Genomic DNA, 52,728 nt, shown 5'->3' with positions numbered 1-52,728 from the left:
CGGCCTCCTGCTCCCGCAGGATCCCGATGATCTGCTCTTCCGTGAACCGTGACCGCTTCATTCTGTCCGTCCTTTCGAGGGGCGGACTCTAGCTATTCCTGGAGGAGTTTCAGGGGGTCACGTCAGCCCCAATACAGCTTGAGTATGCCGTCATCGGTGATGCCCGCGTAGACGCCGTCGGCACCGTGGTAATGCATCCGGGCATCCGTTTTTAGATCCATCTTGCAGAGAATCTGGGGAATGCCGAGATAGCGCTCCGCGAGTAGGAACAGCAGCATCTCGCCGCCCTCGCCCGTCTTCGTCAAATCGGTGAAGGAGCGCTTGGCCTGTTCAAGGAGTCCGGCCACGGCTTCCGTGCTGTTGAACTCAACGTCACGCTTCTTGGCGGCCGCAAGTTTGGAGCGCGGGATGGCGTAGTCAGCCACCACGTTGCGCATAAACGCCGCCAGCCGTTTCGGCTGCACACGGCCGTTAGCGTCGACGGTAAGGCAGTGGCAATGAATCCGAACCGAGTGACCGTCGATCTCGATGTCACGTTCGACCAAGTCGAGGTGCACGCCCAGAATCTCCGGTGAGCCCGTAAGGGCGGCGTGCAGGTCGTCATATGTAATCTGGGACAGCTCGTCCTCAAGCTTCGCAGTCATGGGCGGCAACCTAGGCGGGTTCTGTCTATACGGTCTATAGCCAGGAACAGCGGGCCGTTCTCTTACCTCTTATGCGCTCGGTGGACCGCATCCGCCCTCGGGCATTAATGCCTCCCGGCACTGCTGTTAGGATTCAATAGGGCGACTTTCAGTTGGATCTAGGCCTGCGACTGCGGGTGTCGATCCTCCATAAGGCGAGTCCGGCTTTCGGCGCGATCCTAGTGTTTGATCATGGCGCAAAAGACCGTTGGTCGATCCGCTCGCAGGTCGCTCACTTCGTTGCGAGCACGTGAGGTCTCGGAAGAAGGGCCAATCCAAGTGGCAAAGCTTGGCCAAGCCGGCGATCAATCACGTACGATCCTTCTATGCCGGCGGCTTGGCGACCGTAAGCATGAAGGTCGGCAGGTGGATCCGCGAACTCGGGGGGGGGGCGTAATGGCCGCCACGGAGCGCTCCGCTCCAGAGGAGTTCCCCCTCCGTCTCCGCCGTGAAGATAGCGATGTGGGTGGCCAGTAGGGGCTCAGAAGCCTCGAACGTCACCGGATGGGGGACGGCAAGGCGGGCTCGACCCGCCGGAAACAGGCCGACCCGCTGCCGCCGGTAGCCGGCGGCAACCAACTCCTCATAGCCATGCCCGTCCGGATCAGTCCCCCGGCTCAGTAGGCCAGCGAAGAGCATAGGCGGGATCTCCGCACCTGCCCGCAGGCTCATCGCCATGCCGAGGTCGGCCTTGAGTGGACCGGAGAGGTATTGAAGATGGCCACGAGGGTGCCGACAAACTGCGACCCCGGTGCTTGCGCGGAAGCGAGGACGGGACATCGGCTAGGCTTCCGCGATGGGGTGGTAACGGGCGGAGGGTTCGCCGATCCACCCAACGGAGCGAGCGACGGCATCGGGATGATGTGCAAGTCGTTGCACACCCGCCTCAAGGCGCGCGTTCGGGTCATCGTCAAATGAAAGGAAGGCCCCGCCGCTGACGGCTTGGCGACTGATGTTCATCGGGTAGTTCCTCGTTCAGCGCAGACTGCTGCACAGCCCACGCCATGGACGCCTAAGTGCAGCGCCATTTGTTTGGGGGAGATCAGCGGTCTGAAAGTCAGCTGATGAAGCGGGGGAACAGAGCGCCACCCGATTGGATAATCCTGGCACAGCCGCCGGAAAAAGTCAAGAATTGAATTATAGGTTGACTTATTTGACGAGCCATCAACGAATAATTGACACGGAGGAGCATCACCTTGTGAGGGTAACTTCCAATTTGCGGCTTAATTCTAACTCGGAAAACTGAATCCTGTAAATCTATACTGCCCATGAAACGCCCACAGAACTCCCACAAAACCTGGATGGGGTGCCTGATTTCCTTAGCCTTTATAGGCTGGGCTACAATTATAAATTGTTGAATTCATTAGAAATATCGGCGTTGACATCGTAGGGGTCACAGGTTCAATCCCTGTCGCGTCCACCATTCTTTTCAATCAGATGACCGCATCATCCGACCGCGCGAACGCCTGGCCGCGCGCCGTGTTTTGGTCGCCCCGTCACCCCGCGAGCCGGCGGATGGCCCAGGCGGCGGCGTCGCGCACCACGGGGCCGGGGTCGTCGAGCCGGAGCTCGGCGGCCGCGATGAGGCTGGGGTCGCCGCTGTTGCCGATGGCGTAGAGGACGTTGCGGACGAAGCGGTCACGGCCGATGCGTTTGATCGGGCTTTTGGCGAACAGGGCGCGGAAGGCGGCGTCGTCCAGGGCGACCAGATCAGCCAGCGGCGGCGCCTCCAGTTCGGGCCGGGGTTTCAGCCGCATCTCGTGGGCGGCGCGGGCGAACTTGTTCCAGGGACAGGCGCCCAGACAGTCGTCACAGCCATAGATGCGCGCGCCCGCGGCGATGCGGAATTCCTCGGGCCAGGGCCCGGCGTATTCGATGGTCAGATAGGAGAGGCAGCGCCGGGCGTCGATCTGGAACGGGGCGGGAAAGGCGTCGGTCGGGCAGGCGGTCAGGCAGGCGGTGCAGGAGCCGCAATGTTCGGCCTCGGCGGCGTCCGGCGTGTAGTCGGCGCCCGACAGGATGACGCCCAGAAACAGCCAGTTGCCGTGCTCGCGGCTGAGCAGATTGGTGTGCTTGCCCTGCCAGCCCAGTCCGGCGCGCTGGGCCAGGGGCTTCTCCATCAGGGGGGCGGTATCGACGAACACCTTGACCTCTGGCGTCTGGCCCAGGGCTTTCTGGCGGGCTGAGACCTGGCCGGCCAGCTGTTTGAGGCGGCCCTTGATGACCTCGTGATAGTCGTCGCCGCGCGCATAGACGGAGATGTAGCCTTTGGAGCGATCGGCCAGGGCCGGCAGGGGGTCGGCGTCGGGGCCGTAGTTCATGCCCAGGACGATGGCGGTGCGGGCGCCGTCCCACATGGCGGTGGGGTGGGCGCGGCGCTCCAGCGTGGTCTCCATCCAGCCCATGTCGCCGTGCCGTCCGGCCTCGACGAAATGGGCCAGCCGCTCGCCGGCGCTCCACGGATCGGCGGCCGAGGCGAAGCGGCAGGCGTCGAAACCCAGTTCGGCGGCCTTTTTCCGGATGAATTCTCTGGGGTCTGCGCCCATGGGTGCGGTGTGGCGCCGCCCGGGTCAGAAGTCGAGGTCGGCGTACCAGGCGGCGGGCGCGACGCCCTGGAAGCGGTCGGTCAGCAAGGAACGGAAGGCGGGACGGGACTTCATCTTCACGTACCAGTCCTTCAGCGAGGGCCAATTGGCCCAGCCGATCTCGCCGAAATAGTCGAGCACCGACAGATGGGCGGCGGCGACCAGATCGGCCTGGCTGAGATGGCGGCCCGCCAGCCGGTCGCGCGATCCGGCCAGACCTTCCAGGATCAGCAGATGCTCCTTCAGCGCCGCGCGCCCGTCGCGCAGGGCGCGGGCGTCGGGCGAGCCGAGCCGCAGCAGGGGCTTCTCCAGCCGTTCGTGCAGCAGGACGGCGTTGACCTCGTCGCTGAAGCGGCGCTCGAACCAGGCGGTGAGGCGACGCGCCTCGGCCCGTTCGGCCGGGTCGCGCGGCAACAGCAGCGGCGCCTTCTGCTGATCCTCGATCCAGCCGAGGATGGCGGCCGTCTCGCACAGCACCAGCGGGCGTCGATCGTCGCCGATCCTCAGGACCGGCGGCATGGCCGAGGGGTTCAGCCCGACCAGCGGACAGTCCGGCTCCCAGGGGCGGACGACCGCCTCCTCGACCTCCAGGCGCGCTTCGGCCAGGGCCAGGCGGGCCAGCCGCGAGGCCGGATCGAGAGGAAAGTGGAACAGGACCGCAGCGGGCATCCGGCGTGACTGCGCCCGGTTCGATTAAGACGGCGTTTACCGCGCGGGGGTCAGCCCGGCTTTTCGGCGGTGGGGTCGCCGGGATCGGGGGACGACGGCGTCACCGGCACGGCGGGCGCCGGCGCCGCCGCCGGACCGCGCGGGTCGGCATGGATGATGACGTCGGCGCCCGGAACGGCGGCTCGGATGCGGGCCTCTGCGGCCTCGACGATGTCATGGGCGGCCGCGAGGGAAAGGCCGGCGTCCAGATCGATGTGCATCTGGGCCTGCACCACATCCCCGACCGTGCGGGTGCGCAGCCTGTGCAGGCCGCCGATGCGCGGGTCGGACAGGACGGCGGCCGTCACGGCCGTGTCGATCTCACGCGGGGCGGCGCGATCCAGAAGCTGGTCGGCGGCCTGGCCCAGCAGACCGACGGCCCCCCAGCCCAGCCAGACGGCGACGATCAGGCCGGCGGCGGCGTCCAGGCCCGGTGCGGCCAGCCAGGCGCCGGAGACCACCCCGACCAGCACGACGGCGTTGGCGGCCAGGTCCGAGGCGTAGTGGGCGCGGTCGCCGGACACGGCCAGGGAGGGCGCGGCCCTGAGCGCGCGCCCCTGCATCCACACCAGGCCGCCGGTCACGGCCATGGACAGGACGACGGCGCCCAGGGCCCAGGCCCCGCCGGTGACCGGCTGGGGATCGAAGACGCGGCGGATCGCCTCCCAGCCGACGAAGACGGCCGAGGCGAAGATCAGGCCCGACTGCACCAGGCCGGCCATGGCCTCGGCCTTGCCGTGGCCGAACCGGTGCTCCGCGTCGGGCGGGGCGGCGGCCCAGCGCACGGCGAAATAGGTGGCCAGGGAAGCGGCCAGGTCCAGGACGGAATCGGTCAGGGACGCCAGGATCGACACCGAACCGGAGGCGCCCAGGGCGAAGGCCTTGATGGCGATCAGCAGCACAGCCGCCGCGACCGACAGCCGGGTGATGCGGCGCCGGATCTCGTCGGGCGACGCGGGCGGCCGCGCCGGGGGCGGGGTCGGGGACGTCTCGGGATCGGCGGCGGCGCTCATGCGGCCTTTTCGCCCAGTCGGGCGGGCTTGCCAATGCGGAGCCCCGACATGCGGCGACAGGGGGGCTCGCCTATCGGCCGGGCGCGTCTCGCCTATCCCGACGCGGATGGCTATGGAGGGACGAAGCCGCCCCGTCGGGTCGGGCGCGGCGAGGGGATCACAAGATGGCGGACTGGCTGGCGGCGCTGATTCTGGGCCTGGTCGAGGGGCTGACCGAGTTCATCCCGGTGTCCTCGACGGGCCACATGCTGCTGCTGGGGCATTTCCTGGGCTTCGAGAGCACGGGCAAGACGTTCGAGATCGTGATCCAGCTCGGCGCCCTCTTGGCCATCATCAGCGTCTATTTCCGCCGGCTGTGGACCCTGGCGACGCGCTGGCCGTTCGATGCGGCGGCGCGGCGCTTCCTGATCGGCCTTCTGGTCGCCTTCGCCCCGGCGGTGGTGATCGGGGTCTTCGCCTATGACTTCATCAAGACGGTGCTGTTCGAGACGCCGACGGTGGTCTGCTGGGCGCTGATCATCGGCGGCGTGCTGCTGCTGTGGCTGGACCGGATGAAGAAGGTCCCGGTCTATCTGGACGCCGACCGTTATCCGATGCGGGTCTATTTTCTGGTGGGTCTGTTCCAGTGCCTGGCCATGATCCCGGGCGTGTCGCGGTCGGGCGCGACGATCGCCGGCGGCCTGCTGCTGGGGACCGACAAGCGGTCGGCGGCGGAGTTCAGCTTCTTCCTGGCCCTGCCGACCATGGGGGCGGCGGTCGCCTATGACCTGCTGCAGAACTGGAGCCGGCTGGACTTCAGCGACGCGGGCCTGATCGCCATCGGCTTCATCGCCGCGTTCGTGACGGCCCTGGCGGTGGTGCGTCTGCTGCTCGACTTCGTGTCGCGCAACGGCTTCGCCCCCTTCGCCTGGTGGCGGATCGCGGTCGGCGTGGTGGGGCTGGGCCTGCTGTACGCCGGGTTCTAAGCCGATCAGGCGGGCAGGAACTCGCCCGCCGGGGCCTCGGCGAACTGGCCGCCCTTGCGGTAACGCCACAGATAGGACGGGGCGATGGCCTCCATCCCCGTCGCCTCGACACCCAGGTCGGACAGGCCGGGAGCGCCGTCGCTCACGACGTTGTCGCTCTCCAGCAGGATGACCTGGTCCTGGGTCAGGGGCGGGGTCATGCCCACGGCGGCGGCGATCTGGGTCAGGCCGCCCAGGGCGCGCGCGGCGAAAAAGGGCAGGGGCGCGAGCGGCCGGTCACGGCCGGTCTCGCGCACCACATAGGTCAGGACGTCCTTCATCGACCAGACGGCGGGCCCGCCCAGTTCATAGGTGCGGCCGCCGGCGTCGGCGCGGCCGGCGGCGCGGGCGATCGCCTGGGCGACATCGCCGACATAGACCGGCTGGAACCGGGTCTCGCCGCCGCCGATCAGGGGCAGGGCCGGGGCCTTGACCGCCAGATCGGCGAAGCGGTTCAGGAAGCCGTCGCCGGCGCCGAAGACCACGGACGGCCGCAGGATCACCGCATCGGGAAAGGCCGCGCGCACGGCGGCCTCGCCCTCGGCCTTGGACCGGGCGTAGGCCGAGGCGGACCCGGCGTCGGCGCCGATCGCCGAGATATGGACCAGGCGGCGCACGCCCTGGCTCGCGGCGGCGCGGGCGACCCGTGCGGCGGCCTCGACATGCAGGGCCTTGAAGGTGCGTTTTCCGGCCTCGTGCAGGACGCCGACCAGATAGACCGCCGCATCGGCGCCTTTCAGCGCCTGGGCCACGTCCGCGTCCGAGGTGACGTCACAGCGCGTCAGCTGGATCTGGCCGACCTCGCCCTGAGGCCGCAGTTCCGGGGCCAGGTTCGGGTTGCGCAGGGCCACCCGCACGCGCCAGCCGTCACGGGCGAGGGCGCGCACGGCCTGGGCGCCGATGAAGCCCGAACCGCCGAAGACGGTGACGAGACCGGGGCTGAAAGCGGACATGGGGCGGCTCCTTCAACAGTCGCGCCGGATTAGCCCAAGCGAGAACGGGACGGAAGGGATGTGAGGCCCGGAATCATGTCCTGGCCGTCGAGGTTCGTTTTCTCACCGTGCATCCCGGCGAAGGCCGGGATCCAGGAGCGGTGTTCGCGGCGTCACTTTGGACGGGGGAGGTCGCACATCTCTTCGGCCCGGGCGCGGTTCGTTCTGGATCCCGGCCTTCGCCGGGATGCACGGATGGAGGCCGGAATCAAAAACCCCGCCGCGTCGAAACGCAGCGGGGTTTCCGAAAGATGGTGCCCAGAAGAGGACTCGAACCTCCACGGCCTTTCAGCCACTGGCACCTGAAGCCAGCGCGTCTACCAATTCCGCCATCTGGGCCCAGAACCGGAGCACCGCCCTACTCACGCGGCGGCGTCTTCGTCTGGAAGGCGCGGACCTCTAAGGCAGAGGCCCGACACGGTCAACAGGGCAGGCGGTTTTTTTCCGGACGCGCCGTATCGTCCCGGGCGGCGGGCGAAATCGGGGGCGCGCGAGGCGGCTCAGCACGTCGCGAGCACAGCGCCGAAAAACGTGTATAGACGCGCCATGACCGTCTATCTGCACCAGGGCGACCTGCCCGACGGACTCGATCTCGGCCCCGAGGTCGCCGTCGATTCCGAGACCATGGGTCTGAACTATCACCGCGACGCCCTGTGCGTGGTCCAGCTGTCGGCCGGGAACGGCGACGCCCATGTGGTGCGGCTGAACCGCCCGGCCTACGACTGCCCGAATCTGAAGGCCCTGATGGCCGATCGTTCGGTGCTGAAGATCTTCCACTTCGGCCGGTTCGACATCGCGATGATGCAGCTCTACCTCGGGGTGGAGACCGCGCCGGTCTATTGCACCAAGATCGCCTCGAAGCTGGCGCGGACCTACACCGACCGGCACGGGCTGAAGGATGTCGTGCGCGAATGCGCGGGCGTGGACCTGTCCAAGGCGCAGCAGTCGTCGGACTGGGGCGCGGCCGAGCTGACCCAGGCCCAGCTGGACTATGCGGCGTCGGACGTCCTGTATCTGCATACGGTCAAGGCGCGGCTGGACGACATGCTGGCCCGCGAGGGACGCACCGATCTGGCCCGCGCCTGTTTCGACTTCCTGCCGACCCGGTCCCGCCTGGACCTGGAGGGCTGGGAAGAGATGGACATCTTCGCGCACAGCTGATGAGCGACCTGCCCCCGCCCGACCACGACGATGCGCGCGCCGCCGCCGAGGCCCGGCGCGCGGCCGATGAGGCGCGTCTGGCGGCCCAGGGCGCGAAATGGCGCTCTCGCTCGCGGCGGGTGGCCCTGTACCGGCGGCTGCTGCCGATCCTGATTCTGACCCTGGCCGGCGGCGCCCTGACCTGGACGGTGTTCCGCACGGTGATCTCGGGCGTCGAGCGCAAGGCCGCCCAGAGCCGCGAGGTGCGGTTCGACGCCCTGATGTTCCGCGGGCAGGACGCCCAGGGGCGGTCCTTCCTGGTGGGGGCGCAAGGGGCCGTGCGCGATCCCCAGACCGGACGCTTCCGCCTGAACGGCCCCGTGCTGCGGCTGAACCTGGGCGGGCGCAAGGTGACGGAGCTGACGGCGGTGGCCGGAACCTATGACGAGGCGGCCCGGACCGTGATCATCGGCCCGAACGTGCGGATCTCGGACGGCGGCTCGGGCTTCACCCTGACGACGCCCGAGGCCGTGGTCGACACCACGACCGGGGTCGTGCGCGGCGACAAGGGCGTGCAGGGCGAGGGGCCGATGGGGGTGATTTCCGCCTCGTCCTATACCATCTATGATCAGGGCGAGCGGGTGGTGTTCCAGGGCACGGCCGAGAACAAGGTGCGGGCGGTGTTCAATCCGGCCGGCGAAGGTTGAAGACGATGGCGATGAAATCCTCTCTGACGGCGCTGGGCGTCGTGTTCGGCCTGTCACTGGTCGTCGGCGGCGCCGTGGCCCAGTCGCGTGCCAACATCAGCGACCAGCCGATCGGCGTCGGCGCCGGGACCGGCGAGATGCGTTCGGACGGCTTCTCCCTGCGCGATCAGGTCGAGATCACCCAAGGCCCCAACCGTCTGCGCGCCGAGGTGATCGACGGCCAGGGCGCCGGCGGTCAGTTGCGGACCATAACCGCCTCGGGCGGCGTCTATTACGTCACCCCGGAGGAATCGATCCGCGGCGACCGGGCGGTCTATACGGTGTCGAACGCCACGCTGGTGGTGACCGGCGACGTGATCCTGACCCAGGGCAAGAACGTCCTGACCGGTTCGCGCCTGACCTATAATGTCGACACCGGGGCGGCGAACATGGCCGGCGGATCGAACGGCCGCATCCAGGGCGTCTTCTATCCGCAGAAGAGCAACTAGGGCCGGTCCGGCCGAACTCGCCGAACCAGGAGACCCGCGTGGCCCGCAAGGAGCTGTCCGCCCTCAACGTCAACGACCCCCAAACGCCGTCGACCCCCGTCGACGCGCCGGTCGATCGCGGCCTGCGCGTGCGCAATGTGGCCAAGAGCTTCGGCGCGCGCCAGGTGGTGAAGGATGTCTCCCTGACGGTCCAGCGCGGCGAGGTGGCCGGTCTGCTGGGTCCGAACGGCGCGGGCAAGACCACCTGTTTCTACATGATCACCGGCCTGATCCCGGCCGACAGCGGCGACATCTGGCTGGACGGCGAGAACATCACCGCCCAGCCCATGTACCAGCGCGCACGGATGGGGCTAGGCTATCTGGCGCAGGAGGCCTCGATCTTTCGCGGCATGACGGTCGAGCAGAACGTCATGTCGGTGGTCGAGCTGCACGAAAAGACCCCGGCGGGCGTCAAGGCCGAGACCACGCGCCTGCTGGAGGAGCTGCGGATCGACCATCTGCGCCACGCCCCGGCCACGGCCCTGTCGGGCGGCGAGCGGCGGCGGGTGGAGATCGCCCGCGCTCTTGCCGGGCGTCCGGCCTTCATGCTGCTGGACGAACCGTTCGCCGGCATCGATCCCCTGGCCATCGCCGACATCCGCTCGGTGATCCGCTATCTGTCGGGCGAGGGGATCGGCGTGCTGATCACCGACCACAATGTGCGCGAGACCCTGGACATCATCGACCATGTGTCGATCATCTCGGGCGGCGCGGTCCTGTTCGAGGGCACGGCCGATCAGGCCGTCCACGATCCCGAGGTGCGTCGCGTCTATCTGGGCGACATGTACGCCTGATCCTGTTTCGGAGCCCGCCATGGCCGTTGCGAGACCCCCGAAGAAGAGCGAGACCCTGGAGGTCCGCCTGTCCCACGCCGAAAAGGCCGACTTCATGGCGCGATGCCGCGACGAGGGCCTGACCGCCAGCGAGGCGGTGCGCGGCCTGATCGCCGGGCGGACGGCGCGACCGGGACGGCGCAAGGGGTTGGGCTGGACCGTGGCGGCGGCTCTGGGGGCGGGGCTGGCGGTCGGGGCGATCGCGGCGCCGTCTCTGGCGCAATCGGGCGATCGCGCGGTGTCCGTCGCGGACGACCGGGCGGCGTTCCACCAGATGGACCGCGACGGCGACGGGGTCATCAGCTGGGCGGAGTTCCGGGGACGGTAGGGCGTTCCTCCCCCGATGGGGGAGGGGGACCGCGAAGCGGTGGAGGGGGCTGGCCCCGGACACTGCAGTCGGATCAAGCCCCCTCCGTCACGGCGCGGAAGGCGCGCCGCGCCACCTCGCCCGATGGGGGAGGAACGAAACGGTTGCTTATTTCACGCCATCCTCGGCCAGGACGTGGGCGACGATGGCGTTGGCGTGGCCGTGGCCCAGATCGTGCTCGGTCTTGAGCAGGTCGACCAGCTCCATGTGTTTGGCCGGGCAGGCGGCGCGGACGACGGCGAACCAGTGGGCCATCGGCTGCCCGTACTTCTTTTCGATGGACGGGAAGTAGGAGGCGGGGCCCCGGAGCGGCTGGTCGGTCATCGGCGTCTCTCTCTGAGAACCGAACCGTGCGGTTCAGTCGAAACTTCACACCCACCGTGCACCCCGGCGAAGGCCGGGGTCCAGTGGTGGTGAGTTCAAGCCCGGGTTTTTTCGGCGCGACACCCTCTCGACAGGTCTCCGATCTGCATCCCGGCCTTCGCCGGGATGCACGGAAAACGGCGGCGGATCACCGGATCCGCTGGAAGGCCCGGTCGCGCCGCACGGCATTTGATCCCGCAGGCGCCTTTTTCCCAACTCCTAGGTGGGAGCGCAGCACGCGTTTCCTGTCATTCCATCGCGGCAGCACACTCCACCATTTGGGGTTCCGCAGCAGGTCATGTTGCCGGAGGTGCAGCAGTTTCCGTAGTATGGCGGCCCATCATTTGGGCCGTCCACCTGAACTCCGGCAGTAGAAGCGACTCCGAACACTTTCGTCTCCTTGAATGGCTTTCCGCCCGACAGGGCCTTCCAAAGATTGCAGTCCTCCAACGACGACAGACTTGCAGGGGATGAAGTGGCAGTGGTGCGCCGGACCGAGATTTCAATTGAGAAACCGCTTGTGCTTCGAGCGTTCGGGCTGCTTGAACTAAAACGCGATGACCCGCCTTCACGCAGTTGGAATTCCGGTTCGGCGGCCATAACCCAACTGCCGTTTTGCGGAAAATAAACTGCTGATCTGACTACCACAGCGTCCTGAATGGCTGGGCGAGCGCCGTCCCGATCAACGGTCACGCGGAAGGCGTAGCCATCGACGGTGTTTCTGGCCGTCGAAACCTCGCTGCCAGCGAGCACTCTTACGATGGGGTGACCTACGAGTTGGCCGTCTGCGTAGATTTTGGCACTGACCTCGTAAACATTGCCCTTTGCCACCTGGGCGTTCGCTGGAGCCATTGAGACGGCCAATAGGGCCAGCATTGATAGCAAGGTGCGAACCATCATCATTCCTTCCAGTGAGCTGGCTGTTTTGTATAACGAGGATATGTCTGGGTAAAGCCTGCTGCGTCGCTCTTCAAAGATCAAAAGCCTTTTCCCCTCGGTAAGCAGGCTGCCGCATCCGAGTCCCGGCCTTCGCCGGGATGCACGGAAAACGGCGGCGGATCACCGGATCCGCTGGAAGGCCCGGTCGGGCCGCACCTGGAGCCAGGTCCAGGGCTTCAGCAGGCTTGCGCCGGGCTTCCATGACGCCACGATCCATTCGGCGCGCCCGACGAGGTTTCCCTGGGGCAGCAGGCCGACGCCCACGTCGGGGGCGAAACGGCCGTCCAGGGAGTTGTCGCGATTGTCGCCCATGACCAGATACTGGCCGGCCGGCACCACATAGACGCCGGTGTCGTCGCCCGGATGTCCGGGGCCGCCGTCGTAGGTGACATAGGATCGCCCCGGTTCGCCGTCGGCGGTCATCTGGGTTTCGCGGACATGTTCGACGGTGCGCCAGGGGGCGTCGTGGTCCCGGGTCTGGCCCAGCGAGGTTCGGGTCCAGGCCTGGCCGTTGACGATCACCTGGCCGTTCGCAACCTGCACCCGGTCGCCGGGCAGGCCGATGACCCGCTTGATCCAGGTCTGGCTCGGGTCGCGCGGAAGGCGGAAGACGACCACGTCGCCACGCTGAGCCGGTCGGTCGAACAGCCGCCCTTGCGAGACCCACGGGCTGAACGGCAATGAGGCCAGGCCCCAGCCGTAGGCCGGCTTGGACACCACGATGTAGTCGCCGACCACCAGACCCGGCTCCATCGAGGACGACGGGATGGTGAAGGGCTGGAACAGCGTCGCGTGCAGGGTCAGGGCGGCGGTCAGGCCGATGGCGACGGTGCGCACGACGTCGATCGCCTCTGTCAGCAGGGAGGCCGGGGCGCGGGTGGCGGTGGGGGAAGGGGTCATGCGCCGACCCCAGCATCGCCCGCCGCCGGTTCAAACCGCCGACCTGTCCGGACAGCTGAAAATCGTGTCCGGACAGTCCTGGCCTCAGGCCCCGCGTCGCCCGAACGGCCGGGCCGAGGCGAAGGCGGGGTCAAGCGCGGCGCCGGCGAACGGCTGGCCGCCGGGTCGATCACCACCGAACGGCGGGTTGGCATAGGCGGGCTGGGCCGCGGGCGCCGGCGTCGGGAACGGCTGCGTCGGGAAGGCCTGGGCCGGGAAGGGCTGAGGCGCGGCCTCAAATGCTGCGGCCGGGGCCGGGTCCCAGGCCGCGGCCGGGATGTCGGTGCGCATCGGCTCGGTCGCGCCGGGGCTGAAATCGAACACCGGGCGATAGGGCTGGACCGGGGCGGCCGCGCCCGGACCGGGCGTCGCCGCGCCCTGTTCCCGTCGCGCCTGGGCGAACAGCTCCTCAAGCCGGGCCTCGTCATAGCCCGTCAGTCCCCCCGCCGCCGGGGTCGGGGCGACCGCGTCGGGATCCTTCGGGTCCGGGCCGAAGCGATTGGGGCCGGTCTGGCCGGGCAGGAGGGTCATGACGAACAGCACCAGATTGCACAGCAGGGCGATCAGGCTGATCAGGGTCGATCCGCCGGCGGCGGCCAGGGCGGCGCCGTTGACATCTCCTCCCGCCAAGCCCCCTTCGGCCAGCGTCCGGGCCATCCTCATCGCCGAGCTGATCGTCACGAACTGGGCGACGACGCCGGGCAGGATCAGCGCCATCCACAGGGCGGACTTGCCGATGTCATGTAGACGCCGGGCCAGAACCGCATAGTTCGGCAGGGCGAAGCCCAGCATCATCAGGCCGATCACGCCGAACCAGAACAGCATGCCCAGAAAGGCGCCGGACGGATTCTCTCGCGCCGACCCCAGGGAGGCGGCCAGCATGATCAGGCACAGCAGATACAGGCCGAACTGGAACAGCATGAAGCCCCAGTATTCGGCGCGACGGGCGCGGCCGGAGAAATCGGCGTAACGCAGAAGCGGGCGGAGCATCAGCATGGCGGGCGCCGGGACCGGTGAACGAACGCCGTCATCCTGAGCCTGCGCGGTGAATCCGACGCCAATGGTCAAGGTTAATCGCGCGGCGCGCGCCGAAGATGGGGCGAGCGCCGATCGGCTTAGATCGCCGTTAACCGGTTGGGGCCATGGTGGCGCCTAGCAAGTTCCGGGCCAGTCGGTCGGGAACGCCGGAAGCGGGAGCCGCAGGCGAGTGGTAGGGCAGAGGCTGGAGATCAGGCAGGGCCAGGGGCTGGTGATCACGCCCCAGCTGCAGCAGGCGATCAAGCTGCTGCAACTGTCGAATCAGGAGCTGGAGGCCTTCGTCGAGGCCGAGATGGAGCGGAACCCCCTGCTTCAGCGCGACGAACCGACGCCCGATGTGTCCGAGAGCGGCGACGGCGTCGCGTCCGAGCCCGCGTCGGTCGAGGCGGGCGAGCTGAGCTTTTCGGACCAGGCCGCGGCTGAACGCGGCCAGGCGGTCGATGCGCGCGAAGACGATCTGTACGGCGACGCCGCGCCGGGCGAGCGGACCTCCGACCGGATGGCCGACGAGGCCCAGCCCGGTCTGTCGGACTGGACCAGCGCCGGCAAGGGCGGCGGCGGCCTGATCGACGGCGACAGCGAACGCCCCGATCACCGCGAACCCACCCTCTGGGAGCATCTGCAGGCCCAAGCGTCGTCGGCGGGCTTCTCGCCGGGCGATCACGCCATCGCCCTGACCCTGATCGACATGACGGACGAGGGCGGCTACCTGCGCGGGGAGCTGGCCGAGGTCGCCGATCGGCTGGGCTGTGATCTGGACAAGATCGAGGCCGTGCTGGCGGTCTGTCACGGCTTCGAGCCGACCGGGATCATGGCCCGCTCCGTGCCGGAATGCCTGAGGCTGCAACTGGTCGAACGCAACCGGTTCGACCCGGCCATGGCCGCCCTGATCGACAATCTGGACCTGCTGGCGCGCCGCGATCTGCCGGGCCTGCGCCAGGCCTGCGGCGTGGACGCCGAGGACCTGGGCGAGATGATCGCCGAGCTGAAGGCCCTGACCCCGCGTCCGGGCGCCGGCTTCGGCGGCGAGCCGGCCCAGACGGTCATTCCCGACGTCCATGTGCGGGCCGATCCGGCGGGCGGATGGAAGGTCGAGCTGAACGCCGACACCCTGCCGCGCCTGCTGGTCGACAAGCGCTACCACGCCACTGTGGCGGCCGGCGCCCGATCTGAGACCGAGAAGGCCTATGTCGCGGATATCGCCGCCCAGGCCAACTGGCTGGTCAAGTCGCTCGACCAGCGGGCCAAGACCATATTGAAGGTCGCGTCCGAAATCGTGCGCCAGCAGGACGCCTTCCTGGCCTTCGGCGTGGAATTCCTAAGGCCGCTGAACCTGAAGACCGTGGCCGACGCCATCGGCATGCACGAATCCACCGTCAGCCGGGTGACGTCCAATAAATATGTCTCCACGCCACGCGGCGTGTTCGAGCTGAAGTTCTTCTTCACCGCCGCCATCCAGTCGATGGACGGGTCCGCCTCGCATTCGGCCGAGGCGGTGCGCCACCGGATCAAGACCCTGATCGACGACGAGGGCCGCGACGGCGACGTGCTGTCGGACGACCGGATCGTCGAGATCCTGAACGAGGCCGGGATCGACATCGCCCGCCGCACCGTGGCGAAATATCGCGAGGCCCTGCGGATACCCTCTTCGGTTCAGCGCCGCCGGATGCTGAAGGCGTCCTAGCAAGGGGGCGCTTCGCGCCCGCGCTATGTTCGCGACGCGGTCGCTCACGACTTGAGCGCAAGGGATTGTGGTGCAGGCTGAGCGCGACGACACGTCACGCGCTGAAGCAGCGAGGCTCCGCGAGCCGAGCGATAGCGCGTCGCGTCAGCGACCCAAATTATGCGACGAAGCGTCACCACAAATTGGTGATCGGGCGTTGACACCAAAGCCTAACAGTCGCGTTCTATCGACATGCAAGTCCAAGTCAGCGGCAAGCAAGTGGATGTCGGCGAAGCGTTAGGCTCGCGCATCTCCCAGGAACTCGAAGACGGCGTCGGGAAGTACTTCGAACGCGGCGGTCAGGACGCCGAGGTCGTGGTCTCCAAGGACGGCCATGGGTTTAAGGTGGACTGTTGGGTCCGCCTCGCCTCGGGCCAGAGCCTGGTGACCACCGGCCACGGCGGCGACGCCCATTCGGCCTTCACCGACAGCCTCGACAAGCTGGAAAAGCGGGTCCGACGCTACAAGCGGCGGCTCAAGGACCACCACATCGGCCCCAAGGGCCTGTCGCCCGAAAAGACCGAGATGGCCGCCGCCGCCGTGGCGCGCAGCATCGTGCTCCGGAATCCGGACACGGTCGAGGACGAGGTCTTCGGGCAGGCCGGTGACGCCGACGGCCCGCCGCCGGTGGGCATGGTCATCGCCGAGACCGAGGCCGAGATCCGCACCATCACCGTGGGCCGGGCCGTGGCCGAACTGGACATGACCGGCTATCCGGTCGTGGTGTTCAAGAACGCCGCCCATGGCGGCCTGTCGGTAGTCTATCGCCGACCGGACGGCAATGTGGGCTGGATCGACCCCGAGCGAACCGGCGGCGCCGGAAAGACCAACGGCCACGGCTGAGTTTCGCCGTGATCTGGCGATAGGGGTTTCACCCGGCGGCGTAAGCGGCTAGACGCCGCGCGCCGCCGGGAGTTCGCCCGCGACGGGGATGCAACGTAGAATGGACATCAGCGATCTTCTGACGCCGGAAGCCATCTTCCTGCGCGGCGGCGCGTCTTCCAAGCGCCAGGTGCTGAGCATGACGGCCGAGGCCGCCGCCCAGGCGCTGGGTCTCGACGAGGCGCGATGCCTGGAGGCTTTGCTCGAGCGTGAGGCTCTGGGCTCGACCGGGCTGGGCGGCGGCGTGGCCGTGCCGCATGCGCGGATCGACGGCATGACCTCGGTGCTCGGCGTGTTTCTGCGGCTGGAGACCCCTGTCGGCTTCGACGCCGTGGACGACCGGCCCGTGGATCTGATCTTCGCCCTGTTCGCCCCGCCCAAGGCCGGGGCCGATCACCTGCGGGCCTTGGCGGCGGTGTCGCGCGCCCTCAGGTCGCCGGAACTGCGCGAGAAGCTGCGGCAGGCGCGGACCATCGACGCCGTGCGGGCCCTGTTCGTGCGTGACGAGGCGGCGACGGCGGCTTGATGTAGAGGGCGCTTCGCGCTGTCTTCCGTGGCCGCTGACGCGGCGCGCTATGCTCGCGACGCGGTCGCTCGCGACTTGAGCGCATCCTGATTTCGGGCGCTATGCTCGAGACGCGGTTGATCGCGGCTCCAGCGTGCTGTGGAGTCCTGACGCGCCGGTCAGTGAACCGAGACGGGGGCCAGCTCGTGGGCCACGGCGGCGGCGAAGGCGGTTTCGCGGTCCGCCATGACCGCCAGGCGCTGGCCGTCGGCGCCGTGCACGGCATAGAGCGTCTGATCCGGCTCGATATCCAGGCGCACGGCCTCCTCGGCCGTCACCTCGGCGAGAACGTCGGCCGCGCTGATCTCGCGCACATAGACCAGATCGGGCGCGCCGAGGCCGGCGAACGCTTCAGTCGTCAGACGGGGGGTGGGCGTCATGGGGACCGCCTCCTTCATTCAGTTAACGCGCCGCGAACCGCAAAGGCTCCGCTGGGCGGTCGCGGGATCAGCCCGCCGTGATGGGTATGCGCCGGATGACCGCTGCGTCTTCGGGGCGGGTCAGGTCCACGTGCAGCAGGCCGTGCTCCAGCCGGGCGCCCGCCACCTCCAGACCGTCCGCCAGAACGAAGCTGCGGGTGAAACCGCGCGCCGCGATGCCGCGATGCAGAAAGGCGCTGTCGCCCCCGGCCTCTTTCGGGGCCTCCTTCTTGCCGACGATGGTCATCTGGCGGCCCTCGAGCGTAATCGCCAGATCCTCAGGCGTGAAGCCGGCCACGGCCAGGGTGATGCGCACGTCGCGATCGCCGCGCTGCTCGACATTATAGGGCGGATAGCCTTCGTTCGCGGCCTTGGCGGCGCGGTCGATCAGGGCTCGGGTCTGGTCGAAACCCAGAAGAAAGGGGCTGTCAAACAGCAGGGTGGTGCGCGTCGTCATGCGTCAGTCCTTGGTCAGCGACTGCGGCCCGCATCCCCCGTATCGGCAGGATCGGACCGTGGGCTCAACATAGGCGTCGCGGACCGGGGTTCAATGCCGAACGGCGACGCGCGCGGCCGTCACACCCGGATGTCGATCAGGCTGCCGGGACGCAAAGGACGGTCGGGATCGACGGTCGGGGACGCCCCGGCCGCGCGGGAGGCCAGCGGCTCGGCCATGCGCGCCGCCGCCGCCGGCTGGGCCGAGGTCGTCTGGCCCGGAGACGCTTGACCCGGAGACGTTTGGCCCAAGGCCATGCGGAAAAAGGCCGCCTGAGCCGCGTTCTGAGCTGCGTTCTGGCCGCCCGTCGGCGTCACGGCGGGGCGGGGCGCGAGGGACGTCAGGTCGGGGCGGATCGTGGACATGACGACAGGGTTAACCATCCCTGTCGAAAAAGGGTTAACGCGCGCGCTCGGTGGCGGTGGGCGGCCGGCGCGGCGGCGAGGCGAGGGCGGCCACCAGCCGATCCACGTCCGCCTGGCTGGTCAGGGGGCCGGAGCTCTTGGCCGTCACGCGGCCCATGGCGTCCACTGCGAACGTCTCCGGCACGCCGGAAATGCCGAGGTCCAGTCCGGCCCGGCCCTCGCGATCCACCAGAACCATGGCGAACGGATCGCCCAGTTCGTCCAGAAACGCGCGGGTGGCCACCGGATCGTCCTTGTAGGCGACGCCGACCACGGCGACGCCGCGCGCCTTCAGCTCCAGCAGCCGGGGATGTTCGATGCGGCACGGGGCGCACCAGCTGGCGAAGACGTTGACGATCATCGGCTTGCCGACCCCGGCGGTCTTCAGATCGACATGGCTGTCGCCGGCGCCGTCCCCGTCGAGCAGGGGCAGGACGGTCTCGGGCACGTTCTGGCCGACCAGGGCGTCGGGGCGATAGGTCGGATCGCCCTGTTTCAGCACCCAATAGACGAACAGCCCGGCCAGACCGGCCAGGACCGCCAGCGGAAGCAGGGCCAGCCAGCGTTTCACCGGTCGTCCTCCGGAACGGCCGTCTCGCGCTCCAGCCCCTTCAGCTCCCGCGACCAGCGCCGTGCGGCGGCGGCCGTGCGGGCGACCAGCACGCCCAGGGCCAGGGCCGTCACGGCCCAGGCGGGCCAGACGAAGGCGGCGTAGGGGCTCATGTCCAGATCGATCACGACGGCGCGCTCCTCAGGCGGCCCAGGCGGCGCGGGCGCGCAGGGCCAGGACGCGGCGGCGCGTCACCTCGGCCCGGATCGCCGTCAGCCACAGCGCCAGGAACAGCGCCCCATAGGCCGCCATCATGGTCAGCAGCGGCCACAGGAACACCGTATCCAGGCTGGTCCCCCCGGCGCGCAGCAGGGAGGCGGGCTGATGCAGGGTGTTCCACCAGTCGACCGAGAATTTCACGATCGGCAGATTGATCAGCCCGACCAGCCCGAGGACGGCGGCGGCGCGGGCGGCGCGGGTCTCGTCCTCGATAGCCGAGCGCAGTGCCATATAGCCGAGGTAGAACAGGAACAGCACCAGCACGCTGGTCAGGCGGGCGTCCCACACCCACCAGGTTCCCCACATCGGCCGCCCCCACAGGGACCCGGTCGCCAGGGCCAGGGCGGTGTAGACGGCGCCCGGCAGGGCCGCGGCCCGCGCCGCCGCGTCCGCCAACGGATGACGGAACACCAGCGACAGGAAACTGGCCACGCCGAGGGCGCCGTAGATCACGAGACCCAGGGAGGCGGCCGGCACGTGCACGAACATGATCCGAACGGTGTCGCCCTGCTGATAGTCCTCGGGCGCCGCGAACGACAGCCAGGTCCCGACCGCCAGCAACAGGGCCGCCGCTGTCCACACCCACGGAACGAGTGGGGCGGAAAAGCGCATGAAGCGCTCGGGGTTGGCCAGGCCGAACATGTTGGCCGATTAGCCGTCCGGCCCGGCGGGGGCAAGCGGGCCGACGGTTCGATTCCGCGCCGATGCAGGCTAGGGTTCATCCCGCGTTCATCCGGGCGGGCGTTGCATGTCCGCCGTTCTCAGGAGACCGATCATGATCGCCCGCCGTTCCGCCCCCCTTCTGTTCGTCGCCCTCGCCGCCGTGACCGTCTCGGCCTGCGCCTCCGGCGTCTCGAGCACGCGCGAGAAGTCGCTGGCCCAGCTCTCCAGCGACTGCGAGGCGCGCGGCGGCGTCCTGCTGCCGACCGGCCAGACCACGGGCCGCGACGCCCTCGACAACTATTGCCGCATCACCGGCGGGCCGTCGGATCGCCTGCGCGGAAACTGATCCCGCCCCTTCCGCCCGCTGATCCGGCGCCTATGTTCCGCAACACACTCTGTTTCGGAATGACGCCATGACCGACGCCGCCGCCCCCCGGACGCTGAACATCGACTTCGTCTCCGACGTGGTCTGTCCGTGGTGCGCCGTCGGCCTCGGCGGGCTGGAGACGGCGCTGGAGCGGCTGAAGGGCGAGGGGATCGCCGCCGACATCCGCTTCCAGCCGTTCGAACTGAACCCCGGCATGGCGCCGGAGGGCGAGAACATTGTCGAACACATCGGCCGCAAATACGGCGCGACCCCGGAACAGTCGGCGGCCAACCGCGCCATGATCGCCCAGCGCGGCGCCGAGGCCGGGTTCGACCTGCGGATGACGGATGCCAGCCGCATCTGGAACACCTTCGACGCCCACCGTCTGCTGCACTGGGCCGGCGAGCAAGGAGCGGAGGCGCAGAAGCGGCTGAAGCGCGCCCTGCTGACCGCCCATTTCACCGACAACCGCAACATCGCCGACGCCGGCGTCCTGACCGCGACCGTCGAGGCCGTCGGGCTGGATCGCGCCGAAGCGGCGGAAATCCTGGCGTCCGGCCGCTACGCCGCCGAGGTTCGGGCCGAACAGGACCTGTGGCGGTCGCGCGGCATCACCTCCGTCCCCGCCGTGGTGGTGGAGGGCAAATACCTGATCTCCGGCGGACAGCCCGCGGCGGTGTTCGAGGACGCCCTGCGCAGGATCGCGTCCGAGGTCTGACGCGCCGGGCGGGCCAGACGTCAGAAGGTCACCACCAGCCGGGCCACCTCGCCCGCGTGCAGGCGGTCGAAGCCCGCATTGATGTCCGACAGGGGGATCGCGCCGCTCATCAGCCGATCGACCGGCAGGCGGCCCTGGCGATAGAGGGCGACGTATCGGGGGATGTCGCGGCTGGGCACGCAGGTCCCGATGTAGGAGCCCTTCAGCGTCCGCTCCTCCCCGACCAGCGACACGACATTGACCGGCAGGGCGGCGTCAGGCGGCGGCAGGCCGGCGGTGACGGTCAGGCCGCCGCGCCGGGTCATCTTCCACGTCGTCTCCAGCGCCCGGACCGAGCCGGCCATCTCGATGGCCACGTCCGCGCCGCCGTTCGTCAGGGCGCGCACCTGGTCCACGGCGTCGGGATCGCCGGCGTTGACCGTCTGTACCGGACCCAGGGTTCGCGCCAAGGCCAGCTTGTCCGCGTTCAGATCGACCGCGATCACCGGCGAGGCGCCGCAGGCCAGGGCGCCCAGGACGCTGGCCAGGCCGACTCCGCCCAGGCCGACCACCACGACCGACTGGCCCGCGCGGACCCCGGCCGTGTTCACCGCCGCGCCGACGCCGGTCAGGACGGCGCAACCGAACAGGGCCGCCTCCTTGAACGTCAGCTCAGGATCGATCTTCACCAGCGACCGGCGCGAGACTACCGCCCGGTCGGCGAAGGCGGAACAGCCCAGATGATGGTTGACCGGCGCGCCCTCACGGAAGATGCGGCGCCCGCCGCCCAACAGTTCGCCCCGGCCGTTGGCGGCCGCCCCCGGCTCGCACAGGGCGGGCCGCCCCTCGGCGCAGGGGGCGCAGTGGCCGCAAGACGGCATGAAGACCATGACCACATGGTCGCCGATCTCCAGGTCGGTCACGCCCTCGCCCAGCGCCTCGACCACGCCGGCCGCCTCGTGTCCCAGGGCCATGGGCAAGGGGCGGGGGCGGTCGCCGTTGATCACCGACAGGTCCGAATGGCACAGGCCCGCCGCCTTGATCGCGACCTGGACTTCGCCGGGGCCGGGGGGGGCCAGGTCGACCGTCTCGATCGCCAGGGGCCGGCTGTCGGCATAGGGGCGGGCGGCGCCCATGGCGGTCAGGACGGCGGCGCGCGTGGTCAGGCTCATCGGGTCACCCCTTCGTCATCGAACGTCCCTCGATAGGCGCTTGACGCCACGTCGGCCAAGCTCGACGGTCGAAACAACAAGAAACGGAGGATTCCCGAACATGCCCGCCCGTGACGAAGGCAAGTCGGCCGAACGCAGCACCTATCGCGCCTTCCACATGGTCTCCACCCGCTGGGCCGACAACGACCAGTACGGCCACATCAACAACGCCAAATTCTACGAGTTCGTGGATTCGGCCGTGAACGCCCATCTGCTGATCGCCGACGCCCTCGATGAGTCGATCGGCCTGGTGGTGGATTCGGGCTGTCGCTACACCTCGTCCCTGGCCTTTCCCGACGTGATCGAGGTGGGGATCAAGGTCGACCACATCGGCACGTCCAGCGTGCGCTACGGCTTCGCCGTCTTCCGTCGCGGCACGACGACGCCCGCCGCCATCGGCCATTTCGTCCACGTCTACGTCGACCGCGACACCCGCCGGCCCAAACCGGTCTCGGGCAAGCTGAAGGCGGTGGTGGAGAACTTGAAGGCGGAGTGACTTAGGGCTCCATCCCTGTCGGAACGCGGTGGGAGGAGCATGAAGCTGGCGTCTTCACCTACCTCTGGGCATCGCCGCCAGTCACCAGGATCCGCGTGCCGCGGCGGCTCAGTCCTGCCTTGTGGATGCCTTCCATGACACATGCGAATTGCAGGTAGGTCACCTGCACAGAAATCGCATTGATCCGCAGATTTCGACTGCCGTCGGGATGCAGAAGAGATCGTGCGGGCAAGCCGCAGCCCTCCTCGATCGTCGTCGTGGTCCGCAATAGTTCCGGCGCAGAAATTCCAGCCGACGTGGCCGGTGCGAGGTCGGCGCGCGCCGTGCACGCAGCGAGAGGCAAGATTAAAAGCAGCCGAAACCTCATGCGGCACGACTAACGGAAGCCGGAGGATTGGCAATGGGCCGCCCGCTCCCGCCCGTCGCGACGACATTTGAGGAACGGACCCGGATCAGGCCTCAACCACCCGTCAACATCACAGCCCCGGCGATGGCGGCCGCCGACAGCACGGCGGGCGCGGCTATCGGGCGCGTCCATCGGATCAGCAGCAAATAAGCCAACGCCCCGATGACGACGATGGCCGCCAGGGCGAGGGCGTCGTCCAGCCTCGGCTGGACCAGGCCCCATCCGAGTTGTAGCGCCGTGACGGCGATCAGGCCGACCACCCCGGCCGTGACGCCCTCCAGCAGGGCGTGAAGGCGCGGGTTCTCCACCACCGCCTCCAGACGGTCATGGAAGATCAACGGCAGGGCGAAGGCGGGCAGGAAGACCCCGGCCGTCATCGCCAAGGCGCCCCACGGTCCGCCGGCCAGATAGCCGACGAAGGTCACGAAGATGATCAGGGGCGCGGGCAGGGCGCTGGATAGGGCCAGGCCGTCCAGAAAGGCGCCGTCCTGGACCCAGCCGCGCGGCACGGTGTCGTCGCGCACGAAGGGAATGGCGGTATAGGCGCCGCCGAACGTCAGCAGACCGGCTTTCAGACCGGCGACGAACAGCAGGACGAGGGACGCGGGTTCGGCCACGACAACGGTGCCACCAGGGGCCGGGGCGATTCCGGGCCCGACGCCCGGCCCCCACGCGACGCTCGCGAGGCCGAGCGCAACGGCCACCGCGACGACGATCGCGGCGAGGCCATGACGGCCGGTCCGGACGGCGGCGTAGGCCAGGCCGCAGGCGGGCAGGACGATCCAGAAGGCGACGCCGGCCAGGGTCGCTCCGGCCGCCGCCGCCGCCGCGATCCACAGTCCGCGGTCGCCCAGGGCGTGGGCGGCGATGCGGCCGGTGGCGCGGGCGATCAGGCCGATCACGCCCGCCTGGACGCCGAGCAGGGCCCCGGCGATCAGGGGGTGGCGCAGGTCGAGGGTCTGGTAGGCGGCGGCGAGCCCCATCATCAGCAGGAAGCCGGGGGCCATGAAGCCGAGCCCGGCCAGGATCCCGCCCATCCGCCCCCGCGCCCGCATCCCCATATGCACGCACAGCTCGTGCGCCTCCGGGCCGGGCAGGGCCTGCATCACAGCCAGCACCCGGTTGAAACGGGCCGGGGACATCCAGCCCTCGCGTTCGACCAGTTCGCGCTTCAGCATGGCGATCTGCGCGGCCGGTCCGCCGAAGGCCAGGACGCCGAAACCGAGGAATTTCAGAAACAGGCGACTCAGGCCGATGTCGATCGGCGCCTGGGGCGCTTGCGGCTGCGGATCGGACATCCGGCTTCCCCCGAAACCGCGTGCGGCCGTCCTGCCCGCCGGATCAGTCGTCGCGGCGGACGATGGCCACCACGGCCAGGGTGGCCAGCACCCCCAGCGCAAAGGCGCCGAACAGCGAACCCGTCGCGGCGGCGGTCGAGACGGTGACGGGCCGGGCCTCGTACCATTCCACGATGTCGGGCGTGTCGGGGTCCATATAGACGCCGTGGTCGTCGTGGCCTTCGGCGTCGTAGAAGGCGGTGGGGGCGTCGCCGTGCGGGTCTCGGTCGTCGGTCATGGCGGGCGCCTCCTGTTCTCGTTGCGGGATGAATACGCCGAAGCGTCGCCGGTTCCGAGTGAAAATAGGCGGCGGTCGGCGAATCCGCCATCGGTGACAGCCGCCGCCGCATCGGCTAGAGGGCGCGCCTCACCGAGCGATAATCCCAGACGAGACCCAGGGCGACGCACATGGCCGGCCATTCCAAATTCAAGAACATCATGCACCGCAAGGGCCGCGCCGACGCCGCCCGGTCCAAGCTGTTCTCCAAGCTTTCGCGCGACATCACCGTCGCGGCCAAGTCGGGCATGCCCGACCCGGCCATGAACCCGCGCCTGCGTCTGGCGGTGAACAACGCCAAGGCCGAGAGCCTGCCCAAGGACGTCATCCAGCGCGCCATCAACAAGGCCTCGTCGGGCGACGCCGACACGATGGAAGAGGTTCGCTACGAAGGCCGCGGCCCCGGCGGGGTGGGCATCATCGTCGAGGCCCTGACCGACAACCGCAATCGCGCCGGATCGAACATCCGCGCCGCCTTCTCCAAGAACGGCGGCGCCCTGGGCGAGATGAACTCGGTCGCCTTCATGTGGGACAAGGTGGGCAAGATCACCTACGCCGCCGAGGCGGGCAGCGAAGACGCCGTCATGGAGGCCGCCATCGAGGCCGGCGCCCAGGACGTCGAGAGCGATCTGGTCAAGCCCGACATCTATGAGGACGCGCCCGGCCACACCATCTGGACCGCGTTCGAGGATCTGAACGAGGTGGCCGAGGCCATGTCCAAGGTGCTGGGCGATCCGAAATCGACCGCCATCGTCTGGAAGCCCCAGACCGAGGTTCCGGTCACCGGCGACGCGGTCGGAACCCTGTTCAAGCTGCTGGACGCCCTGGACGCCGAGGATGACGTCTCGGCCGTCTATTCCAACGAGGACGTGTCCGACGAGGACGCCGCCAAATACGCGGGATGACATGACCGCGCACCGGCTCGACAGCTTGGCCGTTCGCGGATAACGGGAGAGCAGGTGACCCGTAAGGGTCGATTCGCGTCTGAGAGTGGGGGCAGCTCGCGTCGTTCGCCTGGGTGAAGACCAGGCAGGGATGGGAATATGCTGTTGTCCAGGATCGACCGCGCCCTCGGGGCCGCGTCAGGCCGCGCCGAACGTCCGCGCCACGACCGTCAGAAATCCGCGTCGGAGGTCGGCCCCGGCGCCATCGGCGAACGCTATGAGGCGGTGCAGGAGGGGCTGGAGCAGCTGAACCGGCTGGCCCAGCAGCTGCGCGGTCTGGAGCCTCTGCTCGGCGGGATCCGCACCCCGCTGGAGGCCGAATACGAGATCCGGCGCAGCGAATATGTCGAACTGGTGCAGCTGCGCGCGGCCCAGGAACAGGCCGGCGGTCGTATCGAATCGCTGACGGTCGAGGCGCGTCGCCTGGGGCAGGCCCTGTCGGCGGCCGAGCGGCGGCTCGAGGAGGCCGAGGCCCGGCAGGAGGAACAGGCGCTGCTGGCCCAGGAGGCGCGGCTGGAGGCCGATCGGCTCGGCGCCGCCCTGGCCCAGGCCAACGGCCAGGCCGAGGCCTTCAAGGCGTCGGACCGCGACAGCGTTCAGCGGGCGCGCCAGCTCGAGCAGGATCTGACCGCCCTGCGCGCCGAACGCGAGGCGGTGGAGACGCGTCAGGCCGAGGCCGAGTCCGGCCGGGCCCGGGCCGCCCGCGATCTGGTGCTGGTCCAGGACGAGAACGTCGCCCTGAAACGACGGCTTGAGGAGGCCGCCGCCGAGGTCGCGCGGCTGTCGCGCATCGAGGCCTCGCTGGAAAGCCAGCTGACGACGGAGCGCGCCCGCGCCACCGGGGAACAGGCCGAGGCGGCCCGCGCCATGCGGTCGCTGGAGGCGCACGGCGAGACGGCCCGGCAGGAGGCGGCGTCGTTGCAGGCGCGGCTGGACGCCCTGACCGCGCGGGGCGACCGGCTGGAGACCCTGAACGCCGACCTGACAGCCGAACTGGGTGATCTGCGCGGAGGCGGCCAGGCCAGCGAGCGCCGCGCGCTGGAGCTGCGCACCCGGCTGGACCGGGCGCTGGAGCGCATCCAGGATCTGGAGGCGGGCGCCGAGGAGACGCGCCAGGCCCAGGCGGCCATGGAGGCGGCGCGGCTGGCGGCGGTCGATCGCGCCGAGGGGTTGGCGCGCACGGCGGCGGCGCACGAAAAGGCCCTGAGCCGCAGCGAGGCCCGGGCCCAGCGCCTGGAAGGCCAGATGCGCAAGCTGGAGTCCGACCGCGACGCACAGGCGGCGGCCCTGACCGAACAGATCGACGGCCTGAAGTCCGAGTTGGACGCGGCGCGGGCCCAGGCGGCCATCACCGCCGCCGCCCTGGACGTAGCGCGGCGCGACCGGGCGGCGGCGTCGCTGGAAGGCCTGGCCCGCAGCGCCTGACGGGAGGCGCGGCGCGCGTCAGATTCGGAGACTTCGCCCGGCCCAGTCCTTGGGGCAGGGTGGGCCATGGCCTTCTCCCGCTCTTCGGGCATGCGGAGCGGCCCGGCGCGAGGTCGCGCCGGGATGCGCGGCCGCATCGGCATTTCGGCGTGCCTTCTCGGCGCGGTTCTGACGCTCGGCGTCGCCGTCCCCCGAGCCGCCTGGGCCCAACAGCCGCAGGCGGAGGCCCCCGCCGCGACCCCCGCCGCGACCCCCGCCTCGCCCGCTGCTCCGGATCCGCTGGACCCGGTCGCGGCGCGCTGGGCGGCGGTTCAGGCGGACTGGCCGACGAATGCGACGGCCGAGGTGCGGTTCGCCTACGCCACGGCCCTGTCGGACGCCGGGCGCTACGCCGAGGCGGAGCCGCACTGGGCGGCGCTGGCCGCCCTGGTGCGCGAGCGCAACGGCAAGGGCTCCGAAGCCGACGTGATCGTCCAGGCCCGCTGGGCCGAGAGCTTCAGCAATCTGGAACAGGACGTGCGCGCCCGGACGGTGGCCGGGCCGGGCCTGGCCCTGGCGCTCAGACGGTTTGGGCCGGACAGTCTGCACACCGACCGGATGCGTCTGGCCCTGGCCGCGGCGGCGATGCGACGCGGACGCCCGGACGAGGTGGTGGGCTGGCTGGAGGCGTCCTTCGCCTACAATCAGCGCGCGGGTCAGACCGAGGCCGCGCGGGTGGTGGGCGGCGCCCTGGCCGAGGCCTACGCCCGTCTGAACGACCGGCCGGCCGAACGCTCCACCCGGCTGCGGCTGGCGGAGCTGACCACCTCCGCAGGCGGCGATGAGGCGCAGGAGCTGGCCCTGGCCGACCGCGCGAATCTGGCGGAGCAGCAGGGTCTGTTCGATGCGGCCATCCAACTGCACCGCGAACGCGCCACCCGGATGGCGGCCCGCCTCGGCGACATGGACCCAGGCGCGCTGCGGGCCCGGCTCGATCTGGCCGACGTCCTGTCGGTCGCCGAGGACTGGGACACGGCCGACGGCGGAGAGGCCGAGAGCCTCTATCGCGCGGTGCTGGCGCTGGCTCCGCCGGGCGCGCGTCTGAACGGACCGCCGTTGCGGGCGGCGCGCGCGCTGGGCGAGCGGCTGACGCTGACCGCGACGCCCGGAGCCTCCCGCTTCGACGAAGGCCTGCATCTGACCCGCCTGGCCCTGGACGCCGCGCGCGCCGAGGCCGGACCGGATCACCCCGAGGTGCAGATGCGCATGCTGGTCCTGGCCAACGCCCTGTTCAAGGCCGGGCGCCGGGACGAGGCCCGCGCCCTGACCGACGAGATGGCCCAGGCCGAGGCGCGGGGCGTGGTGTTCTGGCAGACCCTGGGCGTCGCCGCCCTGCTGCGATCGGCCATGGCCATGGACGAAGGTGACGCCCCCGAGGCCTATGGTCAGACGCGCCGGTCCGCCCTGGCGTTCCGGGACTACGCCCTGGCGGCGGGGGACGACGCCGAGACCCGCACCACCCTGCGTCGGTGGTCGATGATCTTCCGGGCGCAGGTGATGACCGCCTGGCGGGCGGCGCGGGACTGAGCTGCGTCTCGGTCATTGTCCGTAAACCTTGTTTCGGGCATGACAGGAACGAATGACGAACGCTTCGACTCACCCTGTCCGTATTCTGGGGCTCGATCCCGGGCTGCGCCGCACCGGCTGGGGCGTGGTGGCGGCGGAAGGGTCGCGCCTGCGCTGGATCGCCCACGGGGTGGTGACGCCGGATGAAAAGGCGCCCTTCAGCGCGCGTCTGCTGCACCTGCTGGAGGCCGTGGGCGACATCTGCGCCGCCCATGGCTGCGAGGAGGCGGCGATCGAGGAGGTATTCGTCAACATGAACCCGGCCTCGACCCTGAAACTGGGCCATGCGCGGGCGGCGGTGATGCTGGCCCCGGCGCGGCATGGCCTGTCGGTCGCCGAGTACGCGCCCAATCTGATCAAGAAGGCGGTGGTCGGCGCCGGTCACGCCGACAAGGGCCAGATCGCCTTCATGGTGAAACGGCTGCTGCCGGCGGCGGGGGATGTGACGGCCGATGCGGCCGACGCCCTGGCTGTGGCCATCACACACGCGCAGATGCGCAAGCGGGCGTTGCTTATTCCTCCCCCATTGGGGGAGGGGGACCGCGAAGCGGTGGAGGGGGCTGGAGCCGGACGCCGTCTTCGCGGTGAGCCCCCTCCGTCACGGCGCGAAGGCGCGCCGCGCCATCTCCCCCAACGGGGGAGGATCGCGTCATGATCGGCCGTCTGCGCGGGGTGCTGGCCGAGGTCGAGGAGGGGCATTGCCTGATCGACTGCGGCGGCGTCGGCTATGTGGTGACCTGCGGGGCGCGGACCCTGCAACGGCTGCCGGCGCCGGGCTGCGAAGCGACCCTGCATATCGAGAGCGCCTGGTCGGCCGAGAACGGGCCCCGGCTCTACGGCTTCCTCGGCCGCGACGAGCGCCGGGCCTTCACCACCCTGACCGGCATCCAGGGCGTCGGCCCCAAGGCCGCCCTGTCGGTGCTCGACGTCCTCCCGCCCGCCGAACTGGCCGGGGCCGTGGCGCGCGAGGACAAGGCGGCGGTTGCACGGGCCAACGGCGTGGGGCCGAAACTGGCCGTCCGGATCGTCACGGAGCTGAAAGGCAAGCCGCTGGGGGATGTGTCGTTCACGCCGTCCGCGCCCGGCGTTCATGTCGAGGCCGCTCCGCCCGCGCCCTCGATCACCGGAGAGGCGGTCTCCGCCCTACTGGGTCTGGGCGTGGCCGAGGTCAATGCGCGCCGGGCCGTGGATCAGGCCCTGATCCGGCTGGGGGCGGATGCCGACCTGTCGGCGGTGATCCGCGCGGCCCTGCAGGAGTTGGGGCGGTGAGGAGAGGTGGGCGAGGAGTGAAGAGTGCTAGTGAGCGAGAGGTGAGCGAATGGCGTCCGGGTCCGGCAAGGCCCTGCTCACCCCTTCGCTCACTAGCACTCTTCACCAACCTGACATGACCGACGACCGCATCATCTCCGCCGACCCGGCCCCAGGCGAGGCCTATGACCGCGCCCTGCGGCCCCAGACCCTGTCGGATTTCGTGGGGCAGGAGCAGGCCAAGGGCAATCTGAAGGTCTTCATCGAGGCGGCGCGCGGCCGGGCCGAGGCCCTGGACCACGTCCTGCTGTTCGGCCCTCCGGGCCTGGGCAAGACGACCCTGGCCCAGATCGTGTCGCGCGAGCTGGGCGTCGGCTTCCGCGCCACCTCCGGCCCGATCCTGGCCAAGGCGGGCGACCTGGCGGCGATCCTGACCAATCTGGAGCCGCGCGACGTCCTGTTCATCGATGAGATCCACCGGCTGGCCCCGGCGGTGGAGGAAATCCTCTATCCGGCCATGGAGGACCATGTGCTGGACCTGATCATCGGCGAGGGGCCGTCGGCGCGCAGCGTGCGGATCGACCTGGCGCCCTTCACCCTGGTGGGGGCGACGACGCGGGCGGGGCTGCTGGCCACGCCGCTGCGCGACCGGTTCGGCATTCCGCTGCGGCTGGAGTTCTACACCGCCGACGAGCTGACGAAGGTGGTCATGGGCACGGCGCGCAAGATGGGGGCGGCGATCACCGAGGACGGGGCGCGAGAGATCGCCGCACGGTCGCGGGGCACGCCGCGCGTGGCCGGTCGGCTGCTGCGCCGGGTCCGGGACTTCGGTTCGGCCGAAGGCGCGGCCAGCATCGACCGGATGGTCGCGGCCCGCGCCCTGGCCCGGCTGGAGGTGGACGAGGCGGGTCTGGACAGTCTGGACCGTCGGTTCCTCAAGGCCCTGATCGAGAACTATGGCGGTGGGCCGGTCGGCATGGACACGCTGGCGGCCGCCATCGCCGAGGCGCGCGACGCGGTCGAGGACGTGATCGAGCCCTATCTGCTGCAGCAGGGCTTCATCCAACGCACCCCGCGCGGCCGCATGGCCTGCGCCCGGGCCTACAGCCACCTGGGCCTGGCCGAGCCGCCGAAACCTGCCGGGGCGGTTCCGGGCGACCTTTTTCCGTCGTCCCAGCTTGAGCCTTCCGATGGCCAGCCTTCGTAAGAAGCGACAGCACTACGTTCCGCAACTCCACCTTCGGCGATTTGTCGGCGACAGTCCGAGGGGCATGATCTGGACGCACGATATGGACAGTGGCGTGTCCCGTCCAAGTCGCCCCTCAGAGACAGGGTTCAGTTCGAACTTCTATTCGGTCCGGGACCAATCTGGAAAATGGCGAGACGACATCGACGACTGGCTCACAGAGATAGAGCAAGAAGCGTCGGCCGGGTATGATCACCTCGCGGCTGGTGTGGTGCCCCAAGGTGATGACAAGGAGCGTTTCGCTGCCTTTGTTGCCACACTTTATCTTCGCTCTCCTTCGCTGATCCGTGCTGCAGCCGCAGGTTACGGACAGTTTGTGCAGCTGAAGATCAATACCGAATGGCGAACCAGAGATCGGTTTGAAAAGCAGTTAGATCGCTACGATAGAGATAATCGTTCGAGGACAGAAAACCGGGAAGGTATTTGGCGTTTTCATAGCGACAAATCGCGTCACAAAGTTGAGGTAAATCAAAGTCGAGGTTTGTCTATATTGAGGGCTGCTCCTCAAATAACGAGAATTTTGTCAAAAAGAGAATGGAAGTTGGTTCGGCCGCAGTCGGGCTACTTTATTTCGAGCGATTGTCCAGTCCATCGATTTGTCCCCGACGATAAGATGATTTGGCCGTATTGTGACGGCGGGTTTGCGAACTCGGCATCAGAAATCACGCTTCCAATTTCACCCAGCATAATGCTCTTGATCTGTGGAATCAAAACTCCCGAAGATGATATTTGGTTGCCAAGTCAAAATGTTCAGATTCTGAATGAAATGAGGGCTTCCGGTGCAGATCGATTCTTATATTCTCATAAAAAATCAGATTTATTCGTCGACCTAGCCAAACGATTTCGGGAGGCAGGGTTTAGTTTCCACATCGATGGTGGCGGTCCATACGCTGAAGTAGTAGTGAAACGCCGCCCCTAGTAGGGAAATGATCTAGAGCCGGTGCTGGATCTGTGTCGAGGCGCTTGCGAGAGCGCGCGACTGCATCGCATAAGCCTTTCCTGGCGCGGCGAAGCCCGGCATGCTGGCGCGATGGCGCGACGTCTGAACGTACAGCGACTGGCGACGGTGCTGGGGATTCTGGTCCTCGCGCTCGGCGCCGTGTGCGTGTTCGCGGCCACGCGCGGCGCGCGATGGGGCGCGGCCCCGCCCGAGCCGGGCGAGCGGGTCGCGGCCCAGGTCAAGGCCCAGCGCGGCGCCCAGGCCGAGGTCCGCTACGTCGTCGCCGGGCGGGGTCCGGCCCTGTGCGGCTATGCCGGGTTGAGGGGGCAGGAGGCGGTGACGGCCTTCGTCTCGCGTCCCAACCGCATCCTGTTCGCCGACGATCCGTTGCCGGAGGAGTTCAAGGCCATGCAGGATCGCGACTGCCCCGGCTTCCTGACCGCGCCTCCCCGACCGGCGGCGGCGGCGTGAGCGCGCCGGATCTACCTACGGCGGGCCGCTTCGAGGGGCGCGAGCATCGCCTGCCGGTGCGCGTCTATTACGAGGACACCGACTTCACCGGCCTGGTCTATCACGCCAACTACGTGCGCTATTTCGAGCGGGGGCGGTCGGACTTCCTGCGGCTGACCACGGCGGGCCATGCCGAACTCCTGGACGGGGATACCCCCAGCGCCTTCGTGGTGGCGGAGATGGGGCTGAAGTTCCTGAAGCCGGCGCGGATCGACGACGCCCTCGTGGTGCGCACCACCTATGACGCCGTGAAGGGCCCGCGCCTGTTCATCCGCCAGCGCATCACGCGCGGCGACGAGATCCTGTGCGAGGCCGAGGTGACGGCGGTCTGCATCCGGCTGGACGGACGGCCCATGCGCCCGACCCAGGCCCTGATGGACGGCGTCCGCCCCTGGCTGGCGGCGGGTGCGGCGGTCTGACGCGGACGGGTTTTCCGCATTTTAAGACTGGTCGGGTCTGTTGAGGACTGAAGCAGCGCCCTCCGGTGCGCCCAATCTCGGCAGGACTCCGCAGTTGAAGACTCTCTCCTCCCTTTCGCTCGCCGCAAAGGTGACGACCCTGATCGTCGTCGCCCTGACCCTGCTCGGCGGGACGTTGCTGGTCGCGGCCCCCCTGCTGATGACGCGCGAGGCGGAGGCCAGGGCGCTGGAGCGGCAGGAAACCAATATGAGGGTCGCGTGGGAGGTCCTCGGCCGCCACGGCAGCGCCTTCTCCGTTCGCGGCGACGCCCTCTACGTCGGGGATACGAGGCTGAACGACAATTTCGGACCGGTAGACCGCATCAAGACCCTCGTCGGCGGCACGGCGACGGTGTTCCAGGGCGATGTGAGGGTGACCACCAACGTCTCCAAGCCGGACGGCTCGCGCGCGGTGGGAACCCAATTGGCCAAGGGCCCCGTCTATGACGCCGTCCTGCGTGACGGCCGTCCGTATCGCGGCAAGGCCGATATCCTGGGGACCCCTTTCTTCGTCGCCTATGATCCCATTCGCGACGCGTCCGGCGGCGTGATCGGGGTTCTGTATGTCGGCATCCCCCAGGCGGACTTCATGGCCTCGGTGACGGCGACGCGGAACTGGCTGCTGGGTCTCGGCCTGGCGGTGGTGCTGATGACGTCGGCGGCGGGGGTCTTGCTGTGCCGGCGCATGTTCCGTCCGCTGGGCGCCCTGGGCGAGGCGATGAGCGGACTGGCGCAAGGCCGCACGGACATCGAGACGCCCGGCGTCTCGCGTCAGGATGACATCGGCCGCATGGCGCGGGCCGTCAGCGCCTTCCGCGACGCCGAGGTGCAGCGCCGACGTCTGGAAACCGAGGCGGATGCGGCGCGCGCGGAAACCGAGAGCGAGCGCCGGGAAGCCGAACGTCTGCGTGCGGTCGAGGGTCAGGGCGATCAGGCCATCATCCTCGCGCTGAGCCAGGGCCTGGAAGCCCTGGCCGACGGAGACCTGACGCACAGGATCACAGCGGACCTGCCGCCCAAGGCCGAGCGGCTGAAGGCCGATTTCAACCTGACCGCGGAACGGTTGGGCGGCGTGCTCCGCGCCGTCGCCCGGGCGGCGGACATGCTGAGTTCAGGCGCCGGCGAGATCCGTTCCGCCACCGACGACCTGTCCCGCCGGACCGAGCAACAGGCTGCGGGTCTGGAGGAGACCGCCGCCGCGCTGGACGAGATCACGGCCACGGTGCGTCAGGCCGCGACGGGCGCCGGACAGGCGGACGAAGCCGCGAGAGCCGCGCGCGAGGCGGCCCAGGCCGGCGGCGACGTCGCCCGGCAGGCGGTCGAGGCGATGAGCGAGATCGAACGCTCCTCGTCCGAAATCAGCCAGATCATCGGCGTCATCGATGAAATCGCCTTCCAGACCAATCTGCTGGCCCTGAACGCCGGCGTGGAGGCCGCGCGCGCGGGCGACGCAGGTCGGGGCTTCGCCGTCGTCGCCTCGGAAGTTCGGGGGCTGGCCCAGCGTTCGGCCGACGCCGCCAAGGAGATCAAGGGCCTGATTTCCATTTCCGGGGCCCGCGTCGGCGCCGGCGTGAATCTGGTCCGGCAGACCGGCGGAGTCCTCGACGGCATCGTGCGTCAGGCCGCCGCCATCGACGACCTGGTCGCCGAGATTTCCGCCTCGACGCGCGAGCAGTCGACAGGCCTCGGCCAGATCAACCAGGCGGTGAACCAGATGGATCAGGCCACGCAGCAGAATGCGGCCATGGTCGAGCAGACCACCGCCGCCAGCCATCGGCTCGCCGACGAGGCGCGGCGGATGACCGATCTGCTCTTGCACTTCCGTCTTCCGGCCGAAGACATGGGGTCTGGCGGCCGTCTGGCGGCCTGACGTCGATTCGGAAGGCGACATCCACGGCCGAAGGGAGTAGGCTGGTGCCATCGCGAGCCGGAGACCCTGGGCGTTCGCGGCTGGAAGAGATCGGTGACGCACGCCGCACACTTTCGCCTCTCAGAGCGGAAGTCCTGCCGTGGAATACGAAGTCGAACGCGAATCCGCAGACGGATCCCGCTCCGTTCAGGCCCTGATCTTCGGGGATGTCGTCGAAGCCTATGACCACTGCGTCGCCGGACTGGAGGAGGACGCCAGTCTGAAGGCCGTGCACCTCGGCGTCGCCGGCCGGCGCATCCATTCGGTGAAACGCAGACCCTAGGGGCCCGATCGGTCGCGGCGGGATCGCGTCGCGATTTGGCGCCGGCCGACCTCGCATATCGACAAATCGTCCCCTCCCGCGCGCATCGGCTTGACGGCGACGCGCGGCGCGGGCTTTGACGGCCTTACTATCGTCACGGCGCCGGTTAGGGTCGTGGTCCTTGCGAACCCGCATCGCCAGAGAGGCTCCATGGTCGAACCCGTCGCCGAATCCATGATGAACCCGGTCGCCCTGTTTCTGGCCGCCGACTGGGTGGTGAAGGGGATCATGATCGGCCTGGCCGTGGCCTCGGTCTGGTCGTGGGGCGTGATCCTGGACAAGGCGGTCCGCTTTGCCTCCCTGAACCGCCAGGCGGACGCCTTCGAGAACGAACTGGCCTCCGGCCGGTCTCTGGAGGAGATCGCCCAGAAGGCCGGCCCGAACCCGGAGCACGCCCTGCCGCGCATGCTGGTCTCGGCCCTGTCCGACTGGCGCGAGACGCGGGCGCGCGGCGCCCTGACCGAACAGCAGGGCAATCTGCTGATCGCCCGCATCGACCGGTCGCTGGATTCGATCATCGCCCGCGAGAGCCAGCGGGTCGAGAACGGCCTGGGCGTGCTGTCGGTTGTGGCCACCTCCTCGCCCTTCATCGGCCTGTTCGGCACGGTGTGGGGCATCATGCGGGCGTTCGGCAGCATCGCCTCGGCGGGCAACACCAATCTGACCACCGTGGCGCCGGCGATCTCCGAGGCCCTGTTCGCCACGGCCATCGGCCTGGCGGCGGCCATCCCGGCCTATATCGCCTACAACAAGTTCTCGATCGACGCGGGCAAGTTCTCGGGCCGTCTGGAAAGCTTCGCCGACGACCTTCAGGCCGCCGTGGCGCGTCGCCTGGGCTCGTCCGCCTCGGCCGCCGCCTCCTCGCGCCGGGACGACTGACATGGCCATGGGTGGAGGCGCAGGCGCTGGCCATGTGCGCGGACGGCGACGGCCCAAGAAGCGGCCGCTGAGCGAGATCAACGTCACCCCCCTGGTGGACGTCATGCTGGTGCTGCTGATCATCTTCATGATCTCGGCCCCGCTGCTGACCACCGGCGTGCCGGTCGAACTGCCCAAGACCGAGGCCGGCGCCGTGCCGTCGGACAATGAGCCCGTCACCGTCTCGATCGACCAGTCCGGCGACATCTTCATCGGCCAGGACGCGGTCACGTTCGAGCGTCTGCTGGACCGCGTCGGCGCCGAGGCGGGCGAGACGGGCAACGGCGAAAAGCCCATCTTCGTGCGCGCCGACGGCCGTGCGCCCTATCAGGCCGTGGCGCGGGTCATGGCGCGGCTGTCGGCCGGGGGCTTTTCGAAGCTGAACCTGATCACCGACACCGCCGGCGGAAGCACGCCCGCGACCCCGATCGCCGATCCCGCCGCCGCAGGGCCGGGTGAAGCGGGGCAGGGTGAATCCGGGCAGGGCGACTAGATATTGGCCGCCCGGGCGAAATCCTCTCCGGCCCTCGTCGTTTCGGCCCTGCTGCACGCGGGGGCGTTGGGCCTGCTGTTCGTCGCCTGGCCGCATGACGACCTGCCGACGCCGCCTGACGCCGTGCCGGTGTCGATCATCTCCAGCGAGGTGATCGAGGCGGCCGCCCCCGACAATCCGTCCGAGCAGCTCATCACCGACGACGGCGCCAGCGCGCCCGTCGAGACTCCGCCCGAGGCGACGCCCGCCCCTACGCCTCCAGCGCCCACGCCGCCGCCGCCGACGCCCCGGCCCTCGCCCACGCCCCAGCCGCGCCCGCCGGAAAAGGCCCGACCGACGCCGCCCCGGCCGCGGCCGCCGTCGCCGGCGCCCAAGCGCAACCAGCCGTCTCTGGACCTCGACGCCCTGGCCGGGCCGCCCCGCCCGCGCCCCAACCCGGGCCGTCCGTCGACCGGCGATCAGGGCGCGGGACAGGCCTCCCAGGCGACGGGGCCTCAACTTCAGGCCCTCGGGCGTCAGGTGACGCGCAACTGGAACGTCCGCGCCGTCTGCGACCTGCCCGGCGGAGATGAGCTGACCATCCGCGTGCGGGTGCGCATCGGGGCCGACGGCCGCATCCAGGGCAATCCCGTCGTCGAGGGCGGCGGCGGCGGGGCCGCCTGGCGCGCGGGGGCCGACAGCATCGTCCAGGCGCTGCGGGCGACCTCTCCGTTCGACCTGCCGGAGGGCTTCTCCGCCCAGGAGGTGCCGTTCCGGTTCGAGACCGCCACCGTCTGCCGCCGCCGATGACGATCCGGTGATCGCTTTTCAGGCTTGGGCGTTTCCGCAATGTCGCCCCAATCAGCCGCAAGCTGGCGATCGGGGATGCGGCTGGGCTAAGCTGAGCCGGGCCATGAGAATTTCGAGGGAGCCGTGATGCGTCTGAACCTTCTTCTGGCCGGCGTCGCCGCCGTGGCGACCGCCGTGTCTTCGGCGGCCCAGGCCCAGCCGACGCCGCAGATCCAGCCCGGCCAGGCCCAGCCGGTGCAGGACGTCGTCGTCGATGAAGGCGTGCTTCGTCCCTTCCAGATCGCCATCGCCCCGTTCAGCGGACCGAACGGCGCCCAGATCTCGGGCGTCCTGACCAGCGACCTGACCCGCTCCGGCTATTTCGAGGCGATCAATCCGGGCAGCTTCCTCGAGACCGGGCTGAACCTGGCCAATGCGCCCAACTATCCGATGTGGACCCGCATCGGCGCCCAGGCGGTGCTCTACGGCGCGGTGACGCCGCGCCCGGACGGCCGCAACGACGTGGGCTTCCGCCTGTATGATCCCTATCGCCAGTGCCAACTGGTCAGCTATCAGTTCACGGCCACGGCCGAACAGTGGCGCCGGATCGCGCACAAGATCGCCGACGTCGTCTATCAGCGGATGACCGGCGAAAGCGGCTTCTTCGACACCCGCATCCTGTATGTCGCCGAAAGCGGCACCGAGCTGAACAAGCTCAGCCGCCTGGCCATCGTCGATCAGGACGGCTTCAATCCGGTGTTCCTGACCGACGGCCAGGAGACGATCCTGACGCCGCGCTTCTCGTCCAACCCGGACGAGATCGTCTATATGGCCCTCGGTCGCGATTACAGCCGCATCTATCTCTACAACCTGTCGACCGGCCGGCGCGAAAGCCTGGGTCAGTTCGACGGCCAGGCGTTGGCGCCGCGATACTCCGCCGACGGATCTAGGGTGGCCTTCTCCATCATCCGGGGCGGCAACGCCGACGTCTATGTGATGAACCTGCGCACTCGCCAGCTGTCGCGCCTGACGTCCGATCCGGGCATCGACACTTCGCCCTCCTTCAGCCCGGACGGCCGCCAGATCGTGTTCAACTCGGACCGCTCGGGCTCTCCGCGCCTGTATGTGATGAACGCCGACGGCTCGGGCCAGCGACCCATCTCGCGCGGCGGCGGCAGCTATACGGCCCCGGCCTGGTCGCCGCGCGGCGACATGATCGCCTTCACCAAGTCCCAGGGCGGGCGGTTCACCATCGGGGTGATGAATCCCGACGGCTCGGGCGAGCGGGCCCTGTCGTCCAGCTATTTCGAGGAAGGTCCCTCCTGGGCGCCCAACGGCCGCTATCTTATGTTCGCGCGCCAGACGCGGGGCGGCTCCACCAATCTGTGGATGGTGGACCTGTCCGGCAGGGTCATCGCCCAGTCGGCCTATCAGGGACGCGGGTCCGACCCCGCCTGGTCGCCGCTGCTGGACGCGCCCCCGACCAATCTCGGCCTGGGCCAGGGGCCGGACAGCTGCCCGGCCTGACCATTTCCGGATACGCCCGATACGCGAATCCGGTCTCACACGGAGCCTAACCGCTCAAGAGTGCGTTATCGCCGGGCATAGCGCCACCATTTCGCCACCCGACGCCGTAAAGGCTAAGCTTCAGACGCCGAACGCCGCCGCGAACGGCGAGGGGAACCGACAGGAGACGACCTTGATGAAGACCGACACCCTGATCCGACTGGCCGTCGCGGGCCTGATGACCGCCTCGATCGCCGCCTGCACCAAGAAGCCCCCCGTGGAGCCGGCCGTGCCGAACACGCCGACCGCCCCGACCGGACCGGTCTATCCGGGTCCGTCGACCGGCCCCGTCACCGGCGGTCCCGCCGGCGCCGTGCGCCCCGGCTCGGAACAGGACTTCGTCGTCAACGTCGGCGACCGCGTCTATTTCGACCTCGACAGCTATCAGGTGAACCCCGAGGCCTATGCCCGCCTCGACGCCCAGGCCCAGTGGCTGCAACGCTATCCGCAGATCATGGTCCGCATCGAGGGCAACGCCGATGAGCGCGGCACCCGCGAATACAACCTCGCCCTGGGCGCCCGCCGCGCGGAATCGATCCGCACCTATCTGATCAACCGCGGCGTCCCGGCCAGCCGGATCGACACCATCAGCTACGGCAAGGAACGTCCGATCGCCGCCGGGTCGAACGAGGACTCCTGGGCCCGCAACCGCAACGGCCATACGGCGATCGTGTCGGGCGCCTACTGAGCCCCCTGCGGTAGACGAAACGTGAAGGGCGTCGGATCGAAAGGTCCGGCGCCTTTTGCATGTGCGAGCCTTGCCGCCGGACGCCGGGCGCGGCAGTTTCCCGGCCTCTCGGGGGAGTTCTGCGTATGGATATCGAAGGGGCGGGCGGAGCGGTGACCGGCGGTCTGGTCGCGGCCGCCGTCGAAAAGCCGACAGGACACGCCGGCGAGGACCACGTCGGAACCTGTTCCGACTGCGGCGCCGAGACGAGCGGGAACTTCTGCGCCAACTGCGGTCAGCCGACCCATGTGCACCGCACCCTGCTGCACCTGGGCGAGGAGCTGCTGCACGGCGTCATGCATTTCGACGCCCGCATCTGGCGCACCCTGCCCCTGCTGGCGTTCAATCCCGGCCGGCTGACCCGCGAATGGGTCGAGGGCAAGCGCACTCGCTATGTCTCGCCCCTGGCGATGTTCCTGTTCACCCTGTTCGTGATGTTCTTCGCGCTCAGCTTCATGCCTCAGCCGGAGGCGCGCATCGAGCCGCTGTCGGAACGGATCGCCGGCCAGCGCCTGGCCCTCGCGGAATCGGAAAAGGCGGTGACGGAGGCCCGCGCCGAGCTGGAGAATGCGGGCGATGCGCCCGGCGCCAGCGGGGTCGCCTCGGGCATGCTGGCCGCCGCGGAAGGCGCCGTGCTGGTGCAGAAGGACCGCCTGGCCAAGATGGAGAAGGAGGCGGTCGAGGGCCGCAAGGACGGGCTGGTGTCGGGCAGCTGGCAGGCCGCCCTGGCCGACATGAACCTCCAGCCGACCGAGGGGGACAAGGCCACCGGCATGACCATGACCGTGCTGAAGAAGCTGAAGAACCCGGACCTGGCCGTCTATAAACTGCAGCAGACGATGTACAAGTTCGCCTTCCTGCTGGTGCCCCTTTCGATCCCGTTCGTGGCCCTGCTGTTCCTGTGGAAGCGAAGGTTCACCCTCTACGACCACGGGGTCTTCGTTCTCTATTCCCTGACCTTCATGGCCATACTGCTGATGGTCATCGTCCTCGCCTTCACCGTGAATTCCAGCTTCGGCGGCCTCGTGCTGGCCGTCGCCTCCCTGGCGATCCCGGTCCACGTCTTCGCCCAGCTGAAGGGCGCCTACAGCCTGGGGATCTTTTCCACCCTGTGGCGCACGACCTTCCTGCTGACCTTCTGCAACATCGTGGTGGCGCTGTTCATCGTCGCCATCGTCTATCTGGGGCTCGGCCACTGAGACCGCTTCAGGATCGCCTTGCGGCGGCCCCAAATCGGTGGAACCTGTAACGTCATGAAGATGAAGTCGTCCAAGATCGGAAACCGCACCCGCGTCGCCCTGCTGGCCGGCGTCGGCCTCAGCCTGGCCGCCGGGGTGGTGGTGTCCCAGACCCAGCCCCTGCCGGCCGTCGAATGGGACGTGCGCCGCCTCGACACCCTTGACCGCAATGTGCGCCGCCTCGAACGCGCCCTGACCCAGCGCAACTCGGTCGGTCAGCCCGTTCTGGTCGAGCCCGATCCCGAGGTCGTCCAGCTTCAGGCCCAGGTCTCGACCATGGACCGCCGCCTCGGCGACATCGAACAGACGTTCCAGCGGATGAACGCCGACAATGAGCGGCTGACCTTCCAGTTGGACGAGCGCGCCCGGGACGCCCAGACCCTGCGCGCCGCCCTCGGCCGCGCCGAAACCCGCATCAAGGCTCTGGAAGACGCCGCCGCCGCCCAGGCCGCCGCCGCCGCCCGCGCCCAGGCCGAGGCCGAGGCCGCCGCCCGCGCCGATCCTGACGCGGCCCTGGCCGCCGCAGTCGCCCTGGTCGCCACCGATCGCGCGGCCGGGATCGAGGCGCTGGAACAGGTCGCGGCCACCTGGCCGGCCGACCCTCAGGGCCGGGAGGCAAGCTGGCGGCTGGGCGACGCCCGCCGTTCGGGCGACGATCATCCGGGCGCGGTTCAGGCCTATGCGGCGGCGCTCCGCGACTGGCCCACGGCGCCCTGGGCCGGAGAAACGACGATCAAGCTGGCCCGGTCGCTGGTCGCCACCCGGCGGAATTCTCAAGCCTGCGCGGCGCTGGCGGAGTTCAACCGCCGCTACGCCGCCTCGGCCTCGGCCCAGCTCAAGTCGATCGCCACACGCACGGGGACCGAGGCCCGCTGCTCCTGATCCCGGACGGCCCTGAGGGGCTGGTCACGCGCGTCGTGGCGCGGCTCGACGCCCGGCTGAGCGGCCCGGCCTCGGCGCCCGTAGCCCTGGCCCTTTCCGGCGGCGGCGATTCCCTGGCCCTGCTGCACCTCGCCGCCGACTGGGCCGAGGCGCGGGGCCGTCGGCTGCTGGCCGTAACCGTCGATCATGGCCTCAATGCCGACAGCGCCGCCTGGACGCGCCGCTGCGCGGACATGGCCCGCGCCGTCGGCGCCGACTGGGTCGGTCCGGTCTGGACCGGGGACAAACCGACGACCGGCCTGCCCGCCGCCGCCCGCGCCGCCCGCCACGCCCTGATCGCCGAGGCGGCGCGTGAAGCGGGCGCGCACGTCATCCTGTTCGCCCATACTCTGGACGACATTCGGGAAAGCGACCGCATGCGGGCCGAGGGCGCCAATCTGGGACGGTTGCGCGACTGGTCCCCGTCGCCCGCCTGGCCAGAGGGGCGCGGCCTGATGCTGTTGCGGCCGCTGCTGGAGGAAGGCCGCGACACCCTCAGAGCCTTCCTGACCGCGCGCGGCGGCGGCTGGATCGAGGATCCGGCCAACGACGACCCGCGCCATCACCGCGCGCGGGCCCGTCGGGCTCTGGCGTCGGAGGCGCCGGTCACGCCGTCGGAACCGGCCACGGAGGCGCGCACCGTGTCCCTGTCGCCCCTTCCGTTCGGTGCGGGTTTCGTGACGGATCGGGCGGTTCCGGCCGCCGCCCTGGCGATCCTGCTGCTGTCGGCGTCGGGCGGCGTGACCCCGCCGCGCGGCGACCGTCTGGCCCGGCTGGTCCAGCGGCTCAGGGCCGGGGAGGGGGTCTCCGCCGTCCTGGCCGGGGCGCGGGTGCAGACCGAAGGCGACCGGGTCCTGATCGCACGCGAGCCGGGCGAGCGGCGGCGCGGCGGCCGGACCGAAGCCCCGCTGGTTCTGCCCCCCGGCCGCGCCGTCGTCTGGGACGGACGGGTCGAACTGACGGCGGAGACGCCGGGATGGCGTGTCGTCCCGGCGGCCGGTCGGCTGAACCGTCTGTCGCGCGCCGATCGTCTGGCGCTGTCGGCGCTGCCGTCGTGGGCGCGGGGCGCGGCGGCCGTCCTGATCCGGGACGAGGCGGATGCGCCGGTTCTTGCAGGTGCGGCCGGGGCGGCGCGCTTCCTGGCGCCGCGACGGGCGTTGCTGGCGCTCACGGCCAGGGGATTTCGGGTGCAGCCACCGCTTTCAGACGGCGAAACGACGCAGGAAGGCGCCCTGTTCGATCCCGTGCATGGCGAAACGCCGACGACTGACCTATTTTCAAACGCGAATGAGACATCGGCGCCGCATGATCGCGCGCCCGAGGACCGGAAACCGATATGAACCTGCGTACCCTCGCCATCGCGGCGCTCGTCGTTCTGGGCCTGGCCGGCTTCTACGCCGTGTCCAGCCAGAGCGGAGGCCTGACCCTGCCGAACCTGGCGCCCAAGGCCGTCGCGCCCGCCGCCGCCCCCGCCGCAGACGGGGCCGCGCCCGCCGCCGGTCAGCCCGCCGCAGCGCCCGCCTCGGGCGAAAAGGCCGCCGCCAAGGCCGCCCAGGGTCGTCGCGAGGAGATGAGCTATTCCCAGCTGATCGCCGCCATCGACGGCAAGACCATCCGCCAGGTCCTGGTCCACGGCGACCGGATCGAGGGCGTGCGCAAGGACGGCACGCGCTTCTGGGCCATCACCACCCTGCCGAACGAGGGCATCGTCGAGGCCATCCGCCAGTCCGGCGCGGCGGTCGAGATCAAGACCACCCGCCAGTCGATCTTCGTCTCCCTGCTGGGCCTGATCCTGCCGATCCTGGTGATCGTGGCCATCTGGATCTTCTTCATGCGCCAGATGCAGGGCGGGGCGCGCGGGGCCATGGGCTTCGGCAAGTCCAAGGCCAAGCTGCTGACCGAGCACAAGGGCCGCAAGATGTTCTCGGACGTCGCCGGCGTGGACGAGGCCAAGGACGAGCTCCAGGAGGTCGTCGACTTCCTCAAGGATCCGGGCAAGTTCCAGCGCCTGGGCGGCAAGATCCCCAAGGGCGCCCTGCTGGTCGGCCCTCCCGGCACCGGCAAGACCCTGCTGGCCCGCGCCGTGGCGGGGGAGGCGGGCGTGCCCTTCTTCTCCATCTCCGGTTCGGACTTCGTCGAAATGTTCGTCGGCGTCGGCGCCAGCCGCGTGCGCGACATGTTCGAACAGGCCAAGAAGAACGCCCCCTGCATCATCTTCATCGACGAGATCGACGCCGTCGGCCGCCATCGCGGCGCCGGTCTGGGCGGCGGCAACGACGAGCGCGAGCAGACCCTGAACCAGTTGCTGGTCGAGATGGACGGCTTCGAGGCGTCCGAGAACATCATCCTGATCGCCGCCACCAACCGTCCCGACGTTCTGGACCCGGCCCTGCTGCGTCCGGGCCGCTTCGACCGTCAGGTCGTGGTGCCCAACCCTGACGTCTCGGGCCGCGAGCAAATCCTGCGCGTCCACATGAAGGACGTGCCCCTGGCGCCCGACGTCAACACCAAGACCATCGCGCGCGGGACGCCCGGCTTCTCGGGCGCCGATCTGGCCAATCTGGTCAATGAGGCGGCCCTGATGGCGGCGCGCAAGGATCGCAAGATGGTCACCCATCGCGACTTCGAGGACGCCAAGGACAAGGTGATGATGGGCTCGGAGCGTCGCTCCATGGCCATGAACGAGGAAGAAAAGCGCCTGACCGCCTATCACGAGGCCGGCCACGCTATCGTCGCCATCAACGTCAAGATGGCCGATCCGGTGCACAAGGCCACCATCGTCCCGCGCGGCCGCGCCCTGGGCATGGTGATGCAGCTGCCGGAAGGCGACCGCTATTCGATGAAGTACCAGCAGATGGTCGATCGCATCGCCATCCTGGCCGGCGGCCGGGTGGCCGAGGAGCTGATCTTCGGCAAGGACAACATCACGTCGGGCGCCTCCTCCGACATCGAACAGGCCACCAAACTGGCCCGCGCCATGGTCACCCGTTGGGGCTTCTCCGACGTGCTGGGCACCGTGGCCTATGGCGAGAACCAGGAAGAGGTCTTCCTCGGCCACTCCGTCGCCCGCAGCCAGAACGTCTCGGAAGAGACCGCCCGCATCATCGACGCGGAGGTCAAACGCCTGGTCACCTCGGGCTGGGACGAGGCGCGCCGGATCCTGACCGAAAAGGCCGAGGACCATGAGAAACTGTCCCAGGCCCTGCTGGAATGGGAGACCCTGTCCGGCGAGGAGATCCGCGACCTGCTGGAGAAGGGCGCCGTTCCGAACCGGGACGACAACAGCTTCCCCAACGCCGGCCCCTCGGTCTCGGTGCCGATCACCCCGGTGTCGGACGGCGTGGACACCCAGCCCACCGTCCACTGAGACGGCCGCCGCTGAATCCCTGTCAGGGCCTCGCCGGAAACGGCGGGGCCCTTTCGTCGTCAGCCGCGCGCCTTTGCACGCACGTCCTCGATCTGGTCGAACAGGCGGCGTCCGTTCTCGACGCCGATGAACTGAGGCGTGTCCGACAGGGCGGGGACCCACAGGGCGAAGCTGGCGCGGAACGACCGGGAGCCGAACAGGCTGAACATGCTGGGCGCCGGGCCGAAGATGATGTCGGCGCGGTCGCCGCGCGGCCGGAACCGGATCTGGCTGATCCGGCCGATCTCCAGCGCCGTCAGATCGCCGCCCCGCCTCAGGATGATCACCCGGCGATCGGTCACCGCGTATTCGATCCGCGACCGGATCCAGGCGTCATGCGCCAGCCGGCCGACGGTGATGTAGACGGCGACCACCAGAAAGATCAGGGGGAACAGGCTGAACGGAAACGGCGCGGCGCTGAACTCGCGCCATCCCGCCCCGAAGACGGCGAGAACCCCGCCGCCCCACAGCAGGCCGAACGGCAGCATGAAGGCGTCCTGGACGTAGAGTCGGATCCCCTGCTGCGGCCGGCCCTTCCACAACAGTTTCTCGTCGCCGCGGACATAGCCGCCGATGTCGCCGCTCACCGGCATGCCTCCACACAGGCCCGCGCCAGCACCTCGGCCGAATCCGCGAACGCCACGGTCACATCCTCGGCCGACAGCAGTAACGGAACCTCCGTGCATCCGGCGATCACCGCCTCGGCCCCGCGTCCGACCAGTTCGGCCGCCAGCGCCGCCATGGCCGCCCGCGCCTCCGGGCCGACATCCCCCGCCTTCACCCCCTGGATCAGCGCCAGCAGCGTCGGACGGCCCTCGCCCTCGGGCAGGACCACGGCCGCCCCGGCCTCTTCCAGCGCCGCACGATACAGCGCTTCCCCGCCGGGCGTCGCCAGAACCCCGACGGTCCGCGCCCCGCTGCCGATCGCGACCCTGGTCGTCTCGGCGATCATGTCCACGAACGGCAGGCCCGCCGCCCGGATGCCGTCGGCCGTCGCATGGGCGGTGTTGCACGGCATGGCCAGAACCTCGGCGCCCATGGCCTTCAGCCGCTCGGCCATCCGCCCCAGCTCCGCCGTCGCCGCCTCCGGCTCGGCCATCCGGTCCGGCACGCGCGGGTTCAGGTCCATCAGCACCCGGACGTGATCCGCATCGCGCGAGGCGGGCGTCGCCGCCTGCAGCTTCATCAGAAAGTCCGTCGTCGCCGCCGGCCCCATCCCGCCCAGAACACCCAGAACCTTCATCGACGCCTCCTCGTGAGCCCTCGCCGCCTCAGGCGACGCGCTTGCCGTGTGAGGCCTCGCGGCGTGCGAACACCCGCGTGACCTCTTCCATATTCTCCGTCCCCCAGGTGCACAGCGGCACGAGAGCCTGGGCCAGGCTGATCCCCAGCGGGCTCAGGCTGTAGTCCACGCGCGGCGGGATTTCCCTGTAGTCCGTCCGCTTCACCAGTCCGTCGCCCTCCAGCTCCTTCAGCTGCTGGATCAGCATCTTGTCGCTGACATCGCGGATCGCACGACGCAGCTCGCCATAGCGGGTCGGCCCATCCTGGGCGAGGAAGTAGAGGATCAGGGGCTTCCACTTGCCCGCCACGACCCGCAGCGTCGCATCGAGGCCACAGGTGAAGCCGGGCAAGGTCGGGGTGCAGGTCTGGGTGTCGATCGGGGCGTCTGACATTTTCAGGCACTTACCAAAAGGTGCATACTTGCCGAAAGGTAGGCGCCTCGCCAGCTCCGTGCAACTCAATGAGAGGAGCACATCATGAGCAGACTAACCGGCAAGACGGCCGTCATCACCGGCGGCGGAACCGGCATCGGCCTGGGCGCCGCCAGACGCTTCATCGAGGAGGGGGCGTTCGTCTATCTCTTCGGCCGTCGGCAGGCGCAACTGGACGCCGCCGTGGCTGAACTGGGCGACAACGCCCGGGCCGTCGCGGGATCGATCACCGACCCGGCCGACCTCGACCGCCTCTATGCGACCGTAAAGGCCGAACGCGGGGGGCTGGACATCCTGTTCGCCAACGCAGGGACCGGGGCCTTCGCCCCGCTCGGCGAGATCACGCCCGAACACTATGACCAGACCTTCGACGTCAATGTGAAGGGCACGGTCTTCACGGTGCAGAAGGCGCTGCCCCTGATGTCGGCGGGCGGCTCGATCATCCTGACCGGGTCCAGCACCGGCGTCATGGGCACCCCGGCCTTCAGCATCTACAGCGCGACCAAGGCCGCCGTCCGCAACCTGGCCCGCAGCTGGGCGCTGGACCTGAGGGGGACCGGCATCCGCGTCAACGTCCTGTCGCCCGGACCGACCACGACCGAACTGGCGGCCGAGGTCCTGGGCGAACAGGGCCTCGCCGCCATCGGCGCCTCGACGGTGCTCGGCCGTATGGGCGACCCATCCGAAACCGGCGCCGTCGCCGCCTTCCTGGCCTCGTCGGACTCCAGCTTCATGACCGGCGGCGAGGTCTTCGTCGACGGCGGCCTGGCCCAGGTCTGAAGACGCTGGGCTCCGGTTCTCGAACCGGGGCCCACCTGCCCGGAATGGATCGTCGACGTCCATTCCGGGCAGGGGTTCCGAGCAGGGCGCAAACCTTCGTCGGCCTCAGCGCCGCAACGGGACATCGCGCACCCCTGCCCGTGACCAGACCTTCGCAATGTCGGACATGGGTGGGAAGCGGACGTAGCCTTACGGCCAAGGAATAGCTGAAGACGGCTCGTCCTCTTCAGCGTCTTCACTGAACCTACCTCGCTTCAACATCTGGCCCAGTGCGGCCTGCGCGAGGGGCCGGATCCTTTCGGGCCAACCAGTAGCGATGAGTTCGTCAGCCGACACCATTCTCGGCGTTGCGTCGCAAGCCTCATCCAAAGCGATGCTTACCTTAAGGATCAACGCAGCTTCATCCGGCGTCAGCGCGCTGTTAGGTCTCATGCCGTCGCCGCGATGCGGAACCCAATCGTAAAAAGCTTCGAAGTATTCTCCGGCTCCGATCTGGCGAATGTTTTCGTCACCTTCTGCTAATCCGAGCAGTTCCTCCATGATCCGGTTTCGGACACGCTGATCGATGATCCGGCTGGATGGCGTCGTTTCCATTCGATTATCTGGCATCGATGCTTCAACGTCCGCAACGGGTCGGGAGCGGACATGAAGTCGAGTGCACACACCGGACACTGAGTGTCAGAAGGCTCGCTCTCTACTCCGCACCCATACGGATACGGTAAGGCCCGGCGCGCGACGGCAGCATCCGGCCCTTCCAGCTCAACCGCACCAGACCCTCCGCCGCCATCGCGTCCACCTCGGCATGCACCTCGGGCATGACCGCGCGCCAGTCGCTCCCCGTGGGGCTCAAGGCGCGCGCCACCTCGCTGGGGCAGACGCTCGCCCCCTTCCGCCCGCGCGGCAAGCAGGGCGAGGGTCGTCTCGCGCGCCTTCATCCGCCCGCGTCGAACATCGCCTCCAGTTCGCCCTGATAGCCGAACAACCCCTGCGCCCCGCCGGTGTGCAGGAAGACGATCGTCTCGTTCTCGAACCGGCCCGACTTCGCCAGGGCGATCAGACCCTTCATCGCCTTACCGGTATAGACGGGGTCCAGCAGGATCCCGTCGGTCCGCGCCGCCAGTTTCAGCGCCTCGATCACCGCCTCGTCGATCAGGCCGTAGCCCGCGCCGACATAGTCGCAGTCGGCCACCACCATGGCGTCCGTCACCGCATCCGGCCGCCCCAGCAGGGCGGCGGTCTCGCGCGCCAGCTTCAGGACGTTGGCCTCCTGCTTGTCTTTCGGCGCCCGCACCCCGATCCCCAGCACCGGAATGTCGGCGCCCATGACCGCCAGACCGGCGACCAGGCCCGCATGGGTTCCGGCGCTGCCCGTCGCCGTCACGATGCGGTCGATCTGCATGTCCAGCTCATCGGCCTGGACCACAATCTCGCGGGCGCAGTCGACATAGCCCAGGGCTCCGATCGCGTTCGAGCCGCCGCCGGGGATGACATAGGGCCGCCCACCGCGCGCCCGAACCTCGTCCGCCGTCTTCTCCAGCTCGGCCGGCATGTCCGATCCTCCGGGCACGGAACGCAGCGTCGCCCCGAACAGCCGGTCCAGCAGCACATTGCCGTTGCGGGTGTAGTCGATCGCCGTCGATCCGGTCCGTTCCTCCAGGATGATCTCGCACTTCAGCCCGTGGGCCGCCGCGGCCGCCGCCGTCTGGCGCACATGGTTGGACTGCACCGCCCCCTGGGTCACCAGGGTGTCGGTGCCCTGTTCCATGGCGTCGCCCAGCAGGAACTCCAGCTTCCTCGTCTTGTTGCCCCCGCCGGCCAGCCCGGTGCAGTCGTCCCGCTTGATCCAGATTTCCAACCCCAGCGCCTCCGACAGCCGGAGCGCCGGCTCCAGCGGCGTCGGCAGATGGGCGAGGCGGACGCGGGGGAAACGGGCGAGGTGCATGAAGAGGTCTCCGGTTCAACAACAATGGGCCAAGGTCCGGCCCCTTCGGGCCGACCCGATCTTCCGTCACTCCAGGCGCAACACCATGTCCCAGCGATCGATGCCGGGGGCGAAGCCGTCGGGCGTCACGGTCTCCGCCTCGAAGCCGAAGCGCGCATAGAAGCCCTGCGTATGCTGGCTGGTGTTCAGGATGACGCGGCGGATCCCCGGGGTCGCCCGCGCCGCCGCGATCCGCGCCTCGGTCAGCACCCGCCCCAGACCCTGGCCGTGCAGGCTCTGGTCCACCATCCCCCAGCACAGGGCCACGCTGACGCCGTCCGGTTCTACCGCATGGCCGCCGCAGCCGACGATGCGTCCGTCGCGCTCAAGCACCTGATAGGGCCAGCGCAGCGCCTGATCGTTCAGAAAGCCGACGAAGCCGTCGCGCTCGCCGGCGTCGAAGAAGCGCGGCGTGTTGCTGTCGAACAGGGCCAGGCATCCGGCCATGTCCTCCGGCCGATAGGTGCGGGACAGGATCATCCCCCTTCCTGCCACGCCGCCCTCGCTTGACCTACCCCCGAAACGGACTACGGTCGCGCCGTTCTCCCGGGGGTCGCGCTCAAGCGGCTGAGATAGAGGTGATCCTCTGACCGGCCGAACCTGATCCGGGTCATGCCGGCGAAGGGATGGGAATGTCTTTTCCATCCGTGCACCCCGGCGCAGGCCGGGGTCCAGATCACGGGCTCTGGCCTCATCGGTCGGGAGCCGATCCTGGTTCCCGGCCTTCGCCGGGAGGCACGGTGAGAGGAGCGATCTAAGCCCGGAGTCGGCGCCCTCAACACCAGAGGCCGCCATGAACATCCACGTCACCCCGCAGAATTCTGATGTGGCTCAAACAGCGAGCGACCGCGTCGCGAGCGATAGCCACGAACCCAATGTCGATCTGTCGCTGAAAGAGGCGCGTGAACAGGTCATGGCCGAAACCGGCGCCATCCCGACCGGCGAACGCGCCGGGTCGAAGAAGGTCTATGTCTCCGGCGAACTCTACCCCGACATCCGCGTCCCCTTCCGCGAGGTCGCCGTCCACCCTTCGGCCAATGAGCCGCCGGTGACCATCTATGACTCGTCCGGCCCCTACACCGACCCGACCGTCACCATCGACATCACCAAGGGCCTGCCCCACGTGAAGACCAGCTGGCAGCTGGATCGCGGCGACATCGCCCCCGTCGCCAACCCTCGCGAGGTCAAGCCCGAGGACAACGGCCACGCGTCGGGCAAACATCTCGCCCCCCGCTTCGACACCAGCCGTCACCGCGTCTTCAAGGGCGTCGAGGGCCGCCCCGTCACCCAGTACGAATACGCCCGGGCGGGCGTCATCACGCCCGAGATGGAATATGTCGCCATCCGCGAGAACCTGCGCCGGACGCAAGTGGCGAGTGGCGAGTGGCGAGTGGCGAGCGAGGACGACGCCACCATCACCCTGCATGACGGCACGACGATCAAGGCGATGTCCCCCGACTCCTCGGCACTCGCCACGCGCCACTCGTCACTGAGAGACGGCGAATCCTTCGGCGCCAGCATCCCCGACTACGTCACCCCCGAATTCGTTCGCGACGAGATCGCCCGCGGCCGCGCCATCATCCCGCACAACATCAACCACCCCGAGGTCGAGCCGATGATCATCGGCCGCAACTTCCTGGTGAAGATCAATGCGAATATCGGAAACAGTGCTGTCCTAAGCTCGGTGGACGACGAGGTCGACAAACTGGTCTGGGCCACCCGCTGGGGCGCCGACAACGTCATGGACCTGTCGACGGGCCGCAACATCCACAACATCCGCGACTGGATCATCCGCAACTCCAGCGTCCCCATCGGCACCGTCCCCATCTACCAGGCGCTGGAGAAGGTGAACGGGATCGCTGAGGACCTGACGTGGGAGGTGTTCCGCGACACCCTGATCGAACAGGCCGAACAGGGCGTCGACTATTTCACCATCCACGCGGGCGTCCGCCTGCCCTTCGTGCCGATGACGGCCAAACGCGTGACCGGCATCGTCAGCAGAGGCGGCTCCATCATGGCCAAGTGGTGCCTGGCCCACCACAAGGAGAGCTTCCTCTACGAACACTTCGAGGACATCTGCGACATCATGCGGGCCTATGATGTGTCGTTCAGCCTCGGCGACGGCCTGCGCCCCGGCTCCATCGCCGACGCCAATGACGAGGCGCAGTTCGCCGAGCTGCGCACCCTGGGCGAACTGACCAAGATCGCCTGGGCCAAAGGCTGCCAGGTCATGATCGAGGGCCCCGGCCACGTGCCGATGCACAAGATCAAGGCCAATATGGATGAGCAGCTGAAGCACTGCCACGAGGCGCCCTTCTATACGCTGGGGCCGCTGACGACCGACATCGCGCCGGGCTACGACCACATCACCAGCGCCATCGGCGCGGCCATGATCGGCTGGTTCGGCACGGCCATGCTCTGCTACGTCACGCCGAAAGAGCACCTGGGCCTGCCCGACCGTCAGGACGTCAAGGACGGCGTCATCACCTACAAGATCGCCGCCCACGCCGCCGACCTGGCCAAGGGCCACCCTGCGGCGCGCCTCCACGACGACGCCCTGTCCCGCGCCCGCTTCGAGTTCCGCTGGGAGGACCAGTTCAACCTCGGCCTCGACCCCGAGACGGCCCGCAAATACCACGACGAGACCCTGCCCAAGGAGGCCCACAAGACCGCCCACTTCTGCTCCATGTGCGGCCCGAAATTCTGCTCCATGAAGATCAGCCAGGACATCCGCGACGCGGCCAAGGCCCAGAACGACGCGGGCGGTTCGCTGGCTGCCGCCGAGGCCGGCATGGCCGAGATGTCGGCGAAGTTCCGGGCCGGCGGCGGGGTGGTGGAGGTGAAGGTGTGAGGGTGGTCGCTTGGACCACCGCTTAGGGTCAGGACTCATAGCCAGAACAGGATGGTTGCGGCGAGGGCTATGGCGGAGAGGAAGACGGTCGGGCAGCGATCATAGCGCGTGGCGACGCGCCGCCAGTCCTTCAGCCTGCCGAACATG

General features: G+C 69.0%; 58 protein-coding genes, 1 tRNA gene, 2 pseudogenes and 1 riboswitch. Of the genes and pseudogenes, 34 read left to right on the top strand and 27 right to left on the bottom strand.

Annotated elements, in window-relative coordinates:
- Window positions 1-122: 122 nt before the first annotated feature.
- The 4 genes from ACO2Q1_RS16640 to ACO2Q1_RS16625 form a co-directional block, all read right to left on the bottom strand.
- Complete coding sequence (locus ACO2Q1_RS16640) at window positions 123-644, bottom strand: HamA C-terminal domain-containing protein (RefSeq protein WP_423330604.1); 522 nt, start codon at window positions 642-644, stop codon at window positions 123-125.
- A 1,535-nt stretch (window positions 645-2,179) separates the two neighbouring features.
- Window positions 2,180-3,229 (bottom strand): tRNA epoxyqueuosine(34) reductase QueG, encoded by a 1,050-nt coding sequence (queG, locus tag ACO2Q1_RS16635; RefSeq protein WP_423330603.1) that lies wholly within the window; start codon window positions 3,227-3,229, stop codon window positions 2,180-2,182.
- 24 nt (window positions 3,230-3,253) lie between these two features.
- Complete coding sequence (locus ACO2Q1_RS16630) at window positions 3,254-3,937, bottom strand: glutathione S-transferase family protein (RefSeq protein WP_423330602.1); 684 nt, start codon at window positions 3,935-3,937, stop codon at window positions 3,254-3,256.
- Window positions 3,938-3,987: 50 nt separating this feature from the next.
- Entirely contained in the window at window positions 3,988-4,989 is a 1,002-nt protein-coding gene (locus ACO2Q1_RS16625) for a cation diffusion facilitator family transporter (RefSeq protein WP_423330601.1), read from the bottom strand.
- 164 nt (window positions 4,990-5,153) lie between these two features.
- Between ACO2Q1_RS16625 and ACO2Q1_RS16620 the strand changes: the two genes are divergently transcribed.
- The gene (locus ACO2Q1_RS16620) at window positions 5,154-5,954 is read left to right on the top strand and encodes an undecaprenyl-diphosphate phosphatase (protein ID WP_423330600.1); all 801 of its coding nucleotides are present in this window, start codon (window positions 5,154-5,156) and stop codon (window positions 5,952-5,954) included.
- 5 nt (window positions 5,955-5,959) lie between these two features.
- Here the strand turns inward: ACO2Q1_RS16620 and ACO2Q1_RS16615 are convergent, their stop codons facing one another.
- Both ACO2Q1_RS16615 and ACO2Q1_RS16610 read right to left on the bottom strand, forming a co-directional pair.
- On the bottom strand, window positions 5,960-6,946 hold the full coding sequence (locus tag ACO2Q1_RS16615; RefSeq protein ID WP_423330599.1) for a complex I NDUFA9 subunit family protein: 987 nt from the start codon (window positions 6,944-6,946) through the stop codon (window positions 5,960-5,962).
- Between the two features lie 291 nt (window positions 6,947-7,237).
- A tRNA-Leu gene (locus ACO2Q1_RS16610) sits at window positions 7,238-7,324 on the bottom strand.
- A 207-nt stretch (window positions 7,325-7,531) separates the two neighbouring features.
- On the opposite strand from ACO2Q1_RS16610, the gene ACO2Q1_RS16605 reads away from it, so the two are divergent.
- The 5 genes from ACO2Q1_RS16605 to ACO2Q1_RS16585 are packed head-to-tail and all read left to right on the top strand — an operon-like array spanning window position 7,532 to window position 10,520.
- Complete coding sequence (locus ACO2Q1_RS16605) at window positions 7,532-8,146, top strand: ribonuclease D (RefSeq protein ID WP_423330598.1); 615 nt, start codon at window positions 7,532-7,534, stop codon at window positions 8,144-8,146.
- On the top strand, window positions 8,146-8,832 hold the full coding sequence (gene lptC / locus ACO2Q1_RS16600) for an LPS export ABC transporter periplasmic protein LptC (RefSeq protein WP_423330597.1): 687 nt from the start codon (window positions 8,146-8,148) through the stop codon (window positions 8,830-8,832). Before ACO2Q1_RS16605 ends, lptC begins: the two co-directional genes overlap by 1 nt.
- Before the next feature lie 11 nt (window positions 8,833-8,843).
- Complete coding sequence (locus ACO2Q1_RS16595; protein WP_423330596.1) at window positions 8,844-9,320, top strand: LptA/OstA family protein; 477 nt, start codon at window positions 8,844-8,846, stop codon at window positions 9,318-9,320.
- Between the two features lie 38 nt (window positions 9,321-9,358).
- A complete protein-coding gene (lptB, locus tag ACO2Q1_RS16590; protein WP_423330595.1) occupies window positions 9,359-10,153 on the top strand; it encodes an LPS export ABC transporter ATP-binding protein in 795 nt (264 codons plus the stop codon).
- Window positions 10,154-10,172: 19 nt separating this feature from the next.
- Complete coding sequence (locus ACO2Q1_RS16585) at window positions 10,173-10,520, top strand: EF-hand domain-containing protein (protein WP_423330594.1); 348 nt, start codon at window positions 10,173-10,175, stop codon at window positions 10,518-10,520.
- A 147-nt stretch (window positions 10,521-10,667) separates the two neighbouring features.
- Here ACO2Q1_RS16585 and ACO2Q1_RS16580 read toward each other — a convergent pair whose 3' ends face one another.
- From ACO2Q1_RS16580 to ACO2Q1_RS16565, 4 genes are all read right to left on the bottom strand, one after another.
- Window positions 10,668-10,883: a DUF4287 domain-containing protein gene (locus tag ACO2Q1_RS16580; protein WP_423330593.1), complete on the bottom strand. Its 216-nt coding sequence runs from the start codon at window positions 10,881-10,883 to the stop codon at window positions 10,668-10,670.
- A gap of 258 nt (window positions 10,884-11,141) precedes the next feature.
- Entirely contained in the window at window positions 11,142-11,903 is a 762-nt protein-coding gene (locus ACO2Q1_RS16575) for a hypothetical protein (protein ID WP_423330592.1), read from the bottom strand.
- 78 nt (window positions 11,904-11,981) lie between these two features.
- Window positions 11,982-12,761 (bottom strand): signal peptidase I, encoded by a 780-nt coding sequence (gene lepB, locus ACO2Q1_RS16570; RefSeq protein WP_423330591.1) that lies wholly within the window; start codon window positions 12,759-12,761, stop codon window positions 11,982-11,984.
- Between the two features lie 84 nt (window positions 12,762-12,845).
- Window positions 12,846-13,796, bottom strand: a complete 951-nt coding sequence (locus ACO2Q1_RS16565; protein WP_423330590.1) for a DUF805 domain-containing protein — start codon at window positions 13,794-13,796, stop codon at window positions 12,846-12,848.
- A gap of 211 nt (window positions 13,797-14,007) precedes the next feature.
- Between ACO2Q1_RS16565 and rpoN the strand changes: the two genes are divergently transcribed.
- The 3 genes from rpoN (at window position 14,008) to ptsN (ending at window position 16,969) form a co-directional block, all read left to right on the top strand.
- The gene (rpoN, locus tag ACO2Q1_RS16560) at window positions 14,008-15,522 is read left to right on the top strand and encodes an RNA polymerase factor sigma-54 (RefSeq protein ID WP_423330589.1); all 1,515 of its coding nucleotides are present in this window, start codon (window positions 14,008-14,010) and stop codon (window positions 15,520-15,522) included.
- Between the two features lie 231 nt (window positions 15,523-15,753).
- Complete coding sequence (gene hpf, locus ACO2Q1_RS16555) at window positions 15,754-16,404, top strand: ribosome hibernation-promoting factor, HPF/YfiA family (protein WP_423330588.1); 651 nt, start codon at window positions 15,754-15,756, stop codon at window positions 16,402-16,404.
- A gap of 100 nt (window positions 16,405-16,504) precedes the next feature.
- On the top strand, window positions 16,505-16,969 hold the full coding sequence (gene ptsN / locus ACO2Q1_RS16550) for a PTS IIA-like nitrogen regulatory protein PtsN (protein ID WP_423330587.1): 465 nt from the start codon (window positions 16,505-16,507) through the stop codon (window positions 16,967-16,969).
- A gap of 158 nt (window positions 16,970-17,127) precedes the next feature.
- Here the strand turns inward: ptsN and ACO2Q1_RS16545 are convergent, their stop codons facing one another.
- From ACO2Q1_RS16545 to ACO2Q1_RS16520, 6 genes are all read right to left on the bottom strand, one after another.
- Window positions 17,128-17,388, bottom strand: a complete 261-nt coding sequence (locus tag ACO2Q1_RS16545) for a DUF1150 family protein (RefSeq protein WP_423330586.1) — start codon at window positions 17,386-17,388, stop codon at window positions 17,128-17,130.
- 67 nt (window positions 17,389-17,455) lie between these two features.
- The gene (locus ACO2Q1_RS16540; protein WP_423330585.1) at window positions 17,456-17,884 is read right to left on the bottom strand and encodes an Hsp20 family protein; all 429 of its coding nucleotides are present in this window, start codon (window positions 17,882-17,884) and stop codon (window positions 17,456-17,458) included.
- Window positions 17,885-18,003: 119 nt separating this feature from the next.
- The gene (locus ACO2Q1_RS16535) at window positions 18,004-18,288 is read right to left on the bottom strand and encodes a hypothetical protein (protein ID WP_423330584.1); all 285 of its coding nucleotides are present in this window, start codon (window positions 18,286-18,288) and stop codon (window positions 18,004-18,006) included.
- 34 nt (window positions 18,289-18,322) lie between these two features.
- Window positions 18,323-18,898 (bottom strand): DsbE family thiol:disulfide interchange protein, encoded by a 576-nt coding sequence (locus tag ACO2Q1_RS16530; RefSeq protein ID WP_423330583.1) that lies wholly within the window; start codon window positions 18,896-18,898, stop codon window positions 18,323-18,325.
- A complete protein-coding gene (ccmD, locus tag ACO2Q1_RS16525; protein WP_423330582.1) occupies window positions 18,895-19,065 on the bottom strand; it encodes a heme exporter protein CcmD in 171 nt (56 codons plus the stop codon). The genes ACO2Q1_RS16530 and ccmD overlap by 4 nt, the downstream gene beginning before the upstream one ends.
- Before the next feature lie 13 nt (window positions 19,066-19,078).
- A complete protein-coding gene (locus tag ACO2Q1_RS16520) occupies window positions 19,079-19,798 on the bottom strand; it encodes a heme ABC transporter permease (protein ID WP_423330581.1) in 720 nt (239 codons plus the stop codon).
- Window positions 19,799-19,931: 133 nt separating this feature from the next.
- On the opposite strand from ACO2Q1_RS16520, the gene ACO2Q1_RS16515 reads away from it, so the two are divergent.
- Entirely contained in the window at window positions 19,932-20,165 is a 234-nt protein-coding gene (locus ACO2Q1_RS16515) for a hypothetical protein (RefSeq protein WP_423330580.1), read from the top strand.
- A gap of 67 nt (window positions 20,166-20,232) precedes the next feature.
- Window positions 20,233-20,904 carry a DsbA family oxidoreductase gene (locus tag ACO2Q1_RS16510; RefSeq protein WP_423330579.1) on the top strand — a complete coding sequence of 224 codons (672 nt, stop codon included), beginning with the start codon at window positions 20,233-20,235 and terminating at the stop codon, window positions 20,902-20,904.
- A 20-nt stretch (window positions 20,905-20,924) separates the two neighbouring features.
- Here ACO2Q1_RS16510 and ACO2Q1_RS16505 read toward each other — a convergent pair whose 3' ends face one another.
- Window positions 20,925-22,055 carry a zinc-dependent alcohol dehydrogenase family protein gene (locus ACO2Q1_RS16505; protein WP_423330578.1) on the bottom strand — a complete coding sequence of 377 codons (1,131 nt, stop codon included), beginning with the start codon at window positions 22,053-22,055 and terminating at the stop codon, window positions 20,925-20,927.
- A 100-nt stretch (window positions 22,056-22,155) separates the two neighbouring features.
- On the opposite strand from ACO2Q1_RS16505, the gene ACO2Q1_RS16500 reads away from it, so the two are divergent.
- Window positions 22,156-22,590 (top strand): acyl-CoA thioesterase, encoded by a 435-nt coding sequence (locus ACO2Q1_RS16500; RefSeq protein ID WP_423330577.1) that lies wholly within the window; start codon window positions 22,156-22,158, stop codon window positions 22,588-22,590.
- Window positions 22,591-23,049: 459 nt separating this feature from the next.
- On the opposite strand, the gene chrA is transcribed toward ACO2Q1_RS16500, so the two are convergent.
- Together chrA and ACO2Q1_RS16490 are read right to left on the bottom strand one after the other, a co-directional pair.
- Window positions 23,050-24,294, bottom strand: a complete 1,245-nt coding sequence (gene chrA, locus ACO2Q1_RS16495) for a chromate efflux transporter (RefSeq protein WP_423330576.1) — start codon at window positions 24,292-24,294, stop codon at window positions 23,050-23,052.
- Between the two features lie 43 nt (window positions 24,295-24,337).
- A complete protein-coding gene (locus ACO2Q1_RS16490; RefSeq protein WP_423330575.1) occupies window positions 24,338-24,571 on the bottom strand; it encodes a hypothetical protein in 234 nt (77 codons plus the stop codon).
- A 170-nt stretch (window positions 24,572-24,741) separates the two neighbouring features.
- Here ACO2Q1_RS16490 and ACO2Q1_RS16485 point away from each other — a divergent pair, with 170 nt between their 5' ends.
- The 20 genes and pseudogenes from ACO2Q1_RS16485 to ftsH all read left to right on the top strand — a co-directional run bounded on the left by ACO2Q1_RS16485 (window position 24,742) and on the right by ftsH (window position 45,215).
- Window positions 24,742-25,515, top strand: coding sequence for a YebC/PmpR family DNA-binding transcriptional regulator (locus tag ACO2Q1_RS16485; protein ID WP_423330574.1), 774 nt, complete (start codon window positions 24,742-24,744; stop codon window positions 25,513-25,515).
- A 138-nt stretch (window positions 25,516-25,653) separates the two neighbouring features.
- The gene (locus ACO2Q1_RS16480; RefSeq protein ID WP_423330573.1) at window positions 25,654-26,979 is read left to right on the top strand and encodes a hypothetical protein; all 1,326 of its coding nucleotides are present in this window, start codon (window positions 25,654-25,656) and stop codon (window positions 26,977-26,979) included.
- Between the two features lie 66 nt (window positions 26,980-27,045).
- Window positions 27,046-28,545, top strand: a complete 1,500-nt coding sequence (locus tag ACO2Q1_RS16475) for a hypothetical protein (protein ID WP_423330572.1) — start codon at window positions 27,046-27,048, stop codon at window positions 28,543-28,545.
- Window positions 28,546-28,597: 52 nt separating this feature from the next.
- A pseudogene (ruvC, locus tag ACO2Q1_RS16470) lies at window positions 28,598-29,095 on the top strand (crossover junction endodeoxyribonuclease RuvC); the annotation flags it as partial.
- Between the two features lie 140 nt (window positions 29,096-29,235).
- Window positions 29,236-29,853, top strand: a complete 618-nt coding sequence (gene ruvA, locus ACO2Q1_RS16465; protein ID WP_423330571.1) for a Holliday junction branch migration protein RuvA — start codon at window positions 29,236-29,238, stop codon at window positions 29,851-29,853.
- 115 nt (window positions 29,854-29,968) lie between these two features.
- Window positions 29,969-31,039 carry a Holliday junction branch migration DNA helicase RuvB gene (gene ruvB, locus ACO2Q1_RS16460; protein WP_423330570.1) on the top strand — a complete coding sequence of 357 codons (1,071 nt, stop codon included), beginning with the start codon at window positions 29,969-29,971 and terminating at the stop codon, window positions 31,037-31,039.
- Window positions 31,023-31,997 carry a DUF4238 domain-containing protein gene (locus ACO2Q1_RS16455; protein WP_423330569.1) on the top strand — a complete coding sequence of 325 codons (975 nt, stop codon included), beginning with the start codon at window positions 31,023-31,025 and terminating at the stop codon, window positions 31,995-31,997. The genes ruvB and ACO2Q1_RS16455 overlap by 17 nt, the downstream gene beginning before the upstream one ends.
- 111 nt (window positions 31,998-32,108) lie before the next feature.
- Window positions 32,109-32,489, top strand: coding sequence for a hypothetical protein (locus tag ACO2Q1_RS16450; protein WP_423330568.1), 381 nt, complete (start codon window positions 32,109-32,111; stop codon window positions 32,487-32,489).
- Window positions 32,486-32,947 (top strand): YbgC/FadM family acyl-CoA thioesterase, encoded by a 462-nt coding sequence (locus tag ACO2Q1_RS16445; RefSeq protein WP_423330567.1) that lies wholly within the window; start codon window positions 32,486-32,488, stop codon window positions 32,945-32,947. The genes ACO2Q1_RS16450 and ACO2Q1_RS16445 overlap by 4 nt, the downstream gene beginning before the upstream one ends.
- Window positions 32,948-33,041: 94 nt before the next feature.
- On the top strand, window positions 33,042-34,856 hold the full coding sequence (locus ACO2Q1_RS16440; protein WP_423330566.1) for a methyl-accepting chemotaxis protein: 1,815 nt from the start codon (window positions 33,042-33,044) through the stop codon (window positions 34,854-34,856).
- Between the two features lie 139 nt (window positions 34,857-34,995).
- The gene (locus tag ACO2Q1_RS16435) at window positions 34,996-35,178 is read left to right on the top strand and encodes a hypothetical protein (protein WP_423330565.1); all 183 of its coding nucleotides are present in this window, start codon (window positions 34,996-34,998) and stop codon (window positions 35,176-35,178) included.
- Window positions 35,179-35,367: 189 nt separating this feature from the next.
- A complete protein-coding gene (gene tolQ, locus ACO2Q1_RS16430; RefSeq protein ID WP_423330564.1) occupies window positions 35,368-36,096 on the top strand; it encodes a protein TolQ in 729 nt (242 codons plus the stop codon).
- Between the two features lies 1 nt (window position 36,097).
- On the top strand, window positions 36,098-36,628 hold the full coding sequence (locus ACO2Q1_RS16425) for an ExbD/TolR family protein (protein WP_423330563.1): 531 nt from the start codon (window positions 36,098-36,100) through the stop codon (window positions 36,626-36,628).
- 3 nt (window positions 36,629-36,631) lie between these two features.
- The gene (locus tag ACO2Q1_RS16420; RefSeq protein ID WP_423330562.1) at window positions 36,632-37,417 is read left to right on the top strand and encodes a hypothetical protein; all 786 of its coding nucleotides are present in this window, start codon (window positions 36,632-36,634) and stop codon (window positions 37,415-37,417) included.
- Between the two features lie 126 nt (window positions 37,418-37,543).
- Window positions 37,544-38,923, top strand: a complete 1,380-nt coding sequence (tolB, locus tag ACO2Q1_RS16415) for a Tol-Pal system beta propeller repeat protein TolB (RefSeq protein WP_423330561.1) — start codon at window positions 37,544-37,546, stop codon at window positions 38,921-38,923.
- A gap of 175 nt (window positions 38,924-39,098) precedes the next feature.
- On the top strand, window positions 39,099-39,650 hold the full coding sequence (pal, locus tag ACO2Q1_RS16410) for a peptidoglycan-associated lipoprotein Pal (RefSeq protein WP_423330560.1): 552 nt from the start codon (window positions 39,099-39,101) through the stop codon (window positions 39,648-39,650).
- 125 nt (window positions 39,651-39,775) lie between these two features.
- A complete protein-coding gene (locus tag ACO2Q1_RS16405; protein ID WP_423330559.1) occupies window positions 39,776-40,888 on the top strand; it encodes a DUF3667 domain-containing protein in 1,113 nt (370 codons plus the stop codon).
- Window positions 40,889-40,942: 54 nt separating this feature from the next.
- Window positions 40,943-41,809 (top strand): tol-pal system protein, encoded by an 867-nt coding sequence (locus tag ACO2Q1_RS16400; RefSeq protein ID WP_423330558.1) that lies wholly within the window; start codon window positions 40,943-40,945, stop codon window positions 41,807-41,809.
- A 35-nt stretch (window positions 41,810-41,844) separates the two neighbouring features.
- The gene (gene tilS / locus ACO2Q1_RS16395; RefSeq protein ID WP_423330557.1) at window positions 41,845-43,188 is read left to right on the top strand and encodes a tRNA lysidine(34) synthetase TilS; all 1,344 of its coding nucleotides are present in this window, start codon (window positions 41,845-41,847) and stop codon (window positions 43,186-43,188) included.
- On the top strand, window positions 43,185-45,215 hold the full coding sequence (gene ftsH / locus ACO2Q1_RS16390) for an ATP-dependent zinc metalloprotease FtsH (protein WP_423330556.1): 2,031 nt from the start codon (window positions 43,185-43,187) through the stop codon (window positions 45,213-45,215). Before tilS ends, ftsH begins: the two co-directional genes overlap by 4 nt.
- Window positions 45,216-45,274: 59 nt before the next feature.
- On the opposite strand, the gene ACO2Q1_RS16385 is transcribed toward ftsH, so the two are convergent.
- Genes ACO2Q1_RS16385 through ACO2Q1_RS16375 form a run of 3 tightly spaced genes read right to left on the bottom strand, consistent with a single transcriptional unit; the run spans window position 45,275 to window position 46,930 of the window.
- Window positions 45,275-45,841 (bottom strand): hypothetical protein, encoded by a 567-nt coding sequence (locus tag ACO2Q1_RS16385; protein WP_423330555.1) that lies wholly within the window; start codon window positions 45,839-45,841, stop codon window positions 45,275-45,277.
- Window positions 45,838-46,497, bottom strand: a complete 660-nt coding sequence (locus ACO2Q1_RS16380) for an aspartate/glutamate racemase family protein (protein ID WP_423330554.1) — start codon at window positions 46,495-46,497, stop codon at window positions 45,838-45,840. The genes ACO2Q1_RS16385 and ACO2Q1_RS16380 overlap by 4 nt, the downstream gene beginning before the upstream one ends.
- Window positions 46,498-46,525: 28 nt before the next feature.
- The gene (locus ACO2Q1_RS16375) at window positions 46,526-46,930 is read right to left on the bottom strand and encodes a winged helix-turn-helix transcriptional regulator (protein ID WP_423330553.1); all 405 of its coding nucleotides are present in this window, start codon (window positions 46,928-46,930) and stop codon (window positions 46,526-46,528) included.
- A gap of 84 nt (window positions 46,931-47,014) precedes the next feature.
- On the opposite strand from ACO2Q1_RS16375, the gene ACO2Q1_RS16370 reads away from it, so the two are divergent.
- Window positions 47,015-47,749: an SDR family NAD(P)-dependent oxidoreductase gene (locus ACO2Q1_RS16370; RefSeq protein WP_423330552.1), complete on the top strand. Its 735-nt coding sequence runs from the start codon at window positions 47,015-47,017 to the stop codon at window positions 47,747-47,749.
- Between the two features lie 189 nt (window positions 47,750-47,938).
- On the opposite strand, the gene ACO2Q1_RS16365 is transcribed toward ACO2Q1_RS16370, so the two are convergent.
- The 4 genes from ACO2Q1_RS16365 to ACO2Q1_RS16350 form a co-directional block, all read right to left on the bottom strand.
- On the bottom strand, window positions 47,939-48,343 hold the full coding sequence (locus ACO2Q1_RS16365) for a hypothetical protein (RefSeq protein ID WP_423330551.1): 405 nt from the start codon (window positions 48,341-48,343) through the stop codon (window positions 47,939-47,941).
- Window positions 48,344-48,443: 100 nt separating this feature from the next.
- Window positions 48,444-48,599, bottom strand: coding sequence for a DUF3253 domain-containing protein (locus ACO2Q1_RS16360; protein WP_423330550.1), 156 nt, complete (start codon window positions 48,597-48,599; stop codon window positions 48,444-48,446).
- An 81-nt stretch (window positions 48,600-48,680) separates the two neighbouring features.
- Window positions 48,681-49,691 (bottom strand): D-cysteine desulfhydrase, encoded by a 1,011-nt coding sequence (locus tag ACO2Q1_RS16355; RefSeq protein WP_423330549.1) that lies wholly within the window; start codon window positions 49,689-49,691, stop codon window positions 48,681-48,683.
- 66 nt (window positions 49,692-49,757) lie between these two features.
- Complete coding sequence (locus tag ACO2Q1_RS16350) at window positions 49,758-50,210, bottom strand: GNAT family N-acetyltransferase (protein WP_423330548.1); 453 nt, start codon at window positions 50,208-50,210, stop codon at window positions 49,758-49,760.
- A 56-nt stretch (window positions 50,211-50,266) separates the two neighbouring features.
- Window positions 50,267-50,375: riboswitch (TPP riboswitch) on the top strand.
- A gap of 268 nt (window positions 50,376-50,643) precedes the next feature.
- Here ACO2Q1_RS16350 and thiC point away from each other — a divergent pair.
- A complete protein-coding gene (gene thiC / locus ACO2Q1_RS16345; protein WP_423330605.1) occupies window positions 50,644-52,581 on the top strand; it encodes a phosphomethylpyrimidine synthase ThiC in 1,938 nt (645 codons plus the stop codon).
- Between the two features lie 35 nt (window positions 52,582-52,616).
- Here the strand turns inward: thiC and ACO2Q1_RS16340 are convergent.
- Window positions 52,617-52,728: pseudogene (locus ACO2Q1_RS16340) on the bottom strand (IS5/IS1182 family transposase); the annotation flags it as partial.

Source organism: Brevundimonas sp. VNH65, assembly GCF_049445955.1.
Taxonomy (GTDB): Bacteria; Pseudomonadota; Alphaproteobacteria; order Caulobacterales; family Caulobacteraceae; genus Brevundimonas.
The sequence above is the reverse complement of the archived record's forward strand: the minus strand, read 5'-3'. Positions and strand labels throughout refer to the sequence as shown.

Coding starts and splice junctions, on each gene's coding strand:
- queG (WP_423330603.1), bottom strand. CDS start 3,229: ATGGGCGCAGACCCCAGAGAATTCATCCGGAAAAAGGCCGCCGAACTG.
- ACO2Q1_RS16490 (WP_423330575.1), bottom strand. CDS start 24,571: ATGACCGACGACCGAGACCCGCACGGCGACGCCCCCACCGCCTTCTAC.
- ACO2Q1_RS16510 (WP_423330579.1), top strand. CDS start 20,233: ATGACCGACGCCGCCGCCCCCCGGACGCTGAACATCGACTTCGTCTCC.
- ACO2Q1_RS16630 (WP_423330602.1), bottom strand. CDS start 3,937: ATGCCCGCTGCGGTCCTGTTCCACTTTCCTCTCGATCCGGCCTCGCGG.
- ftsH (WP_423330556.1), top strand. CDS start 43,185: ATGAACCTGCGTACCCTCGCCATCGCGGCGCTCGTCGTTCTGGGCCTG.
- ACO2Q1_RS16585 (WP_423330594.1), top strand. CDS start 10,173: ATGGCCGTTGCGAGACCCCCGAAGAAGAGCGAGACCCTGGAGGTCCGC.
- ACO2Q1_RS16480 (WP_423330573.1), top strand. CDS start 25,654: ATGCTGTTGTCCAGGATCGACCGCGCCCTCGGGGCCGCGTCAGGCCGC.
- ACO2Q1_RS16400 (WP_423330558.1), top strand. CDS start 40,943: ATGAAGATGAAGTCGTCCAAGATCGGAAACCGCACCCGCGTCGCCCTG.
- tolB (WP_423330561.1), top strand. CDS start 37,544: ATGCGTCTGAACCTTCTTCTGGCCGGCGTCGCCGCCGTGGCGACCGCC.
- ruvB (WP_423330570.1), top strand. CDS start 29,969: ATGACCGACGACCGCATCATCTCCGCCGACCCGGCCCCAGGCGAGGCC.
- ACO2Q1_RS16605 (WP_423330598.1), top strand. CDS start 7,532: ATGACCGTCTATCTGCACCAGGGCGACCTGCCCGACGGACTCGATCTC.
- ACO2Q1_RS16545 (WP_423330586.1), bottom strand. CDS start 17,388: ATGACGCCCACCCCCCGTCTGACGACTGAAGCGTTCGCCGGCCTCGGC.
- lptC (WP_423330597.1), top strand. CDS start 8,146: ATGAGCGACCTGCCCCCGCCCGACCACGACGATGCGCGCGCCGCCGCC.
- ACO2Q1_RS16615 (WP_423330599.1), bottom strand. CDS start 6,946: ATGTCCGCTTTCAGCCCCGGTCTCGTCACCGTCTTCGGCGGTTCGGGC.
- ruvA (WP_423330571.1), top strand. CDS start 29,236: ATGATCGGCCGTCTGCGCGGGGTGCTGGCCGAGGTCGAGGAGGGGCAT.
- ACO2Q1_RS16405 (WP_423330559.1), top strand. CDS start 39,776: ATGGATATCGAAGGGGCGGGCGGAGCGGTGACCGGCGGTCTGGTCGCG.
- ACO2Q1_RS16475 (WP_423330572.1), top strand. CDS start 27,046: ATGGCCTTCTCCCGCTCTTCGGGCATGCGGAGCGGCCCGGCGCGAGGT.
- ACO2Q1_RS16535 (WP_423330584.1), bottom strand. CDS start 18,288: ATGTCCACGATCCGCCCCGACCTGACGTCCCTCGCGCCCCGCCCCGCC.
- ACO2Q1_RS16565 (WP_423330590.1), bottom strand. CDS start 13,796: ATGCTGATGCTCCGCCCGCTTCTGCGTTACGCCGATTTCTCCGGCCGC.
- ACO2Q1_RS16580 (WP_423330593.1), bottom strand. CDS start 10,883: ATGACCGACCAGCCGCTCCGGGGCCCCGCCTCCTACTTCCCGTCCATC.
- ACO2Q1_RS16515 (WP_423330580.1), top strand. CDS start 19,932: ATGATCGCCCGCCGTTCCGCCCCCCTTCTGTTCGTCGCCCTCGCCGCC.
- ACO2Q1_RS16620 (WP_423330600.1), top strand. CDS start 5,154: ATGGCGGACTGGCTGGCGGCGCTGATTCTGGGCCTGGTCGAGGGGCTG.
- ACO2Q1_RS16370 (WP_423330552.1), top strand. CDS start 47,015: ATGAGCAGACTAACCGGCAAGACGGCCGTCATCACCGGCGGCGGAACC.
- ACO2Q1_RS16500 (WP_423330577.1), top strand. CDS start 22,156: ATGCCCGCCCGTGACGAAGGCAAGTCGGCCGAACGCAGCACCTATCGC.
- ACO2Q1_RS16520 (WP_423330581.1), bottom strand. CDS start 19,798: ATGTTCGGCCTGGCCAACCCCGAGCGCTTCATGCGCTTTTCCGCCCCA.
- ACO2Q1_RS16450 (WP_423330568.1), top strand. CDS start 32,109: ATGGCGCGACGTCTGAACGTACAGCGACTGGCGACGGTGCTGGGGATT.
- ACO2Q1_RS16425 (WP_423330563.1), top strand. CDS start 36,098: ATGGCCATGGGTGGAGGCGCAGGCGCTGGCCATGTGCGCGGACGGCGA.
- ACO2Q1_RS16365 (WP_423330551.1), bottom strand. CDS start 48,343: ATGGAAACGACGCCATCCAGCCGGATCATCGATCAGCGTGTCCGAAAC.
- ACO2Q1_RS16595 (WP_423330596.1), top strand. CDS start 8,844: ATGAAATCCTCTCTGACGGCGCTGGGCGTCGTGTTCGGCCTGTCACTG.
- ACO2Q1_RS16380 (WP_423330554.1), bottom strand. CDS start 46,497: ATGAAGGTTCTGGGTGTTCTGGGCGGGATGGGGCCGGCGGCGACGACG.
- tolQ (WP_423330564.1), top strand. CDS start 35,368: ATGGTCGAACCCGTCGCCGAATCCATGATGAACCCGGTCGCCCTGTTT.
- ACO2Q1_RS16375 (WP_423330553.1), bottom strand. CDS start 46,930: ATGTCAGACGCCCCGATCGACACCCAGACCTGCACCCCGACCTTGCCC.
- lepB (WP_423330591.1), bottom strand. CDS start 12,761: ATGACCCCTTCCCCCACCGCCACCCGCGCCCCGGCCTCCCTGCTGACA.
- ACO2Q1_RS16505 (WP_423330578.1), bottom strand. CDS start 22,055: ATGAGCCTGACCACGCGCGCCGCCGTCCTGACCGCCATGGGCGCCGCC.
- ACO2Q1_RS16540 (WP_423330585.1), bottom strand. CDS start 17,884: ATGACGACGCGCACCACCCTGCTGTTTGACAGCCCCTTTCTTCTGGGT.
- hpf (WP_423330588.1), top strand. CDS start 15,754: ATGCAAGTCCAAGTCAGCGGCAAGCAAGTGGATGTCGGCGAAGCGTTA.
- ACO2Q1_RS16640 (WP_423330604.1), bottom strand. CDS start 644: ATGACTGCGAAGCTTGAGGACGAGCTGTCCCAGATTACATATGACGAC.
- ptsN (WP_423330587.1), top strand. CDS start 16,505: ATGGACATCAGCGATCTTCTGACGCCGGAAGCCATCTTCCTGCGCGGC.
- chrA (WP_423330576.1), bottom strand. CDS start 24,294: ATGTCCGATCCGCAGCCGCAAGCGCCCCAGGCGCCGATCGACATCGGC.
- ACO2Q1_RS16485 (WP_423330574.1), top strand. CDS start 24,742: ATGGCCGGCCATTCCAAATTCAAGAACATCATGCACCGCAAGGGCCGC.
- ACO2Q1_RS16355 (WP_423330549.1), bottom strand. CDS start 49,691: ATGCACCTCGCCCGTTTCCCCCGCGTCCGCCTCGCCCATCTGCCGACG.
- ACO2Q1_RS16455 (WP_423330569.1), top strand. CDS start 31,023: ATGGCCAGCCTTCGTAAGAAGCGACAGCACTACGTTCCGCAACTCCAC.
- thiC (WP_423330605.1), top strand. CDS start 50,644: ATGGCCGAAACCGGCGCCATCCCGACCGGCGAACGCGCCGGGTCGAAG.
- pal (WP_423330560.1), top strand. CDS start 39,099: ATGAAGACCGACACCCTGATCCGACTGGCCGTCGCGGGCCTGATGACC.
- ACO2Q1_RS16350 (WP_423330548.1), bottom strand. CDS start 50,210: ATGATCCTGTCCCGCACCTATCGGCCGGAGGACATGGCCGGATGCCTG.
- ACO2Q1_RS16625 (WP_423330601.1), bottom strand. CDS start 4,989: ATGAGCGCCGCCGCCGATCCCGAGACGTCCCCGACCCCGCCCCCGGCG.